The 55,649-nt window shown below is 64.1% G+C and carries 56 protein-coding genes and 1 tRNA gene (2 of these 57 only partly in view); 34 read left to right on the forward strand and 23 right to left on the reverse strand.

The window, feature by feature from the left end:
• Positions 1 to 1,456: the 3' portion of an ATP-dependent chaperone ClpB gene (clpB, locus tag CJO11_RS11300; protein ID WP_095012802.1), read on the forward strand. 1,124 nt of this gene lie to the left of the window's left edge; 1,456 of the gene's 2,580 nt are visible here — the last part of the coding sequence; the start codon falls outside the window, past its left edge; the stop codon is at positions 1,454 to 1,456.
• Positions 1,457 to 1,514: 58 nt separating this feature from the next.
• Entirely contained in the window at positions 1,515 to 2,969 is a 1,455-nt protein-coding gene (locus CJO11_RS11305; protein ID WP_095012803.1) for a tetratricopeptide repeat-containing sulfotransferase family protein, read from the forward strand.
• Positions 2,970 to 3,107: 138 nt separating this feature from the next.
• Here CJO11_RS11305 and CJO11_RS11310 read toward each other — a convergent pair whose 3' ends face one another.
• Positions 3,108 to 6,338 (reverse strand): TonB-dependent receptor, encoded by a 3,231-nt coding sequence (locus tag CJO11_RS11310; protein WP_169829189.1) that lies wholly within the window; start codon positions 6,336 to 6,338, stop codon positions 3,108 to 3,110.
• Positions 6,339 to 6,796: 458 nt separating this feature from the next.
• Between CJO11_RS11310 and CJO11_RS11315 the strand changes: the two genes are divergently transcribed.
• The 5 genes from CJO11_RS11315 (at position 6,797) to CJO11_RS11335 (ending at position 11,232) form a co-directional block, all read left to right on the forward strand.
• Positions 6,797 to 7,969 (forward strand): acetyl-CoA C-acetyltransferase, encoded by a 1,173-nt coding sequence (locus CJO11_RS11315; RefSeq protein WP_095012805.1) that lies wholly within the window; start codon positions 6,797 to 6,799, stop codon positions 7,967 to 7,969.
• A 31-nt stretch (positions 7,970 to 8,000) separates the two neighbouring features.
• Entirely contained in the window at positions 8,001 to 8,786 is a 786-nt protein-coding gene (locus CJO11_RS11320) for an SDR family NAD(P)-dependent oxidoreductase (RefSeq protein WP_095012806.1), read from the forward strand.
• Positions 8,787 to 8,952: 166 nt separating this feature from the next.
• Positions 8,953 to 9,825: a crotonase/enoyl-CoA hydratase family protein gene (locus CJO11_RS11325; protein ID WP_095012807.1), complete on the forward strand. Its 873-nt coding sequence runs from the start codon at positions 8,953 to 8,955 to the stop codon at positions 9,823 to 9,825.
• Complete coding sequence (gene mtnP / locus CJO11_RS11330; protein ID WP_095012808.1) at positions 9,822 to 10,703, forward strand: S-methyl-5'-thioadenosine phosphorylase; 882 nt, start codon at positions 9,822 to 9,824, stop codon at positions 10,701 to 10,703. Before CJO11_RS11325 ends, mtnP begins: the two co-directional genes overlap by 4 nt.
• A 43-nt stretch (positions 10,704 to 10,746) precedes the next feature.
• Entirely contained in the window at positions 10,747 to 11,232 is a 486-nt protein-coding gene (locus tag CJO11_RS11335) for a MarR family winged helix-turn-helix transcriptional regulator (RefSeq protein ID WP_095012809.1), read from the forward strand.
• A 26-nt stretch (positions 11,233 to 11,258) separates the two neighbouring features.
• Here the strand turns inward: CJO11_RS11335 and CJO11_RS11340 are convergent, their stop codons facing one another.
• From CJO11_RS11340 to CJO11_RS11370, 7 genes are all read right to left on the reverse strand, one after another.
• Entirely contained in the window at positions 11,259 to 12,290 is a 1,032-nt protein-coding gene (locus tag CJO11_RS11340; protein WP_095012810.1) for a type II secretion system F family protein, read from the reverse strand.
• A gap of 10 nt (positions 12,291 to 12,300) precedes the next feature.
• The gene (locus CJO11_RS11345) at positions 12,301 to 13,272 is read right to left on the reverse strand and encodes a type II secretion system F family protein (RefSeq protein ID WP_095012811.1); all 972 of its coding nucleotides are present in this window, start codon (positions 13,270 to 13,272) and stop codon (positions 12,301 to 12,303) included.
• Positions 13,273 to 13,345: 73 nt separating this feature from the next.
• Positions 13,346 to 14,629, reverse strand: a complete 1,284-nt coding sequence (locus CJO11_RS11350) for a pilus assembly protein CpaE (protein WP_095012812.1) — start codon at positions 14,627 to 14,629, stop codon at positions 13,346 to 13,348.
• A gap of 1 nt (position 14,630) precedes the next feature.
• The gene (locus CJO11_RS11355; protein WP_095012813.1) at positions 14,631 to 15,302 is read right to left on the reverse strand and encodes a CpaD family pilus assembly protein; all 672 of its coding nucleotides are present in this window, start codon (positions 15,300 to 15,302) and stop codon (positions 14,631 to 14,633) included.
• Positions 15,303 to 15,318: 16 nt separating this feature from the next.
• A complete protein-coding gene (locus CJO11_RS11360; RefSeq protein ID WP_240504478.1) occupies positions 15,319 to 16,989 on the reverse strand; it encodes a type II and III secretion system protein family protein in 1,671 nt (556 codons plus the stop codon).
• 11 nt (positions 16,990 to 17,000) lie between these two features.
• The gene (gene cpaB / locus CJO11_RS11365; RefSeq protein ID WP_095012814.1) at positions 17,001 to 18,083 is read right to left on the reverse strand and encodes a Flp pilus assembly protein CpaB; all 1,083 of its coding nucleotides are present in this window, start codon (positions 18,081 to 18,083) and stop codon (positions 17,001 to 17,003) included.
• Positions 18,084 to 18,170: 87 nt separating this feature from the next.
• Positions 18,171 to 18,689, reverse strand: a complete 519-nt coding sequence (locus tag CJO11_RS11370; protein WP_095012815.1) for an A24 family peptidase — start codon at positions 18,687 to 18,689, stop codon at positions 18,171 to 18,173.
• 94 nt (positions 18,690 to 18,783) lie between these two features.
• Here CJO11_RS11370 and CJO11_RS11375 point away from each other — a divergent pair, with 94 nt between their 5' ends.
• The 3 genes from CJO11_RS11375 to CJO11_RS11385 all read left to right on the forward strand — a co-directional run bounded on the left by CJO11_RS11375 (position 18,784) and on the right by CJO11_RS11385 (position 21,088).
• Positions 18,784 to 19,746, forward strand: a complete 963-nt coding sequence (locus CJO11_RS11375) for an alpha/beta fold hydrolase (RefSeq protein ID WP_095012816.1) — start codon at positions 18,784 to 18,786, stop codon at positions 19,744 to 19,746.
• Positions 19,743 to 20,849: an NAD(P)/FAD-dependent oxidoreductase gene (locus CJO11_RS11380; RefSeq protein ID WP_095012817.1), complete on the forward strand. Its 1,107-nt coding sequence runs from the start codon at positions 19,743 to 19,745 to the stop codon at positions 20,847 to 20,849. The genes CJO11_RS11375 and CJO11_RS11380 overlap by 4 nt, the downstream gene beginning before the upstream one ends.
• 62 nt (positions 20,850 to 20,911) lie before the next feature.
• Positions 20,912 to 21,088, forward strand: coding sequence for a YegP family protein (locus CJO11_RS11385; RefSeq protein WP_095012818.1), 177 nt, complete (start codon positions 20,912 to 20,914; stop codon positions 21,086 to 21,088).
• Between the two features lie 6 nt (positions 21,089 to 21,094).
• Here CJO11_RS11385 and rnhA read toward each other — a convergent pair whose 3' ends face one another.
• The 3 genes from rnhA to ispH are packed head-to-tail and all read right to left on the reverse strand — an operon-like array spanning position 21,095 to position 23,532.
• Entirely contained in the window at positions 21,095 to 21,538 is a 444-nt protein-coding gene (rnhA, locus tag CJO11_RS11390) for a ribonuclease HI (protein WP_095012819.1), read from the reverse strand.
• A 17-nt stretch (positions 21,539 to 21,555) separates the two neighbouring features.
• Positions 21,556 to 22,539 (reverse strand): homoserine kinase, encoded by a 984-nt coding sequence (thrB, locus tag CJO11_RS11395; RefSeq protein ID WP_095012820.1) that lies wholly within the window; start codon positions 22,537 to 22,539, stop codon positions 21,556 to 21,558.
• A gap of 18 nt (positions 22,540 to 22,557) precedes the next feature.
• Positions 22,558 to 23,532 (reverse strand): 4-hydroxy-3-methylbut-2-enyl diphosphate reductase, encoded by a 975-nt coding sequence (ispH, locus tag CJO11_RS11400; RefSeq protein WP_095012821.1) that lies wholly within the window; start codon positions 23,530 to 23,532, stop codon positions 22,558 to 22,560.
• 74 nt (positions 23,533 to 23,606) lie between these two features.
• Between ispH and CJO11_RS11405 the strand changes: the two genes are divergently transcribed.
• From CJO11_RS11405 to tatC, 10 genes are all read left to right on the forward strand, one after another.
• Positions 23,607 to 24,260: a hypothetical protein gene (locus CJO11_RS11405; protein WP_095012822.1), complete on the forward strand. Its 654-nt coding sequence runs from the start codon at positions 23,607 to 23,609 to the stop codon at positions 24,258 to 24,260.
• Between the two features lie 74 nt (positions 24,261 to 24,334).
• Positions 24,335 to 26,083 carry an arginine--tRNA ligase gene (argS, locus tag CJO11_RS11410; protein WP_095012823.1) on the forward strand — a complete coding sequence of 583 codons (1,749 nt, stop codon included), beginning with the start codon at positions 24,335 to 24,337 and terminating at the stop codon, positions 26,081 to 26,083.
• 2 nt (positions 26,084 to 26,085) lie between these two features.
• Positions 26,086 to 26,760, forward strand: a complete 675-nt coding sequence (locus CJO11_RS11415) for an SPOR domain-containing protein (RefSeq protein WP_240504480.1) — start codon at positions 26,086 to 26,088, stop codon at positions 26,758 to 26,760.
• 47 nt (positions 26,761 to 26,807) lie between these two features.
• The gene (locus CJO11_RS11420) at positions 26,808 to 27,359 is read left to right on the forward strand and encodes a hypothetical protein (RefSeq protein ID WP_095012825.1); all 552 of its coding nucleotides are present in this window, start codon (positions 26,808 to 26,810) and stop codon (positions 27,357 to 27,359) included.
• A gap of 88 nt (positions 27,360 to 27,447) precedes the next feature.
• Positions 27,448 to 28,464: a beta-N-acetylhexosaminidase gene (nagZ, locus tag CJO11_RS11425; protein ID WP_095012826.1), complete on the forward strand. Its 1,017-nt coding sequence runs from the start codon at positions 27,448 to 27,450 to the stop codon at positions 28,462 to 28,464.
• A complete protein-coding gene (locus CJO11_RS11430; protein WP_095012827.1) occupies positions 28,461 to 29,264 on the forward strand; it encodes a segregation and condensation protein A in 804 nt (267 codons plus the stop codon). The genes nagZ and CJO11_RS11430 overlap by 4 nt, the downstream gene beginning before the upstream one ends.
• Entirely contained in the window at positions 29,261 to 29,887 is a 627-nt protein-coding gene (gene scpB / locus CJO11_RS11435) for an SMC-Scp complex subunit ScpB (protein WP_095012828.1), read from the forward strand. The genes CJO11_RS11430 and scpB overlap by 4 nt, the downstream gene beginning before the upstream one ends.
• A gap of 64 nt (positions 29,888 to 29,951) precedes the next feature.
• Positions 29,952 to 30,176 (forward strand): twin-arginine translocase TatA/TatE family subunit, encoded by a 225-nt coding sequence (tatA, locus tag CJO11_RS11440; protein WP_095012829.1) that lies wholly within the window; start codon positions 29,952 to 29,954, stop codon positions 30,174 to 30,176.
• A gap of 29 nt (positions 30,177 to 30,205) precedes the next feature.
• Positions 30,206 to 30,565 carry a Sec-independent protein translocase protein TatB gene (gene tatB, locus CJO11_RS11445; RefSeq protein ID WP_095012830.1) on the forward strand — a complete coding sequence of 120 codons (360 nt, stop codon included), beginning with the start codon at positions 30,206 to 30,208 and terminating at the stop codon, positions 30,563 to 30,565.
• Between the two features lie 5 nt (positions 30,566 to 30,570).
• Positions 30,571 to 31,377: a twin-arginine translocase subunit TatC gene (tatC, locus tag CJO11_RS11450; RefSeq protein ID WP_095012831.1), complete on the forward strand. Its 807-nt coding sequence runs from the start codon at positions 30,571 to 30,573 to the stop codon at positions 31,375 to 31,377.
• A gap of 38 nt (positions 31,378 to 31,415) precedes the next feature.
• Here tatC and CJO11_RS11455 read toward each other — a convergent pair whose 3' ends face one another.
• On the reverse strand, positions 31,416 to 31,856 hold the full coding sequence (locus tag CJO11_RS11455; protein WP_205651070.1) for a hypothetical protein: 441 nt from the start codon (positions 31,854 to 31,856) through the stop codon (positions 31,416 to 31,418).
• A 142-nt stretch (positions 31,857 to 31,998) separates the two neighbouring features.
• Between CJO11_RS11455 and CJO11_RS11460 the strand changes: the two genes are divergently transcribed.
• Positions 31,999 to 33,003 carry a histone deacetylase family protein gene (locus CJO11_RS11460; protein ID WP_095012832.1) on the forward strand — a complete coding sequence of 335 codons (1,005 nt, stop codon included), beginning with the start codon at positions 31,999 to 32,001 and terminating at the stop codon, positions 33,001 to 33,003.
• Positions 33,004 to 33,377: 374 nt separating this feature from the next.
• Here CJO11_RS11460 and CJO11_RS11470 read toward each other — a convergent pair whose 3' ends face one another.
• Positions 33,378 to 33,656, reverse strand: coding sequence for a metal-sensitive transcriptional regulator (locus CJO11_RS11470; RefSeq protein WP_095012833.1), 279 nt, complete (start codon positions 33,654 to 33,656; stop codon positions 33,378 to 33,380).
• A gap of 63 nt (positions 33,657 to 33,719) precedes the next feature.
• On the opposite strand from CJO11_RS11470, the gene CJO11_RS11475 reads away from it, so the two are divergent.
• From CJO11_RS11475 to CJO11_RS11490, 4 genes are read left to right on the forward strand one after another with little or no spacing between them, the layout of a single operon-like run.
• The gene (locus CJO11_RS11475) at positions 33,720 to 35,480 is read left to right on the forward strand and encodes a copper resistance system multicopper oxidase (protein ID WP_095012834.1); all 1,761 of its coding nucleotides are present in this window, start codon (positions 33,720 to 33,722) and stop codon (positions 35,478 to 35,480) included.
• Positions 35,477 to 36,448, forward strand: coding sequence for a copper resistance protein B (locus CJO11_RS11480; protein WP_338064641.1), 972 nt, complete (start codon positions 35,477 to 35,479; stop codon positions 36,446 to 36,448). Before CJO11_RS11475 ends, CJO11_RS11480 begins: the two co-directional genes overlap by 4 nt.
• Positions 36,448 to 38,796 carry a heavy metal translocating P-type ATPase gene (locus tag CJO11_RS11485; RefSeq protein ID WP_095012836.1) on the forward strand — a complete coding sequence of 783 codons (2,349 nt, stop codon included), beginning with the start codon at positions 36,448 to 36,450 and terminating at the stop codon, positions 38,794 to 38,796. The genes CJO11_RS11480 and CJO11_RS11485 overlap by 1 nt, the downstream gene beginning before the upstream one ends.
• Positions 38,797 to 38,850: 54 nt before the next feature.
• Positions 38,851 to 39,429, forward strand: coding sequence for a c-type cytochrome (locus CJO11_RS11490; RefSeq protein WP_095012837.1), 579 nt, complete (start codon positions 38,851 to 38,853; stop codon positions 39,427 to 39,429).
• 203 nt (positions 39,430 to 39,632) lie between these two features.
• Here the strand turns inward: CJO11_RS11490 and CJO11_RS11495 are convergent, their stop codons facing one another.
• The gene (locus tag CJO11_RS11495; RefSeq protein WP_420823152.1) at positions 39,633 to 40,142 is read right to left on the reverse strand and encodes a recombinase family protein; all 510 of its coding nucleotides are present in this window, start codon (positions 40,140 to 40,142) and stop codon (positions 39,633 to 39,635) included.
• Here CJO11_RS11495 and CJO11_RS11500 point away from each other — a divergent pair.
• The 3 genes from CJO11_RS11500 to CJO11_RS11510 all read left to right on the forward strand — a co-directional run bounded on the left by CJO11_RS11500 (position 40,029) and on the right by CJO11_RS11510 (position 41,564).
• Positions 40,029 to 40,412 carry a tyrosine-type recombinase/integrase gene (locus tag CJO11_RS11500; protein ID WP_095013378.1) on the forward strand — a complete coding sequence of 128 codons (384 nt, stop codon included), beginning with the start codon at positions 40,029 to 40,031 and terminating at the stop codon, positions 40,410 to 40,412. The two genes, CJO11_RS11495 and CJO11_RS11500, sit on opposite strands and share 114 nt — an antisense overlap.
• Positions 40,413 to 40,465: 53 nt before the next feature.
• Positions 40,466 to 40,539, forward strand: a tRNA-Gly gene (locus tag CJO11_RS11505).
• Between the two features lie 80 nt (positions 40,540 to 40,619).
• Positions 40,620 to 41,564 (forward strand): alpha/beta fold hydrolase, encoded by a 945-nt coding sequence (locus CJO11_RS11510; protein ID WP_205651071.1) that lies wholly within the window; start codon positions 40,620 to 40,622, stop codon positions 41,562 to 41,564.
• 4 nt (positions 41,565 to 41,568) lie between these two features.
• On the opposite strand, the gene CJO11_RS11515 is transcribed toward CJO11_RS11510, so the two are convergent.
• A complete protein-coding gene (locus CJO11_RS11515) occupies positions 41,569 to 42,363 on the reverse strand; it encodes an SDR family oxidoreductase (RefSeq protein WP_095012839.1) in 795 nt (264 codons plus the stop codon).
• 105 nt (positions 42,364 to 42,468) lie between these two features.
• Between CJO11_RS11515 and CJO11_RS11520 the strand changes: the two genes are divergently transcribed.
• From CJO11_RS11520 to CJO11_RS11535, 4 genes are all read left to right on the forward strand, one after another.
• Positions 42,469 to 43,029, forward strand: coding sequence for a hypothetical protein (locus CJO11_RS11520; RefSeq protein ID WP_095012840.1), 561 nt, complete (start codon positions 42,469 to 42,471; stop codon positions 43,027 to 43,029).
• 106 nt (positions 43,030 to 43,135) lie between these two features.
• Complete coding sequence (locus CJO11_RS11525) at positions 43,136 to 43,597, forward strand: Dps family protein (RefSeq protein ID WP_095013379.1); 462 nt, start codon at positions 43,136 to 43,138, stop codon at positions 43,595 to 43,597.
• An 86-nt stretch (positions 43,598 to 43,683) separates the two neighbouring features.
• On the forward strand, positions 43,684 to 44,304 hold the full coding sequence (locus tag CJO11_RS11530) for a 6-phosphogluconolactonase (RefSeq protein WP_095012841.1): 621 nt from the start codon (positions 43,684 to 43,686) through the stop codon (positions 44,302 to 44,304).
• Entirely contained in the window at positions 44,292 to 44,768 is a 477-nt protein-coding gene (locus CJO11_RS11535) for an NUDIX domain-containing protein (protein ID WP_240504482.1), read from the forward strand. Before CJO11_RS11530 ends, CJO11_RS11535 begins: the two co-directional genes overlap by 13 nt.
• Here CJO11_RS11535 and dinB read toward each other — a convergent pair.
• Complete coding sequence (gene dinB, locus CJO11_RS11540; protein WP_095012842.1) at positions 44,754 to 45,872, reverse strand: DNA polymerase IV; 1,119 nt, start codon at positions 45,870 to 45,872, stop codon at positions 44,754 to 44,756. The two genes, CJO11_RS11535 and dinB, sit on opposite strands and share 15 nt — an antisense overlap.
• Positions 45,873 to 45,986: 114 nt before the next feature.
• On the opposite strand from dinB, the gene CJO11_RS11545 reads away from it, so the two are divergent.
• Positions 45,987 to 47,255 (forward strand): multidrug effflux MFS transporter, encoded by a 1,269-nt coding sequence (locus tag CJO11_RS11545; RefSeq protein ID WP_095012843.1) that lies wholly within the window; start codon positions 45,987 to 45,989, stop codon positions 47,253 to 47,255.
• Between the two features lie 10 nt (positions 47,256 to 47,265).
• Here the strand turns inward: CJO11_RS11545 and CJO11_RS11550 are convergent, their stop codons facing one another.
• A complete protein-coding gene (locus CJO11_RS11550; protein ID WP_095012844.1) occupies positions 47,266 to 48,816 on the reverse strand; it encodes an acyl-CoA carboxylase subunit beta in 1,551 nt (516 codons plus the stop codon).
• Positions 48,813 to 49,778 carry an NAD-dependent epimerase/dehydratase family protein gene (locus CJO11_RS11555; RefSeq protein ID WP_095012845.1) on the reverse strand — a complete coding sequence of 322 codons (966 nt, stop codon included), beginning with the start codon at positions 49,776 to 49,778 and terminating at the stop codon, positions 48,813 to 48,815. The genes CJO11_RS11550 and CJO11_RS11555 overlap by 4 nt, the downstream gene beginning before the upstream one ends.
• A 62-nt stretch (positions 49,779 to 49,840) precedes the next feature.
• Between CJO11_RS11555 and CJO11_RS11560 the strand changes: the two genes are divergently transcribed.
• On the forward strand, positions 49,841 to 50,650 hold the full coding sequence (locus CJO11_RS11560) for an alpha/beta hydrolase (RefSeq protein WP_169829190.1): 810 nt from the start codon (positions 49,841 to 49,843) through the stop codon (positions 50,648 to 50,650).
• Here the strand turns inward: CJO11_RS11560 and CJO11_RS11565 are convergent.
• The 5 genes in view from CJO11_RS11565 to crtY are tightly spaced (at most 10 nt apart) and all read right to left on the reverse strand, a layout consistent with a single transcriptional unit that may run on beyond the window.
• The gene (locus CJO11_RS11565; protein ID WP_095012847.1) at positions 50,647 to 52,542 is read right to left on the reverse strand and encodes an acetyl/propionyl/methylcrotonyl-CoA carboxylase subunit alpha; all 1,896 of its coding nucleotides are present in this window, start codon (positions 52,540 to 52,542) and stop codon (positions 50,647 to 50,649) included. The genes CJO11_RS11560 and CJO11_RS11565 overlap by 4 nt on opposite strands.
• A gap of 10 nt (positions 52,543 to 52,552) precedes the next feature.
• A complete protein-coding gene (locus tag CJO11_RS11570; protein ID WP_095012848.1) occupies positions 52,553 to 53,569 on the reverse strand; it encodes a phytoene/squalene synthase family protein in 1,017 nt (338 codons plus the stop codon).
• Entirely contained in the window at positions 53,566 to 54,147 is a 582-nt protein-coding gene (locus tag CJO11_RS11575; protein ID WP_095012849.1) for an LOG family protein, read from the reverse strand. The genes CJO11_RS11570 and CJO11_RS11575 overlap by 4 nt, the downstream gene beginning before the upstream one ends.
• Entirely contained in the window at positions 54,144 to 55,637 is a 1,494-nt protein-coding gene (locus CJO11_RS11580; RefSeq protein WP_095012850.1) for a phytoene desaturase, read from the reverse strand. The genes CJO11_RS11575 and CJO11_RS11580 overlap by 4 nt, the downstream gene beginning before the upstream one ends.
• Positions 55,634 to 55,649, reverse strand: the final stretch of a protein-coding gene (crtY, locus tag CJO11_RS11585; protein ID WP_095012851.1) for a lycopene beta-cyclase CrtY. Its footprint extends 1,166 nt past the window's final position; 16 of the gene's 1,182 nt are visible here — the last part of the coding sequence; its start codon lies beyond the right edge, outside the window — the gene reads right to left on this strand; it ends in the stop codon at positions 55,634 to 55,636. Before crtY ends, CJO11_RS11580 begins: the two co-directional genes overlap by 4 nt.

Raw genomic sequence — 55,649 nt, forward strand, 5'->3', positions numbered from 1 at the left:
GGCTGCGACGCTTTCCAACCGCTACATCACCGACCGGTTCCTGCCCGACAAGGCGATCGACCTGATGGACGAGGCCGCCAGTCGCATCCGCATGGAAGTGGAGAGCAAGCCCGAGGAGATCGAGAACCTCGATCGCCGGATCATTCAGCTCAAGATCGAGGAGCAGGCGCTCGGCAAGGAGAGCGACCAGGCCTCGAAGGATCGGCTCGCCGCGCTGCGCGAAGAGCTGGCGAACCTCGAACAGCAATCGAGCGAGCTCACCACCCGCTGGCAGAACGAGCGCGACAAGATCGCCGCCGAAGGCAAGGTCAAGGAAGAGCTCGACCAGGCGCGGATCGAACTCGAGCAGGCCCAGCGCGAGGGTGATCTCGGCAAGGCGGGCGAGCTGCAATACGGCCGTATTCCCGAGCTCGAAAAGGCGCTCGCCGCCGCGCAAGGCGCGAGCGAGAACGCGTTGCTGCGCGAAGAGGTCACTGAGGACGATATCGCTTCGGTCGTCAGCCGTTGGACCGGGGTGCCGGTCGACAAGATGATGGAAGGCGAGCGCGAAAAGCTGCTCAACATGGAAGCCGTCATCGGCACCCGGGTGATCGGGCAGGAGCAGGCCGTGCAGGCCGTTTCCAAGGCGGTCCGCCGCGCGCGGGCAGGCCTGCAGGACCCGGGGCGGCCGCTGGGGAGCTTCCTGTTCCTGGGGCCCACCGGCGTCGGCAAGACCGAACTGACCAAGGCGCTCGCCGGGTTCCTGTTCGACGACGACAGCGCGATGGTACGCATCGACATGAGCGAATTCATGGAGAAGCACGCGGTCGCGCGGCTGATCGGCGCGCCTCCGGGCTACGTCGGTTACGACGAGGGCGGGGTGCTGACGGAAGCAGTCCGTCGCCGTCCGTACCAGGTCGTGCTGTTCGACGAGGTCGAGAAGGCACACCCGGACGTGTTCAACGTGTTGTTGCAGGTGCTCGACGACGGGCGCCTGACCGATGGGCAGGGCCGGGTAGTCGACTTCTCGAACACACTGATCATCCTTACCAGCAACCTCGGCAGCCAGTTCCTCGCCAACATGACCGACGGCCAGACGGTCGAGGATGTCGAACCGCAAGTGATGGACGTTGTGCGCGGGCACTTCCGCCCCGAGTTCCTCAACCGGCTGGACGAGATTATCCTGTTTCACCGGCTGGCGCAGGAACACATGGCCCCGATCGTCGATATCCAGGTCGGCCGGGTGCAGAAGCTGCTCAAGGATCGCAAGATCACGCTCGACCTGACCGACGGTGCGCGCAAATGGCTCGGCCGGGTGGGGTACGATCCGGTCTATGGTGCGCGGCCGCTCAAGCGCGCGGTGCAGCGCTACCTGCAGGATCCGCTCGCCGAGAAGATCCTCGCGGGCGAGATTCCCGACGGCAGCACGGTCCAGATCGACGAAGGCGACGGCGAGCTGAAGATGGGGGTCGCCTGAGTCCAGGCGGCATCGGTCAACCGGTAGACAGTCATCGGGAGGTTGCTAAGACCGCCCGATGACTGCCCCCAAATCGCGCATACTCGATGCCATTGCGGCGCTCGAAGCGGGCGACCGGCGGCGGGCGGCTTCGCTCATCCGGATCGAATTGCGCGAAGGTGCCAAGACCGGCGATCGCTGGGCAAGCGTCTATCGCCTGGCCAGCCAGATCGGCGAGATCGACCTCGGGCTTGAAGCTTCCCACCGCCACGCAATGACCGAACCGCTCCTGCTCAACCGCTTGCTGACGCATTGCGGGGCATTGGCACAGGTCGGTCGTTCGACGGACGCTCTGGCGTTGCTCGACCGACTGCCTTCGCAGGCGCAAAGTTATCCGGCGGTGGTCCATTTTCGCGGGACGGTCGCTAGCGAGAGCGGTGACCTCGCTCGAGCCGAAGCGATATTTCGCCAGCTTCTGGAGATTTCACCGGCTTCTCCGGAAGGCTGGTTCGCCCTCGCGATGATCAAGCGCTTCGAGCCCGGCGATCCCGATTTTCCGGCGATGGCTGCGATCGAAAGGCAGATCCAGGCGGCCGATCCGCTCTCGCGCGCGCGGTTCCACTACGCGATGGGCAAGGCCCTGGTCGACATGGGTGAGATCGATCGAGGCTTTGCCTACTATGAAAAGGGAGCCTCGATCCGGCAGGCGCAGGAGCCATATGATCGCATCGCGCAGGAAAGGTTCACCGATCGTGTTGTCGCCGATTTCACGCTCGACCAATTGAACCGCCTCAAGGCCTCGCGGTTCAAGAGCCAGCGCGCGATATTCGTCCACGGGTTTCCCCGGTCGGGAACCACCCTCGTCGAATCGATTCTGGTGGAACACTCGCATGTATCCGACGGGGCCGAGATCAATCTGTTCAAGGCTGCGCTGATCCCGACCTACGACCGGACGTTTGACGGGGCGATGCGGTATGAGAGCGGAGCGCCGGGCGCCGACCCGTGGGGCGAGATTGCCACCGACTACCACCGGATGCTGGGGCAACGCTTTCCCGGCAAGGGCATGGTGGTGGACAAGACCCTGCTGCAATCGCCCTTCATGGGGTTACTGCTACATGCGATGCCGCAAGCGAAAGTGCCCTGGCTGCGCCGCAGGCCTGAAGATGTCGCGCTGTCTGCCTATCGCACCTATTTCACTACCCCGATGCCATGGAGCTGGTCGCTCGGCGACATTGCGCACATGATGCAGCAGGAAGACCGCCTGTTCGCGCACTGGATGGCGCTGTTTCCCGATCGGATCCTGCCTGTCCCCTACGAGGAACTGGTTCGCGATCCCGATGCGTGGATCCCGCGAATCCTCGATCACGTTGGTCTCGAATTCGAGGCTGGCCTCGACAAATTCCATGCCAATCGCAGGCAGGTGCGTACGGCAAGCGTCCAGCAGGTCCGCGCGGGAATTTCGACCGTGGCAGTCGGCAGCGCCGGTCGATACGCGGCGCAGATGGCTCCGTTTCGCGACGCCTACTACCGATAGGGGTTCCGGTTCGCGGAGGCGATCACCGCGAACATTCACCCGAAACCAACGGCAACAAAAAAGGGCGGTCCGAAGACCGCCCTTTTCTTGTCTGGTCGGAGTGCCGGGCGATGCAAGACCGCCCGACTGTGTCCGAGATCAGAAGCTGATGTCCGCACCCAGACGCACATAGCGCGGGGTTTGGTAAAGGATCGGTTGACCATACGCCGGGTTGGCCTTCACCGAAACCGGCAAGCCGGCAGAATTGTAGGAGTTGACCGAAAGGTCACCAATCTGGTTTCGTCCAAGAACAGCCTGCGAGTTCAACACGTTGAACACGTCGGCACGGAGTGTCAGACCACGACCGGCAATCTCGGTCTTGTAACGGAGCGAGAGGTCAAGCTGCGTGAACCAGTCGCTCTGGTTGCCCTGACCGCGCGGAGCCGGCTGAAGGTTGCAGTAGTGCGACGCCTGACGGTAACCGTTTGCGAACACATCGGTCGGGTTGTAGCCGAAGCAGCTCAGGTGAGCAGGCGACACGATCTGAAGATTTGTACCGATCGTGAAGTTCTTCGACAAGTCGACCGTGCCATACAGCTTGATCTTGTGGCGGCGATCGTTCGGCAGATAGCCGTACGAGTAAGCCACGAAGCCCGGTTGGTCGAAGTCCTGCGTGATGCCGGCATCGGTCTGGCCGAAGTCCGACTGCACGAAGCCTTCCGAGTTACCAAGGCTCTTAGACCAGGTGTAGCTGCCGCCAAACGTCCAGATCGAGTCACCCTTTTCCTTATCGAAAGTGAGGGTCACCGCGTCGTAAGTACGCTTGGCCTTGCCGTAACCGAGGTCTGCCGCCTTCAGCGTGATCTGCTTGAAGTTCAGATCGGTGCCAGGTGCCAGCAGGCTGACGACGATATCGTTACCCGGGTTGTTGATCACGTACTGGTTGTAGCCAGTCCAGATGTCCGAGCACGGGATCGCTGCGCCGCTGCCGTTGGCGTGGGCGACGATGCCGTTGGCATTACACCATGCGATCACGCCCGCGTCGATCGCCGAGTCCTCGGCGGTACGGTCGAGATTGCGGTGGGTGTAGCTGATGCCGAGCTTCCAAAGGCCGAACCGCTGCTTGTACCCGAGGATAATCTCGCTCTCGCGAGTGGCCTTGAGGTTGGCAGCGATGCCCTGCGAAAGATCGATATCCGCACCGTTACCGGTCACGTTACAGTTGGTCGTCGGACCGCTCGGCAGGAGCGGCAGCGGACAGGCCGACTGGTAGGTGCCGTCATTAGTGACAAGAGCATCCGCAAGCGTAGCCGGTGCCTTGCCAGTGGTCGGATCGACCAGGATCGGAAGGCCGTTCGAATCAACGCCATTGAAGTAGTAGCGCTGACGGAAGTAGTACGACGGTGCGCCCTGGCGATACGCGGTGTTGCTCGCGATCGGCAGGTAGTACCAGCCATACGAACCGTAGAACGTGCCCGAACTGTCGGCGCCAACATCGTAGCTGAAGCCGATACGCGGAGCGTAGTTCTTCGGAAGGTCAGCCAACGGCAGGCCGCTCGGCTTGTTGATGCGGAAATCGTCACGACGCACGCCGAGGTTGATCGTCAAACGATCGGTCGGTTTCCATTCGTCCTCGAGGTAGAACGCCTTGTTCTTCGCTTTGAACGAGCCACCGGTGTTGTAGTAGTTCAGCTCGACGATGTTGCCGTTTGCATCGGGGGCTCGTGCATACATACGGAATCCGGCACCGCCCAAGAAGGCATCGTGCGCGGCCTGGCTGAGGAAGCCGTTGGCGTACTCAACATCGCCGCCGGTCAGCACCGTGACGTGGTTGAGCGTGTTGATTTCCTGGTCGAAGCCGCCCCGGACGTGATGTTCGCCAAGCAGCGAGAACCGCAGGTCGACGTCAGCGCGGAAGAACTTGCGTTCGGTCGTGTATGGTTGATCGATGCCAACCAGCGCCTGGTTGGTGAACTTGCCACCGTAAGGAACTCCGTAGAGCGCCGAACCCGAATCGTTGTAGAAGTATGGGGTTCCAAAGTTACCGCTCACCGGAATGACGTCGAACCGATCGCGCACGCGACCGTAAGCCGCCGAAACGGTCAGCCAGTCGGTGAACGTGCCGGTGTACTTGCCGACGTAGTTCAACCCGCCACCCGGGAAGTTATTAATTGCGGTTGCCGACCCGTAAGTCGGAACGCCGGCGTTCTCGGTCAACGAGAAATCCGAACGAGTCTGGGTGTTGCGCGTGTCGAACAGCGTCAGTTCGAGGTGCTGGCTGTCGATCGGATACGCATCGAGCTTGACGCCCCAGAACGGATCGGTGTTCTTGTACTTGTAGGCTACCTGTGCCGCCGGGTAGTTCACCAGGCTTTCCTTGTTCTGCATCTGCAGCAGGCCGTAGAAGAACAGGCGATCCTTGATAATCGGGCCGCCGGCTTCGATCGTCGTCACAAGGGAGTCGCTGGTATCGAAGGCTCGGTTCCGCAGGCGATACGTAGTGGTCCCCTTCGAAGGATCGTTCGGATCCACATATGCTGTGTTGGTGAGGTTCTTGCCGTGGTTGGTCAAGAAGTTCGGTGCCCAGTCGACGTGGACAGCAGCGGTGAATTCGTTGGTACCCGACTTGGTCACAGCATTGACGATACCGCCGGTCGCGCGACCGTATTCGGCCGGATAGCCACCGGTCTTGGTGTCGATGCTCTTGTAGAAGTAGAACGGAACCGTCGCACCGCCGAGGTAGTCGTCGAAGTTGGTGACGTTGAGGCCGTTCACATAGTAGGCGTTTTCCGCCACCGAAGAACCACCAAGCGAGCTCAGGCCGTTGAACGTCGAGTTGGACGAGTTACCCGCCACGACGCCAGGCGCCAGCAGGATGACCGATTGCAGGCTGCGGCCGAGCGGCTTGTCGCTAATGAAGTCCGACACGTCGACGTTGAGGCCGGTGGTGGTGCCGGTGAAGGCCTGCACAGCGCGGGTGCCCGAAACGACGATCACGTTGCTCGACGAGTTCAGTGCAACCGGAACGTTCGCGGTCTGTCCGGCCAGGATCTTGATGCCCTGCGCCTGGTAGGGCGAAAGGCCCTGCGCGGAGATTTCGAGATCGTAGCTGCCGGGCTGCAGGCCGGCGAAGCGATAGCTACCGGTAGACGATGTGGTTGCAGTACGGACTGTGCCGGTGTCGGTGCTGGTCAGCGTGACGGTCGCGCCCGCGACTGGGGTGCCCGATTCGCCGGTGACCGTGCCGCTGATAGCGGCCGAGGTGTAGTCCTGCGCATGAGCCGGTGCGACCATGACGGCCGAAGCGGTGAGGCCGGCGCCGAGAAGCGCGAGGGCCTGCATCGCCGAACCGGACGCGAGGATCCGCTTGCGAAGATTGCTGGTTGCCATTGAGTTATAGTCCCTTGTTTTACCCGTCCGGCGACCGATCGCCGGACTGATTTCAGACCACCTGTATTGGAACACCGCGAAGGCCCCCAAGGTTGGCGGATGCGACTGCTTAGCCATGGGCACTTGCGTTGCAAATCTATTACGGTCTCCAAGCAGGGGATGAATCGGTCAGTGTGGCAATTTCAGCACAACTCTCAGCGAGGCTGAAATGATCTTTCAAGATTGTCGATTTCGGCATTTCCAAAATTAGCGGCGCTTCCAATCCGCTCAAGCCGACAGCCATGCGAAACGTCTATTTGTGCAGTGTCGTAGATATCTTCCGACCGCTAGACAAACGTCGGAGTCGAGGGTGAGTCTGGCATCGGGCCGGATGCCGCGTAGCTCCGGCAGCTTGACGTTTACGTAACCCGCCAGTACCGCTCCCGATGACGAGTTCAGTTTCAAGAGAGGACCGATCTATGCCCACCGCCTACATCGTCGATGCCGTTCGTTCCGCCGGAGGGCGCAGGGGAGGGCGGCTGGCCGGGGTCCACCCGGTCGACCTCGCCGCCGCATCGCTCGATGCGCTGGTGACGCGCACCGGAATCGACCCGGCGAAGATCGACGACGTGGTGATGGGCTGCGTCACCCAGGCGGGCCAGCAGGCGATGCAGGTCGGGCGCAACGCGGTGCTCGCCAGCAAGGTCCTGCCGCAGTCGACCCCGGCGGTGACGATCGACCGCCAGTGCGGGTCGAGCCAGCAGGCGATCCAGTTCGCTGCGCAGGCGGTGATGAGCGGCACGCAGGACGCGGTGATCGCAGCGGGCATCGAAAGCATGACCCGGGTGCCGATGGGCTCCAACGCGACCTTCCACATGAAGGAGGGGATGGGCCACTACAAGTCGCCTGGTCTCGAAGAGAAATACCCGGGGATCATGTTCTCGCAGTTCATGGGCGCGGAAATGATCGCCAAGAAACATGGCTTTACCAAAGACGATTGCGACCGGTTTGCGCTGTCGAGCCACGAAAAGGCGATCGCTGCGACGCAGGGCGGGGCGTTCGAGCGCGAGATCGTGCCGATCACCATCGAGACGCCCGAAGGCGAACAGCAACACACCATCGATGAAGGCATCCGGTTCGATGCTTCGCTTGAAGGGATCGCGGGGGTGAAGCTGCTGCAGGAAGGCGGGGTGCTGACCGCCGCCAGTTCCAGCCAGATCTGCGACGGTTCGAGCGCGGCGCTGGTCGTCTCCGAACAGGCGCTCAAGGATTATGGCCTCACGCCGCGCGCGCGGATTCACACGCTGACGGTGACCGCGGGCGATCCGGTGATCATGCTCGAAGAGCCGCTGTTCGCGACCGACAAGGCGCTGCAGCGCGCTGGCCTTTCGATCGACGACATCGACCTTTACGAAGTGAACGAGGCGTTCGCGACGGTGCCGCTCGCGTGGCTCAAGCACACCGGGGCCGACCCGGACAAGCTCAACGTCAACGGCGGTGCAATCGCGCTTGGCCACCCGCTCGGTGCGAGCGGGACCAAGCTGATGACCACGCTGATCAACGCGCTCCACGCGCGCGGCAAGAAATATGGCCTGCAGACGATGTGCGAAGGCGGCGGTGTCGCTAACGTGACGATCGTCGAAGCCGTCTGATTCTCAGCATTCGAAAAGAGAGGAATATTACATGGAAGTTGGTGCCAACACCCCCGCAGTCGTGACCGGCGGCGCATCGGGCCTGGGCGAAGCGACCGCGCGGGCGCTCGCCGCCAAGGGCGCGAAAGTCGCGATCTTCGATTTGCAGGAAGAGAAGGGCCAGAAGGTTGCTGCGGAAATCGGCGGCGTGTTCTGCGAATGCAACGTGACCGACGAAGCGAGCGTCGATGCCGCCTTTGCCAAGGCACGTGAAGCGCACGGGCAAGAACGCATCCTCGTCAACTGCGCAGGCACCGGCAATGCCATCAAGACCGCCAAGCGCGATCGCAACACCGGTGAGATCAGCCATTTCCCGCTCGATGCGTTCAACTGGATCATCCAGATCAACCTTGTCGGCACGTTCCGATGCATCGCCAAGTCGGCCGCAGGGATGATGACGCTCGACCCGCTGAGCGAAGACGGCGATCGCGGCGCGATCGTCAACACCGCTTCGGTTGCGGGCGAAGACGGGCAGATCGGCCAGGCCGCCTATTCGGCCTCGAAGGGCGGCGTCATCGGCATGACACTGCCGATCGCGCGCGACCTGATGGGCGAAGGCATCCGGGTGAACACGATCCTGCCCGGCATCTTCAACACTCCGCTGATGAACGCAGCCCCGCCGCAAGTGAAGGAAGCTCTGGCTGCCAGCGTGCCGTTCCCCAAGCGCCTTGGCCACGCAGAGGAATATGCCAAGCTCGCGCTGTGCATGATCGAAAACGGTTATTTCAACGGCGAGGACGTGCGGCTCGACGGTGCGATAAGGATGGCCCCGCGCTGATGCAGGTTTCCTACCTGTCGGCGGGCGAGTAACCTTGCCCTCATGACCCGTTCCCGGCGCCCTGTTCCGTTTGCCGACAAAAGGCACGGAACGGGGCGCTTTGCATTTGTGCCAGGACACTGTTCCATGTGTTCCACCTGCTAGGATTCGCCGAGGAGAGAGACGCGTGACCGACTACACCCAGATCAAGCTCGAGATTGCCGACAAGATCGCCACGATCACGCTGCATCGGCCCGAGAAGATGAACGCGTTCACGCGCACGATGATGGACGAGATCATCGCTGCGCTCGATGTGACCGACGCCGACGACAGCATACGTGCGGTGATCTTCACCGGGCATGGCGACCAGGCGTTCTGCGCCGGGGCAGACCTGACGCCGGAGGGCGGGGGGCATGTGTTCTCCGATCCCAATCCGGTCGAGGATCTCTCGGACCCGCGCGTGCGCGATGGTGGCGGCTTGCTGACCCTGCGGATGTTCAATTCGAAGAAGCCGCTGATCGGTGCGTGCAACGGCGTGGCGGTCGGCGTCGGGGCGACTATGCAATTGCCGTTCGACATTCGCCTTGCGAGCGATAACGCGCGATTCGGCTTCGTGTTCGCGCGGCGCGGGATCACCCCCGAGGCCTGCTCGAGCTGGTTCCTGCCGCGCCTCGTCGGGATGCAGGCGGCGATGGAATGGTGCATGACAGGGCGTGTCTTTGATGCGCAGGAGGCACTTGATCGGGGTCTCGTGCGGTCGGTTCACCCCCAGGCTGAATTGATGGACGTGGCCCGCGGGATTGCGCGTGAAATTGCAGACAACACATCTGCGGTGTCGGTCGCGATGACCCGGGCGATGCTCTGGCGGCTCTCCGCGCTCGAGCATCCGATGATGGCGCACCGGATCGACAGCCGCGCGATCTATCGCCTCAGCCGCAGCGCCGATGCGCGCGAAGGGATCGCCAGTTTCCTTGAAAAGCGCGCGCCCGCATATCCTGACACCGTCAGCGGCGACATGCCCGACTTCTATCCCTGGTGGGACGAGCCGGGGTTCGTATGAAGGGGCAGCGCAAGGAAGCCTGGCATATCGGGGTGATCGGCGGAACCGGACTCTACGACGGCCTGCCTCTCGACGATGCGCAGGAGATCGCCGTCGCGTCGCCGTTCGGGGAGCCTTCCGGGCCGGTCACCACCGGCAGGATAGGCGGTATCCGGTTTACCTTTCTCGCGCGGCACGGTGAAGGGCATCGCATCCCGGCCGACGAGGTGAACTATCGCGCGAATATCGATGTGATGAAGCGCTGCGGGGTGACCGACCTGGTGGCGATCTTCGCGATCGGTTCGCTGCGAGAGGAAATGGCGCCGGGTCACTTCGTGGCAGCCGACCAGATCATTGATCGCACCGCCGGGCGCGAGCGCAGCTTTTTCGGCACCGGGATGGTCGCACACGTGGCGCTCGCCGATCCGGTCTGTGCGCGGCTTTCCGGCTTGCTGGCCGACGCAGCAGAAGGGGCAAAGGCAACGGTCCATCGCGGTGGATGCTATGTCGCGGTCAATGGCCCGCAATTCTCGACCCGCGCGGAAAGCCGGATGTACCGTGAATGGGGAGCCGACGTGATCGGCATGACGGCGATGCCCGAAGCGCGGCTCGCTCGCGAAGCCGAGCTGCCATATGCCATGCTGGCGATGGTGACTGACTATGATTCCTGGCGCGACGATGTTGCCGGGGTCGATGCGGCAGAGATATTCAAGACTCTCAAGACCACCACCGCGACAGCTCACAAGGCGATAATCGGACTGGCCAAGGCGCTTCCCAAGGCGCGCAAGACGGTCCCGGCCGACACCGCCCTCGATAATGCGCTCGTCACGCCGCCGCCGCAGCGAGACCCGCGGCTGGTGGCCATGCTCGATTCGGTGGCCGGTCGCGTGCTCGGCTGAGAGGCGCTTGCCAAGCATGATGGTTTCCTTAGAAACGAAGGGTATGGGAGAAACCGACACCAACACAACTCGCCTGGCGGATTTCCTGCCGTACCTGCTTTCGGTTTCGTCGAACGCGGTCAGCAGCCGCATTGCCGAGGCCTATCGCGCGCGGTTTGGCCTGCGGATAGCGGAATGGCGGGTGATGGCGGTGCTCGGCGATGCCGGGGCGCTGACCCAGCGCGACCTCACCGAAGCGACACTGATGGACAAGGTCGCGGTCAACCGCGCGTGCAAGGATCTCGAGGAGCGCGGACTGGCGTCGCGCCGGGCCAACGAAGCCGACGGTCGCTCGCACCATCTCGAATTGACGGCTGCGGGCAAGGATATGCACGGCCGGATCATGCCGCTGGCGCTGGAGATGGAAGAGGGTTTGTTCGCCAGCTTCACCCCGGCCGAACGCGAAACCTTCCGCAAGTTGCTCGAACGGGTGAGGGCCGCCGCGGGCGCGCTCGATCCCGATATGCTGGAAGATCGCGGCGGAGCCTAGAAAGGCTCCGCCGGATCGCCCCCGTCTTAGTGACCTGGCGTCTTGGGGTGGCTCATGCCGCCCGGGCCGGAGAATGCGTCGCTGATCGAACAGGCCGCCGGGCCGAGAATGACGATGAACAGCACCGGCAGGATGAACAGGATCAACGGCACGGTCATGATCGCCGGCAGGCGTGCAGCCTTTTCTTCCGCGCGCATCATGCGCTCGTTGCGGAACTCGGCCGACAGCACGCGAAGCGCTGAAGCGAGCGGCGTACCGTAGCGTTCGGTCTGGATCATCGTGGTCACCACGCCCTTCACCGATTCGAGGTTCACGCGGTAGGCGAGGTTGTTGAACGCCATGCGCCGTTCGGTGAGGAACGACAGCTCGATCGCGGTGAGCGCGAACTCATCGCCGAGTTCGGGATAGGCGCGCCCCAGTTCCTTGGCGACGCGATTGAACGCGGCGTCCACGGTCAAACCGGCCTCCGCGCAGATCACCAGCAGGTCGAGCGCGTCGGGCAGGCCCTTGCGAATCAAGTTGGTGCGCTTGGTGGCGAGGTTCTTGAGGTAGATTTCGGGCATCTTGTAGCCGATGCCGACTGCGGCGGTCAGCGCCATCAGGCGCTTCATGCTGCCCCATTCGGGGAAATAGTTGGCAAGATATACCACCAGGAAGACGACCAGGCCGAGCACGATCGGGATGACCATGCGGGCACCGATCACGTAGACCGCAAGTTCCTTGTTGCGGAAGCCCGCCCAGGCCAGCTTCTGCTGGATTGCCTCGATCTGGCTCTGCTGGAGAACCTTCATGTTCGCCAGCGTTTCCTTGACCTTCTCGGTCGAGTCGGTCTTCCGGATCAAGCTCTGCCGCTTGCGTGCGGTCGACTTCACGATCCCCGCCTTGAGCTCTTCGCGGCGTTCGTTGAGCGCCTTGACGCGCTTGGCCATCGGGTCCTTCACAGTGACCGCGGCATAGACCGCGAGCATCACCATCATCGCCGCGATTCCGGCGAGGATAGTACCGGCGAGGATCACGTCGACGCCGAGGAGGGTTGGGCCTGTTCCGTTGCTGATCATGGCTCTCTACTCAGATCTCGAAGCTGACCATCTTGGCCATGATGAAGACGCCGATACCCATCCAAACCAGGCCGCCAATGCCGGTCACGATGAGACGTTCGTCGCTGAAGAAGCCGCCGATGTAGTGCGGGTTGATCCACCAGATCATGATGAACACGATGAACGGCAGCGCACCGACGATGTAAGCCGAAGCTTTCGATTCCGAGCTCATCGCCTTGATCTTGAGCTTCATCTGCGAACGCTTGCGCAGCACGTCGGCGAGGTTCGACAGCGTTTCCGCCAGGTTGCCGCCGGTTTCGCGCTGGATCGCCAGGGTGATGCAGAAGAAGTTGAATTCGGCAATGCCGAGGCGGTCGGCGGTTTCCTGGAGCGATTCCTCCATCGTCCGACCGATCTTGATGCGCTCGACGATGCCCTTGAACTCCACGCCCACGGGGCCGGGAATTTCCGTTGCGACGACTGCCAGCGTCTCAGTGACGGGCAGGCCCGAACGCAGGCCGCGCACGAGCAGCTCGATCGCGTCGGGGAACTTGGCGTTGAATCCATTGGTCCGCCGCTTGATGAAAAAGTTCACCACCATGTGCGGGATGCCTGCGCCGGCAAATACACCCACCGCCAGCGACAGCAGCGCCGCGCCGGTGCGCAGGTAGAGGATTACCGTGACCGCCAGTGCGATGCCGAGCGATCCGTAGAAATACTGCGACAGCGACCAACCCTTGCCGGTCCGGTCGAGCCGGACTGCGAGCGCTTCGATCCGCGAGCCGGAGCCTGCAATCTTGTGCATCTTCGGCTTGCGCGATGCGATCGCCTTCTTGAGCTGCGATTCGACCTTGGTGTCGGTACTTTCCGAGTGGCGATAGCGCACAGCCTGCAGGCGGCGCGTGCTTTCCTTTGCCGGGGACGGGCCCGACAGCACCATGTAGCCCAGAACCAGCATGCCCATCAGGCCGCCGGCAAACAGCAGGAGCTGGAGAATGTTCATCGGCTTTCCTGCCTTCCCCTAATCCGCGTGGGACGTGGACCAAGCGCGCGCCCGGCAGGGCGCGCGCCGGCCATTACGCCTCGGCACCTTCCGTGACCGGCTTGCCCTTCTTGGCGAGCAGCGACTTGAGGTCGAAGTTCGCCAGGAGAGACTTCTTCCCGCCGGCATCATTTTCGTCGGCAGATTCGTCGCTGGCGCCCATCACGCGCTCGGCCAGCTGGCGGATCATGCCACTTGCCTTGCTCGAACGATTTGCGTCCGCGAAAGTCTGGCCGAGCTTGGCGGCGTTGGCCGCCGCCTTGCTGTCGAACGGGACCATGAAGTCGATCTTGCGTTCGATCGAGGCCTCGAAATCGGCCTTGCTGATCTCGGCAACACCTGATTGCACCTTGTTGGCAACGATGACCGGCTGCGCGTGCGCGGCATTGGTCTTGAGCCAGCTGAGGATGCGGATCGTGTCGCGCGCGCTGGCCAGTGTCAGCTCGGTAGTCAGGACCACCACGTTGACGTCGCCCAGCAGGTGCGGGAAATTGATCAGCATGTTGCGCGGCAGGTCGATCACGGTCATTTCGAACGCGTGACGGAACTCTTCTTCCAACTGGACGAAGGCGCTGCCGTCGGTCATCAGCGGCGCATTGATCGGTGCTTCCGCCGACAGGATCGCCAGGTTCTCGTTCGCCCGGATCATCGCGCGTTCGATGAACAGCCCGTCGATACGGCTCGGGTTGTCGATCGCATCGGTCAGCCCGCGGCCAGGCTCGAGATCGAGCGCGAGTGCGCCGGTCCCGAAGTGCACGTCGAGGTCGAGCAGCGCAGTCGGCATCTTGTGATCCTCGCTGAACATCCAGGCGAGCGAAGTCGCCAGGGTCGAGGCACCGACACCGCCGCGGGTACCGACGATCGCGGTCGAGATGTGGCGCTTGGCCACATCCGCATCCGACGACTTGGGCGCCGAAAACACCGCCTGCGCCTGGTTCAGCGCATCGCGCAGCTGGGCAGCCGAGAGCGGCTTAAGCAGGTAGTCGTGGATCCCGCTCGCGAGCAGGTCGCGATAGAGCCGCACGTCGTTCACCTGGCCGATCGCGATCACCACCGTGCCGGGTTCGCAAACCTCGGCCAGGGCGTTGATGTCGTTCAGCGGGTCACCGCTTTCCGACAGGTCGACCATCAGGATGTTCGGGCTGGCTGAGACCGACAGGGCCTGGACTGCGTTGCGCAGGCCGCCCTTGGCGCACTTCTCGGGCGCCCAGCCCATTTCGATGACCACCGGACGCAGCGTGTCGAGCGCGCTGTCGTCGCACAGGAAGGCCGCAAACGGGTCGCGCCCACCGGCGCCGGGTTTCCATGGTGCGTTCATTTTAGTGGCCTCCTCCTGAGCTGCCGCCGCTGCCACCCGTGGCACCAGCGGACTTGAGTTCGCCGGCACCGGTGTTGGCCTTGTTGCGATAGGTTTCGATCGCCTTGTTCGAGCTCATGACCACGGTGTCGCCCATGTGATCCTGGCCCTTGATCAGGTCTTCCGGGTTGGCGACCATCGCGGCGAGGTTGCTGTTGACCGCACAACCGTAATCGCGCGACGTAGCGTTGTTGTAGTTCGCATCGCTTGTCGCCGACCAGTCCGGGCAACCCGGAACGCTGGCGGTCGAACGCGTGATCACGATCCGGGTCATGCCCATCGGAATCTCGCCGGTGGTGACCGGTGCCCCGTCGCTCAGCAGGATGCCGTGGCGTCCGGCAAGCGCGGCAATCGCGTTGCGCGTCGCCGGAGTGGTTTGCGAGCCGTCGATCGAAACCCGATCGCCGTAGCGCAGGTCCATGGCCTCGAACCAGCCAGAGACGCGCTGCTGCTCGGGGATGGAAAGCCCGTCGTAGCCGCTCGCGACATCGAGCGTGTAGTTGGTCCGCTTCACTACCGGCTGCTTGACCGAATAAAGCGTGCGGTTGGTCGGCATTCCGCCGCAACCTGCCAGCGAAAGGCCCATGCTGAGGGCGATCGCGCCGGCGACTGTGCGTGTGATGGCGTTGGTCATCTCTCTAGCCTTTCGATTAGAAGCTGAAGCCGGGCTTCGCGACGTCGGCCGCACTGGCCTGGCGCTGCTTGCCCTTCTTCTTGCGGGTGTCCTTGGCGTCAGCCTGGAGCGATTTCTGCTCCTGCTGCAGCGCCGCCGGATCCATCATGTAGGAAACCGAAGGATCGGGCGCGGTGCCGCCTTCGACGGTCGGCTTGGGCCGATCTGGCGAAGTATTCCCGCCGCTTTCCTGCATTCCCAGGAAGCGCTGCAATTCGTTCGGCGCGGAGAATCCGTCGGTCGGCAGCTTGATGTCGCTGCTGTCAACCGGCTTCACGAGATACGGCGTAACCACGATAACCAGTTCGGTCTGTCCCTTGCGGAACGAGGTCGAGCGGAACAGGTTACCCAGGATCGGTACGTCGCCGAGCGCCGGGGTCTTGTCGATCGAGTTCTGCGCGTTGTTGCTCATCAAGCCGGCGATCATGAAGCTCTGGCCGGAGCCGAGCTCGATGGTCGTTTCCGCACGGCGGATAGTCAGTGCCGGGATCTGGAAGCCGTTCAGCGTCACTGCGCCCTGGCTCGAAAGCTCCGACACTTCCGGGCGGACCCGCAGCGAAATGCGGCCGTTGGCAAGAACCGTCGGCGTGTACGACAGGCTGACGCCGTAGCGCTTGTATTCGACCGAAGTCGTGCCGAGACCCTGGCTGATCGGGATGGGGTATTCGCCGCCGGCAAGGAAGTCGGCAGTTTCACCCGAGATCGCGGTCAGGTTGGGCTGGGCCAGTGTGGTGACGAGGCCGATCCGTTCGGCGAGGTCGAACGCGCCGAGCACGTTGAGGCCAAACAGCTTGCCGAGGCCGGCAATGGTCGAGCCCGAACCGATCGTATCGACGCCCGGCCCGGTTACGGTTGTCCCGTCGGGCAGCGTGGTGGTGATGCCCTTGACGCCGGAACCGACCCCGAGACCCCCCTGCGGGCTGTAGGTGCCCTGCGCCAGGTTGCGGCCGCTGCCGATACCGATCTTGAACCCGTCACCGGTGTTGTAAGTGGTCAGGTTGGAGCCCAGTTCGCGAACCAGCGATCGGCTGACTTCGGCGAACTTGACCTGCAGGTTGACCTGCAGCGGGGTCGCCGTTTTCAGGCGGCTGATGACGTTGGCATCCTTGCCAACGAACGCCTGCACCAGGCGCTCGGCTTCGGCAGCGTCTTCCGGCGCGGCCACGGTGCCGGTCAGCAGGAAGGTGTTGACCCCCATCGTGCTCACCGCGATCTTGGCTTCGGGCATCGCAAGAGTGAGCATCTGGCCCACGCTGTCGATGTTCGAACCGACCCGGATGTTGGCCGACCAGATCACGTCACCGGCCTTGTTGCTTGCATAGACGGTGGTCTCGCCGCCGGCCTTGCCCATCAGGAACAGCTGGCGCGCGGACTTGATCTGCACGTCGGCGATCGAGTCGTTGGCGACGAACACGTCGGACATAGTGCCGGGCACGTTGATCAGTTCGCCGCGGCCGATCGACAGGTTGATGTCGCGGCTGGGAGAAACCGTGCTCTGGGCCTGCTGGGCCAGCGCCGGGGCGGCGGGCAGCCCGGCGAGGGGCAGCGCGGCGACGCCAGCGATCAGCATGGTTGAGATTAGGCGACGCTTCATTGTCTTGCCCCTCGAAGTGGATTCGAAATCCGGGATGGTGTGCGTGTCGGTCATCGCTGCGCTCCTCACGGATAGGTGCTGCCCATCGTGTTACCGATGGCCTGACCGGCGTTGCCGACTGCTGCGGCGGTAGAATCGACCACCTGACCAGTCCTGCTCGAAAGCATCACGGTCGAGGTGTCCTTGCCGCGGGTGACCCGGACGACCGGACCTGCGGGGCGCATCATCAGCGCACTGTTGTTGGCCATTCCGGGCACCATGCGCGGAGCCGGTTTGGGCAGGCTCTTGAGCTGGAAGCGCGAGACGTCACCACCGGTCTGGTAGGTCGACGGACCGTCTTCGGGCTGGTTGGCCGCTTCTGCCAATAGTAGCTCTTCCTGCTGCGGTGTCGCATTGTCGGGAATCTTGACCTTGCCCGAAGCTATTGCGGATTCGAGCTGGGTCTTGTTGTCCGCGATCGAGCGCAGCGACAGGCTGAGCGTACCGATGGTCTGGGCAACGGCAACCTGCTCGGCGATCTTCGGCGTCACTTCCAGCGTGACGGTGCGGAACGCCTTGACAACGGTCTTGCCGTCAACAGTGTCTTGCGTGGTCGACTGGTCGGTCGCGAGCACACGGATATTGCGCAGGATCGTTTCCGATGCCTTGAGCGAACCGGTGTCTCCGGGTCCCTTGACAGTCTGGGTCAACACCAGGTCGACATGGTCGCCCGGGAAAACAAAACCCGCCACGCCGGTCTTGGCCGAAACAGGCACCGTGACGGCGCGCATGCCCGGGCCGAGTGCGGCAGCGAGGAACCCGCGGTCGCCCGGCTTGACGAGCGCACCCTGGGTCACCGGCTCACCAGCCGTGATCGGATAGCGCACGACCGTGCCGAGCAGCTTGGAGACGTCGGATTCGCCTTCGATGAAGTAGGCGTCCTTGACCAGCTCCTTGGGCCACTGCTGGAAACCGATTGCATCGGCCGTGATGATCGTGCCGGTCGGCAGCACGCGCTGCGCGACCAGTACCTTCGGGCCTACCGGCTTCCTGGCCGCGGCATCGGCCGATGGGGCACCAGCCCCGGCGAACATGCTGCGGGCCATCAGGGCGGTCGCGATTGCGATCACCAGTGCGCCAACGAGCAAAACCAGCTTTTTCCTGTCCATGGCTATCGAAGCCCCCTCATGACCATCGCCCTGACATTTGGGCGGGTATGGTTTCGGTCAGTACGATCCGAACGGTTAAAATCAGGTTCACCCGATCAGCGCCGAACGCGCTGCGGGCAGATATTGATCGCTCAGCACCCACAAACCGGCCGCAGCGATCGCGAGGCCGTAGGGAATGGCTAGCCGGTGCTTCTGGCGCCGGGCGATGTGCCAGGCCCCCATCACCAGCGTGAGAACGCCGCCCAGCACCGCCATGATCACCAGCAGCTGGAGATACGGGTAGGTACGGTCGAGCGAGAGATAGGCGTGGTCGGTCGCCGGAAACCACAGCGCCAGCGCGACCAGCAGCTTCACATCGCCGCCGCCCATCCATTTCAACGCAAACAGCGTTGCGAAAACGACAAATGCGGCGACTGCCATCGCCAGTTGCAATGCGACGCCGGGCCACAGCGTTAACCCGCTGCTCCACCAGAACAGCGGCGCAGTGAGCGCGATGGCAGCGTTGAGCCAGTTGTCGATCTGGCGCCGGCGCCAGTCGGTGAAGGCGGCGAACAGCAGCGCGATTGCCAATGCTGCCAGCAGTCCGTAGTGCAGGTATTGAAGCACGCTTGAAGCCCCCAAGGTTTCCCCGTCGAAACCGAGTGCTACAGGCGAGTGCTTACCAAAAAGTAACCAAGTCCGGAGTGACGAGATTAGCCAGATCGATCAAGCCGAGGGAAACCCTGCCGCCCGCCGGGCGATCCCGGCTGGTGCGGTCGAGGGCAAGTGGCACACTGCCGACGGCCATCCGGTTCGTCGGATCGACTGGGCGTTAGGCGACGGCGGCACGCCAAAGGGTTCAATCCTGTTCATGCCCGGGCGGGGTGATTTCTACGAGAAGTATCTCGAAACGCTCGATCATTGGTATCGCCGAGGCTGGCACGTGACGGCCAGCGACTGGCGCGGGCAGGCAGGCTCCGGCCGCCTAGGGGCGGATGGCGTTACTGGCCACATCGACGACTTCGAGACATGGATCGACGATCTCGCGGGCTTCTGGGCCAGGTGGGTTGCCGAGACTCCCGGGCCGCATATCCTTGCCGGCCATTCGATGGGTGGACACCTGGTGCTGCGCTCAGTGGCGGAAAAGCGGGTCGAGCCGGACGGCCTCGTGCTGTCTGCACCGATGCTCGGCTTTCTCGGCCCGCTTCCGCTGGGCGTGATGCATGCCGCCGCGCGGCTGATGAAGTCGCTGGGCGATCCGCGCCGGCCAGCGTGGAAGTGGAGCGAAAAGCCGGGCGAAGTGCCTGAGGGGCGCGAAGCGCTGCTGACGCACGACGATGGTCGCTATGCCGACGAGTTGTGGTGGCGCGAACATCGCCCCGAACTGGTGATGGGGCCGGGCAGCTGGGGTTGGGTCGAACGTGCCTATGCCTCGACAAAGGCGCTTTTTGCGCCCGGGCTGCTTGAAGGCGTGCACATACCGGTCCTGATCGTGGCGACCCGGGCCGACAAGCTGGTGGCATTCGATGCGATCGAGCGCGCAGCCGCCCGCTTGCCCGATTGCAAGCTGGTTGCGTTCGGGAACGAAGCCCACCACGAGATCCTGCGCGAGGTCGATCCGGTGCGCGATCGCGCGATCGAGGCGATCGACACCTTCATCGACGGGATCGTCAAGGCCAGGTGAACGAGACATTCGACATTGCGGTTGTCGGCGCGGGAATCGCCGGGGCCAGCATTGCAGCCGAATTGGCGGCACTTGGTGCGGGCCGCATAGCGCTTCTCGAGGCAGAGGATCGGCCGGGTTACCACACCTCGGGCCGTTCCGCCGCGTTCTGGGAGGAATGCTACGGCGGACCGGACATCGTCCCGCTGACCTTGCCTTCCGGGCGCTGGCTGCGCGAACACGGCTTTCTCTCGCCGCGCGGCGCGCTCTACATCGGCCGCGAAGAAGACGGGCCCGCGATGGACGATTTCGTTCGCCGGTTCGCCGACAGCGGCGTGAACATCGAGCGGCTCGAACGCGATCGGCTTGCAGCGATGCTGCCGGGGCTGCGCGAGAAGTGGACCCGCGCCTTGTGGGAACCGGGCTGTGCGGACATCGACGTCGCGGGGCTCCACCAGCATTACCTTGCTTCGGCTGCTCGCGGGGGTGTGCGGTTGCTCACCCGCGCACGTGTCTCACGCGCGGAATGGGAAGGCGGACGCTGGCGGATTGAAACCGAACAGGGCGAAAGTTTAGGTGCGGGAATAGTGGTCGACGCCGCCGGGGCGTGGGCCGATACGCTCGCGGAGACATTTGGAGCGCATCCGATCGGGATCCGGCCGCTGCGGCGCACCGTCGCGCAAGTGCGAACCGAACCCGCGGCGCTTGCCGACTTGCCGCTGGTGCTCGACATTTCCGGCGGGTTCTATTTCAAGCCCGAAAGTGGGCGACTGTGGCTCAGCCCGCACGACGAGGTGCCTTCACCGCCGTGCGATGCGGCGCCTGAAGAACTGGCAGTGGCCGAAGCGATCGACCGGTTCTCCCGGGTGGTCGACTGGCGGGTCGAGGCGGTCGAACGCAAGTGGGCGGGGCTGCGTTCGTTCGCGCCCGACCGGGCACCGGTGTTCGGGTTCGACCCGATGGTGCCGGGGTTCTTCTGGTTTGCCGGGCAGGGCGGCTTCGGGTTCCAGACGGCTCCGGCCGCTGCCCGGCTCGGTGCGCAGCTGCTGCTCGGCATCTACCGCGACGATCTAACGCAAGGCATTGACAGCACTATTTACGATCCGGCGCGGTTCACCCCCTAGACAGGCACGAGACAGCAGTTAGGGTATCGATCGCAATCAACATCGAAAAAGGAGACGGCTCGATGGCGCACCATTTCCAGATCTACAAGGACAAGGCCGGCGAATTCCGCGTCCGCTTCAAGTACAATGACGAGATCATGTTCTCTACCGAAGGGTATTCGTCGAAGGCCAGCGCCAAGAACGCCATCGAGTCGATCAAGAAGAACGGCCCGGGCGCCGACGTCGTCGACGACAGCTAGTCCGCTTTAGGCCTCGCTGGCGGCGGCTTCGGCCGCCGCCACGGCCAACTGGTCGGCCCTCTCGTTCTCGGGATGGCCGTTATGCCCTTTCACCCAAACCCATTCGATCCGGTGCGTTTGCGCTGCGGCGATCAGCTCGTGCCACAGGTCCTTGTTGCGGACCGGTTGCTTGCTGGAATTGATCCAGCCACGCTTCTTCCATCCGTGAACCCACTTGGTGATCCCGTCGATCACGTATTTGCTGTCGGAATGCAGCGCGACGTCGCACGGCTCGATCAGCGCCTCGAGCGCGCGAATCGCCGCAGTCATCTCCATCCGGTTGTTGGTGGTTTCCGAATGACCGCCCGACAGTTCCTTCTCGTGGCGACCCATACGCAGGATTGCGCCCCAGCCGCCCGGCCCGGGATTGCCCTTGCACGCGCCATCGGTGAAGATTTCGACTTGCTTCATACGCCGTTGAATCTGGTTCAGGTGGCCGTCGATTTAAAGGGGCTATCGCCCGCGTCGGCGTAGAATTCGAGCCGCCGGACGAATTCCATCGGGTCCTTGCGATTGACGAGCGCGTCAACCGGGGTGCCGATCCAGTCTTCGGCGCGGCTGGCAATGAACCGCAGGCATGCCCCTTCGGCGAGGACCGGCAGGCTGGCCCGCTCCTGCGGCTCGAGCGGACGCACAGATTCGTATCCCGCGAGAAGCGCTTGCCCGACTGCCGGATCAAAATCTCCCGTGTCTTGGCCGAAGCTCCACGCCGCATGGGTCACGGCGAGGTCGTAGGCCATCGCATCGGAGCAGGCGAAGTAGAAGTCGATCATCGCGCTGACCCGGCTGCCGCGCATCAGCACATTGTCGGGGAACAAGTCAGTATGACAGATCGCCGTCGGCAGGTCTTTCGGCCAGCGCGCGCTGATCCGTTCGGCTTCACCAATCATTGCCGGCAGCCCCGAATCGATCCCGGCGAGCGCTTCCGGGCCGCAAGCGGAGAGCGTATCGAGGCTGGCATCGATGCCGAGATCGTTCGCGCGCACCTGCGGGAAGTCGAGCGTCGCCTGGTGCATCCCGGCGAGCGCTGCGCCGACCGAGCGGGCTTGCTTGGGAGTGGGACGGTCAACCGAAACGCCGGGAAGGAATTCGATCAGCGCCACCGCCTTGCCGTCGAGGGTGCGCCATGCCGCTCCGCTGCGGTCGTGGATCGTGCGCGGCACCGGGCAGCCGCGCGCAGAAAGGTGGTCGAGCAGGCCGAGGAAGAAGGGCAGTTCAGCGGTGTCGATCCGCCGTTCGTACATCGTCAGGATGAATCGTGCGCCGGTGCCATCGATACCGGTCGTCTCGACCAGCCAGTTGGAGTTGGAGACCCCTTCGGCGATACCCTTGGCCGATACCAGTTCGCCCACATCGTAAGTGGAGATCAGCTCGGCAAGATCCTCCGCTCCGAGATGGGTATAGACTGCCACGCGCTCCTCCGGTCGCCTTCAGTCGACGAGCTGGCGCGGCAGCTTGAACACCATCTTCTCCTCCGCGGAGACGAGCGTGTGTTCTTCCACCACGCGCAGCTCGCTGAGCCGGTCGACCACTTCGCGCACCAGTTTCTCGGGGGCAGAGGCGCCGGCGGTAACACCCACTGTGCCAACCCCGTCGAGCCATGCCGGATCGATATCGCTTGCGCGCTGGATGAGTCTCGCATCGGTCCCGCAGCGCTCGGCGACTTCGACGAGGCGCAGCGAGTTTGACGAATTAGGCGCCCCGATCACCAGCACCAGGTCGCTACCTGGTGCCACTTGCTTGACCGCCGCCTGCCGGTTGGACGTGGCGTAACAGATGTCTTCCGCCTTGGGCCCGACGATCTGAGGATATTTCGCCCTGAGCGCGGCGACAACCTCTGCGGTATCGTCGACCGAGAGAGTCGTCTGGGTCAGGAACGCCAGATCGGTGCTCTCCGCAAATTCCAGCCCGCTCACATCGTCCACCGTCTCGACCAGCGTGATTGCGCCAGCGGGGACCTGGCCCATCGTGCCAATCACTTCGGGGTGGCCAACGTGGCCGATGAACACGATATGCCGCCCGGCCTCGATCTGGCGTTCGGCTTGACGGTGGACCTTGCTGACCAGCGGGCAGGTCGCGTCGAGCCATTCGAGCCCGCGCCGGGTGGCTTCGGCCGGGACCGACTTGGGCACGCCGTGCGCGCTGAACACCACCGGCGCGTCCTCAGGCACTTCGTCGAGCTCTTCGACGAAAATCGCTCCCTTGGCCTTCAGGCTCTCTACCACGAAGCGATTGTGGACGATTTCGTGGCGGACATAGACCGGAGCGCCATATCGCTGGAGTGCGCGCTCGACGATCTCGATCGCCCGGTCGACCCCGGCGCAGAACCCGCGCGGGGCAGCGATCAGCACGGTCAGCGGCAGGCGGTCCGCTGGGGAATTCGGGGTGGGCAATGGCGCATTCATCCGCTGGCCCCTAGCGCTTCGCTGCGCGCGCCGCTAGGGCGTCTGCCGACAGTTTGAATGGGAACCTACCGCACATGATCGCTCGCTATCGCCTTGCCGCAATCCTGATGATGGGCGCAGCGCTCGCCGGCTGCAAGCACAGCGGCGATGTCGTGATGTCCGATGGCGTGGGCATTACTGCAGTGCGCACGCCGTGCCCGGCGGTTGGCGTGCCCGACTACACCGGCGACATCACCACTTTCCGCACGCCCGGAGATAAGTCGGCCGCTAACGTCGATGTGACTGCGACGATCACCGATGTCCGCTCGACCTGCGACGAAACTGCGGCGGACAAGATATACACCAACGTGACGTTCAACGTTTACGCCACCCGCACGAACACGCAGGGCGCACGGCAAGTGACCTTGCCTTACTATTCCACCGTGGTGCGCGGTGGCAGCTCGGTCGTCACCAAGCGGGTTGGCCAGGTCACGCTCAACTTTGCGAACGGGCAGGCACGAACAAGCGCCAGCGCGCAGGCCGGGGCCTTCGTCGATCGCGCGGCAGCCACCCTGCCCGAGGATATCCGCAAGCAGATCACCAAGCCGCGCAAGGCGGGCGATGCCGACGCTGCGGTCGATCCGCTGTCCGACCCGTCGGTCAAGGCCGCGGTCGAGCGCGCGACGTTCGAGCTGCTGGTCGGCTTCCAGCTTACCCAGGACCAGCTGGCCTACAACGTCACACGCTGATTCGCTCGGCCCGGGAGGCGGCTTGAATCGCCTCGAAACTTGCTCTTTCGGCCAGTTCGGCTAGGCGCGCGGCCATGTCCGAGACTGCAACGCTTCATTCCGCCTTTGCCGGGCGCATTGCCGATGTCCTGTCCGCACTGGAAGCGGACGGCGATCTGCCCGTCGGGGTATCCACCACCAACGTGACGGTCGAGCCGCCGCGCGATCCTTCGCACGGCGATCTGGCGACCAATGCCGCGATGGTGCTTGCCAAGCAGGCGAAGACCAACCCGCGCGCGCTGGCCGAGAAGATCGTCGAGCGCCTGTCGCAAGACCCGGCCGTGACTGGCGCCGAGATCGCCGGACCGGGGTTCATCAACCTGCGGCTCGCCGAATCGGTGTGGCTCGACGAGTTGGCGGCGATCGCCGCGCTGGGCGCGGACTACGGTCGTTCGACGATGGGGGCGGGGACGCGGGTCAACGTCGAATACGTCTCGGCCAACCCGACCGGGCCGATGCACATGGGCCATTGCCGCGGCGCTGTGGTCGGCGATGCGCTGGCGACGCTGCTCGAATTTGCCGGGCACGACGTCACGCGCGAATACTACGTCAACGATGCCGGCGGGCAGGTCGATACGCTCGCCCGCTCGGTCCACTTGCGCTACCGCGAAGCGCTCGGCGAGGACATCGGTGCAATCCCCGAGGGGTTCTATCCTGGCGACTACCTCAAGCCGATCGGTGCAGCATTGGCGCAGGAGTATGGCGACAGGTTCGCAGCCGCGCCCGAAGCCGAATGGCTCGTGCTGTTCCGCGAAAGGTCGGTGGCGGCAATGATGGACATGATCCGCGCCGACCTCGCGCTGCTCGGCATCCATCACGATGTGTTTTCGTCCGAAGCGGTGCTCCAGTCAGAGGGCAAGCCCGCGACGGCCGAGAAGTGGCTGCGCGCGCACGACCTCGTCTACGACGGCGTGCTCGAAGCGCCCAAGGGCAAGGCCCCGCCGGAAGACTGGGAGCCGGTCGAGCTGCCGCTGTTCCGCAGCACGAAATTCGGTGATGACCAGGATCGGCCGATCCGTAAGTCCGACGGCAAGTGGACCTATTTCGGGGCCGACCTCGCGTATCATATGCAGAAGGCGGGACACGCCGACGCTTTGATCGACATCTGGGGCGCGGATCACGCCGGGACCGTCAAGCGGATCAAGGCGGCGGTCGCGGCTCTCTCAGAAGGGGAAGGCAAGCCGATCCCGTTCGACGTCAAGCTGGTCCAGATGGTCCAGCTGATGCGCGGCGGAGAGCCGGCCAAGATGTCCAAGCGTTCGGGCAACTTCGTGACCATTGCCGACATGGTCGATGAAGTGGGCAAGGACGTGGTGCGCTTCACCATGCTGACCCGCAAGCCCGAAGCGCAGATGGAGTTCGACTTCGCCAAGGTGGTCGAAGCGAGCAAGGACAACCCGGTGTTCTACGTCCAGTATGCCCACGCGCGGATCAGCTCGACGCTGCGCAAGGCGAAGGCCGGAGGGCTCGAACCCGATCCGGCGGCGCTCGACCGGCTGGGGGCGGAAGAGCTCGACCTCGTGCGGCTCGCAGCGCAGTTCCCGCGCATGGTCGAAGGTGCGGCGGCGGCGCGCGAACCGCACCGGATCGCATTCTATCTTTATGATCTTGCGGCAGCTCTCCATGCCTTCTGGAACCTCGGGAACGACCGCCCCGAAAAGCGCTTCATCGTGACACAGGACGCTGCGCTTTCGCAGGCGAGGCTTTTCCTCGCTGCCCAGATCGGGCAGGTAGTGCGCAATGGCCTCGCGCTGCTTGGTGTCGAGGCAGTGGAGGAGATGTAATCATGGCGGGGGCCGGCAACGACGAAGATCCCATCGATCTCGATGGTGACGAGCACGAGGAACTGGCGCTCGCCGATGACGAAGAGCGTCTGCCGTGGCTCGAGTCCGACGAGGATTATGCCGAGGAAGGCGCGGTCGATACCGGGCGGATCGTCGGCTTTGCATTGCTCGCGCTGCTCGCGCTGGCGGTGATCGTCGGGCTGATCTGGTGGATCGGCCAGCGTGGCCATGACAAGAACCTCGTGGCTGACGGCAGCACGATTGCCGCGCCCAAGGGCGACTACAAGGCAAAGCCGGAGAACCCTGGCGGGCGCAAGTTCGAAGGAACCGGCAACGTCGCTCCGGCAGTGGGCGAAGGGCAGACCAAGGAAGGCCGCCTTGCGACCGATTCGGCGCCCAAACCGAGCATCGATACCGGTGATGCGAGCGGCAGCTCTACGGGCGGCGTGGCGGTGCAAGTCGGCGCCTACTCGAGCCAATCTGCCGCCGAGTCGGGCTGGAACAAGCTGGCTAGCCAGACCGACAAGCTCAGCGGTGTGCGCCATCGGATCGTGCAGGGGCAGGCCGATATCGGTACTGTCTATCGCCTGCAGGCGATGGCGAGCGACCTGGGCGCGGCCAACGCACTGTGTGCGGCGCTAAAGGGCGACGGGATCGCTTGCCAGGTGAAACCCTGAATCTTCGCTCGCTGGTTGCGGGAGCGTTACTTCTCGGGTCGGCTTGCGTGCCAGCTCCGGCGACAAACCCGGCCAAACCCGCACAGTTCAGCTATATCGCTATCGGTAGCAACGCGATCGAGACCACCAATGCGTTACCGATGCGGATAACGGTCTCAGGCGACTTCCGCGTGGCCGGTCCGACCAGCCGCCATGCGGTGTTCAATGGCCACCCATTCGCAGTGTCGCTGGCGGCGTTTCTCGGGCAGCGCGAAGCGGTGATTGTGCACGCCGAGCAGGTCGAGGATGGCAGCGGCGCGTCGGACTATTCGGACTTGCCCATAGACGATTGGCCAACAGCCGGATTTCACCGGCGCGAGCAGTGCTTCGAGCTTTCGGCCGAGGATGTTGCCGGGGACCACGATCCCGCCTGGCTGCGCGACAACGGCTGGGATCCGAAAGGGGGCGTCGCGCTCGACCAGTATTTCGCGAACACCCCCGATCATAACCAGGAAGTGGTGATCTCGCTGGCGGTGCGCGGAGTCGATTGTGCAGACAAACCGACAGTTGCTGCGGCGCTCGCTGCGCTGAGGGCCAAGGTTTCGGTCCAGCGGCACTAGCAAGGTGCAAGTTACCCCCTTCGCACTGTCCACACCACCGACCGCGCACACGCTTGCCTGAATCGCGGCTACCTGCGACTTTCCTCCTATGACGCCAGCCATTTTCGGCATTTCGGGTCCGGCGCTGACCGCCGAGGAGCGCGCCTTCTTCAAGGAGGCCGATCCGGCTGGCTATATCCTGTTTGGGCGCAATATCGAAAATCGCGCTCAGGTCCGCGCACTGACCGACGACTTGCGCAGCATCCACGGGCGCGAGCGCCTGCTGGTGTCGATCGACCAGGAAGGCGGCCGGGTCGCGCGAATGCGCCCGCCGGAATGGTCACCATTTCCCGCCGGCGCCGCGTTCGATGCGCTCTACGAGATTGCTCCATCCTCCGCGATTGCTGCCGTTCGTGCCAATGCGCAGGCGATGGGGATCGAGCTGGCCGAAGCCGGAGTGACGGTCGATTTTCATCCTCCGCTGGACGTGCGGCAACCCGGCGCGCACGACGTGATCGGCGACCGCGCGCTGGGCAGCGAGCCGCTGCGGGTGGCGGCGCTGGGGCGTGCGATCCTCGAAGGATTGGCCGCTGCGGGCGTTACCGGGTGCATCAAACATATGCCGGGTCACGGGCGCAGCCAGTGCGATACGCACAAGGAGATGCCGACGATCACCGCGAGCGAGGAGGAACTCGAGGTCGATCTCGCGCCGTTCCGCGCGCTCAATTCGGCACTCGTGGGGATGACCGGGCACTTGCTGTTCACGGCATGGGACAGCGAAAACCCGGCGACGCTCTCGCCGACGATCATCGGCGACATCATTCGCGGGAAGATCGGGTTCGACGGGCTGTTGCTGACCGACGATATCGACATGGAAGCGCTCGACGGCACGATTCCCGAACGCTCCGAACGCGCGATCGCGGCGGGCTGCGACCTCGTGCTCAACTGCTGGGCCAAGATCGACGACATGGTCGGCATTGCCGACCGCTTGCCAGCGATGGGCGCGAAAACCGCTGACCGGCTCGATCGCGCGCTGGCTGGCACAGGCGCAACCGAAGCGGTGGACAAGGCCGCACTGCTCGCGACCCGCGACCAGTTGCTGGCGCTCGCGGGAGAGGCCGCATGAACGAGCTTGCGCTCCCGCTCGATGCGCCCGCCGCTGGCGATGCCGACTGGATCGCACCCGGAACCGCCCAAGGCGGCGATACCGCGCTCTATCTCGAGCTCGACGGCTGGGCGGGGCCGCTCGACCTGCTGCTCGACCTCGCGAGGCGGCAGAAGGTCGACCTCAGGCAGATTTCGATCCTCGCGCTGGTCGACCAATACCTCGGTTATATCGAGCGTGCCGAAGCGCTTCGGCTTGAATTGGCGGCTGACTACCTGGTGATGGCGGCGTGGCTGGCCTACCTCAAGTCGGCGCTGCTGCTGCCGAGGGACGAGCAGGAAGACCCGAGCCCCGAGGATCTCGCGCTGCGGCTGCAACTGCGGCTCCAGCGGCTCGGTGCGATGCGCGAAGCGGCGGCGCGGTTGATGGCGCGCGACCGGCTGGGCCGCGACGTGTTCCTGCGCGGCGCGCCCGAAGGCCTGAGGACCGACCGCAAGAGCGTGTGGCAATGCGACTGGTATTCGCTGGTGCGCGCCTACGGCCAGGTCAACGCGCGCAACGTGCCGGTGGTCCACATGGTCCGCGAACGCCCCGTGATGACGCTCGATTCGGCGCTCGAACGGGTCTCGGCGATGCTCGGCGTCACGCTCGACTGGATGGAGATCAGCGAATTCCTGCCTGCTCATGCCGATCCGCGGCTGCGCAAGTCGGCGCTGGCGAGCAGCTTCGTCGCTGCGCTCGAACTGGCCCGGCTGGGGCGTGCCGAACTGGCGCAGGAAGACACCTTCGGGCCACTGCGCCTGCGGAGGGCCAAGGCATGACCCGCCCCGACGATCTCGAGCGCGCAGTCGAAGCGACGCTGTTTGCGGCGGAAGAGCCGATGACGCCCGAAGCGCTGGCGGGTCACCTCGGCGACGCCGCCGCTGCCGACGTGCGGCAGGCGCTGCGCTCGCTTGCGATGCACTACGAAGGGCGCGGCGTGCAGCTGGTCGAGCGCGACCGGCGATGGCATTTCCAGACTGCGCCCGATCTCGCCCATATCCTGCGGCGCGAGCGCGAGCAGGTCCGCCGCCTGAGCCGCGCGGCGACCGAAGTGCTGGCGATCATCGCCTATCACGAGCCGGTCAGCCGTGCGGAGATCGAATCGATCCGTGGAGTGCAGACCTCGTCGGGCACGCTCGACGTGCTGATGGAAGCGGGTTGGGTGCGCGTGGCCGGGCGGCGCGAAGTGCCCGGACGCCCGGTGATCTACGCCACGACGCAGGAATTCCTCGCCCACTTCGGGCTCGAATCGCGCCGCGACCTGCCGGGCATCGACGAATTGAAGGCGGCGGGGCTGCTCGATCCGGTCGACGATGCCTTCGAGGCGCTCACATCCGGTTCAGGCGACGAGGGTGAGGACGCGGGGAGCGAACCGGACGAGGCAGAGGAAGACGCGGTCTGACTGGCCAGCGCCCGGCAAAGCGCCTATATTGGAATTTCAGGTCCCCAAACGGAAGAATTGACCCATGCAAGTCGGTGTCTGGCAACTCCTCATTATCGCCCTCGTGATCCTCGTGCTGTTCGGCAAGGGCCGCATTTCCGAAATGATGGGAGATTTCGGCAGGGGCATCAACAGCTTCAAGCAAGGCATGAACGAAGGCGAAAAGGGCGAAACCCACAAGCTCCAGCCGCCGCAGGCCGATCCCGCGCCCACCGCCGAGCCAAAGCCGGCCGACAAGACCGAATCCTGATCGCCGCCTGAAGGGGCGATCCGCCCGCCATGTTCGATATCGGCTGGTCCGAAATACTGCTGATCGTGATCGTGGCGGTCGTCGTCATCGGTCCGAAAGAGCTGCCGACCGCGCTGCGCACTGCAGGGCGCTGGATCGGGCAGGTTCGGCGCGTCTCCAACCATTTTCGCGCAGGGGTCGAAGCGATGATCCGCGAGGCGGAGATGGAGGAGATGGAGAAGAAATGGGCCGAGCAGAACGCCCGGATCATGGCCGAGCATCCTGAGGCCGACCTCAGCGAGTACGAGATGACTCCGTTGCCCGCGCCCGAAGCGAGCGATGAGGGAGAACCGACCGACCTGCTCCCTGCAAAGAAGCCGGGCGACGAGCCCGAGCTGCCGCTGGGATAATCGCGATGCCCTTCAAGATCAGCGATATCGACGAAACGCAGTCTCCACTGCTCGACCACCTGGTGGAACTACGCACGCGGCTGCTGCGCTCGATCGCCGCACTGGTGGTGGCGTTCTGCATCTGCTTCTATTTCGCCAGCGACATTTTCGGCTTTCTCGTCCGTCCGCTGACCGAAGCGTTCCCCGCCGGGCAAGGGCGTCTGGTCTATACTAAGCTCTACGAAGCCTTTTTCACCGAAGTGAAAGTGGCGCTGTTCGCCGCGTTCTTCCTTGCGTTCCCGATCATCGCCAACCAGCTGTGGGCGTTCATCGCGCCGGGGCTCTATGCGCGCGAGAAGAAGGCGTTCCTGCCGTTCCTGATCGCTACCCCGGTCCTGTTCCTGATGGGTGCGAGCCTGGCCTATTTCATTGTGATGCCAATGGCCTTCCGATGGTTCCTCGGGTTCCAGGGCATGAGCGGCGGACTCAAGCAGGAAGCGCTCCCGGCGATGGGCGACTACCTCAGCCTGGTGATGCAGTTCATCCTCGCGTTCGGGGCAAGTTTCTTGTTGCCGGTCCTTCTGCTGTTGCTCAATCGCGCCGGGATCGTCTCGCGCCAGCAGCTGTCGAAGGCGCGGCGCTACGTGATCGTCGGTATCGCCATCGTCGCCGCGGTGATCACCCCGCCCGATGTCGTCAGCCAGCTGATGCTCGGCATCCCGTTGCTCGGGTTGTTCGAGATTTCTTTGCTGCTGATGTGGCGCAACGAGAAGAAGGCAGCGAAGGCGGAAGAAGCCGGAGCCGGACTCCCCGCGACCGCCGATGACGCCTGAGCGCGCGACCTAGCCGCGCGAACTCCCTTTGCTCTCATTTACGCCGGGCAGCGCGAATAGCTGAACGGCCCGCCGCCCGCTTCGGGTGCGCCGGTCTCGCTGCGCGACAGCGTCCTGCCCCCGTCCTCGAGCTCGAGCATCTCTTCTTGCGTCCAGCTTGTCCCTTCGCCGGTGAAGGCGAACTGGGCATCGAGCGACGTGTCGCCCAGCTGCTCGACAGTCTTGAGCGTGCCCACCGATTCGTAAAACGTCAGCGTCGTGGGGCCTACAATCAGCAGCCCCTTGGCGTCGCTCCGGCCCTTCTCGCAATCCGCCGGGACCATACCCCACTTGCCTTGCATAGCTTTCGGGATTGTCGGCGTGGGGGTGGCGCTGGCCGTGGCCGCGCCGGTGGCCTCGTCGGTCGGTGCCCGGTGACATGCCATGAGCGCAAAGACCAGTCCAACGACAAGCAATGAATTGCGCATGAAAACTCCCATCACCCTCCGTTTCGCGTCGACAACGCTCGGTGCGGCAATAATATCCCGGGCGCAATGCCCGGTCCGCCTGTTGCATGAGACCATCGCATGCGAAGATGGAGCCGGCGGAAATCCGGCAAGCGTAGAGGACACTGGAGTACGGATGAGAACCTTCAGCGACGATCGCCAGCTGCTTCATGCGCCAGAGCGCGAGTTGCACAACGGCGAATGGGTGCCTTATGCGGAATGCCCGAGCCGGATGGCCTCGATTGCTGCTCGTTGCGCAGCCGAGCCGGCGGCCGATTTCGGGCTCGAACCGATCCTCGCGGTGCACGATGCCGCTTACGTCGAGTTCCTGCGCAGTGCGCACGACGAATGGCTGGCGGCAGGGCGCGCGGGCGATGCGATCGGCTATGCCTTTCCGGTGGTGCGGCGGCGCGCGCTCGACTTGCAAAGGATCGACGCGAAGATCGGGCAGTTTTCGTTCGATGCCTCGACCCCGATCGCGCAGCACACTTGGCAAAGCGCGTACTGGTCCGCCCAAAGCGCATTGAGCGCGCTCGATGCGGTTGCCGGCGGTGAGCCCCGCGCCTTCGCGCTGTGCCGCCCACCCGGACACCACGCCGGGGCGGACTACATGGGTGGATACTGCTATCTCAATAACGCCGCGATCGTCGCTCGCCGCGCTTCCGCAATGGGGCTTGGTCCGGTTGCGATCCTCGACGTCGACTACCATCACGGCAACGGCACGCAGGATATCTTCTATGCCGACGGCGACGTGTTCTTCGCTTCGATCCACGCCGACCCGGTGACCGACTATCCGTTCTTCTGGGGCCATGCCGATGAGACCGGCGAGGGCGAGGGCGCGGGTTCGACGCTCAACCTGCCGCTGCCGCGCGGGACGGGTTGGGCCGGATACGAACCGGCGCTGGGCCGCGCGCTCGAGGCGATCGCGCACTGGGGCGCGAAATTCCTCGTCGTATCGTTCGGCGCGGACACCTTCGCCGACGACCCGATCTCGCACTTCCGGCTCGTCACCGCAGACTATCGCCGCATCGCCGAGCGGATCGCGGGACTGGGCCTGCCCACAGTGATCGCGATGGAAGGCGGCTATGCGGTCGATGCACTGGCGGCGAACGTCGAGGAATTTCTCGGCGGCTTTGGCTGACGGGCCCGCGTGTTTCGGTTGACCAAGGCAGGATGGCTGTGGCAAGCGCCGCTCGCTTCCTGACGGGCGGTGCGGCCGGGACTCGGTGCCTTGCCGATTAACCGTTCCAGGTCAGGCACTTGCGGGTGTAGCTCAATGGTAGAGCAGCAGCTTCCCAAGCTGAAAGCAATCGCAGTTTTCTGCGCTTTTCGGTGTAAACTCGATCGAAAATGGCCCTTTTCTTTTCAATGGGTTGCGATATCGCTGTAAACCGCCAAAGGCCTCTCGCGCATGACTGCTATGTAGGCACAAGACACCGAAACCGGGCATTCCGGTAACGACCCGAAAGCGGACATTGCACTGATCGAGCGAATGAGTTTCTTCTAATTGATAAGTTAGCGCCTTTGGCGCTCCATCAGTTCCACCAGTTCGTTGAACTTTGCGCGCTGCTCGGCTTCGTCGCCAGAAGCGATGGCGTCCGCCACACAGCTTGCGGCGTGGTCCTTCAGCACTTCGCTCTCGACCTTGGCGAGCGCCGACTTCACTGCCTGCAGCTGCGTCAGGATATCGATGCAGTATCTTCCGTCCTCCACCATCTGTCCGATCCCGCGAACCTGGCCGGCGATACGGTTGAGGCGATTCACCTTTGCCTTGGCGTTGTTGTCGCACGACATTTCCGACACCTATTAAAATACCCTAGGGGGGTATATATCCTGCAGCACAGGAGAACTCAAGACATGCCCGATTCGCCAGTCATTTCGCGGCGGAACCTGATCACAAGCAGTGCCGCGCTCGCGGCAGTGTCTGCTGTCCCAATGCCGGCTTGGGCGAGGGGGCTCAATCTCGCGTCGGCGCGCAAGGGTTTCGGCACGCTGCAAGGCGACGATATCCACATGAGCATTGGTCGAAGCCGCTTCACCGCTGGAAGTCGGTCGGCAAGCACCGTCACGGTCAACGGCAGTCTTCCCGGCCCGCTGGTTCGCTTGCGCGAGGGGCAGAACGTCCGACTCCATGTCACCAACGATCTCGATGTGGACAGCTCGATACACTGGCACGGCATGCTGGTGCCGTTTCAGTTTGACGGGGTGCCGGGTGTGAGCTTTCCGGGCATCAAGCCGGGCGAGACATTCACCTATGAATTTCCCATCCGGCAGGCCGGCACTTACTGGTGGCACAGCCATTCGGGCCTGCAGGAACAATCGGGGCACTACGGGCCGATCGTAATCGATCCAGCAGGCGGCGAGACCGCATCCTACGATCGTGAATTCGTCCTGCTTCTAAGCGACTTTACTCCGATGAATCCGCATGAGGTGATGCGAAAGCTCAAGGTTGCCGAAGGATATTTCAATTACACCCGCCAGACTGCAACCGAGGGGACAATGTCGGTCGCCGATCGCATTCGTTGGGGCGGAATGCGCATGGACCCGCGCGATATCCTCGACGTGACCGGCTCGACCTACAGCTACCTCGTCAATGGCCATGCGCCTGTCGACGATCTGGAAATGCTGTTCAGGCCCGGCGAGCGCGTGCGGCTGCGGATCATCAACGGCAGTGCAATGACGTTCTTCAACGTGCGCATTCCGGGTGTGCCGTTGACGGTGATCCAGGCCGACGGCCAGGATGTCGATCCCGTTACCGTCGACGAGCTGCAGATGGGCGTTGCGGAAACCTACGATCTGTTGGTCGAACCCGGCGATGGCGCGCATACCTTTGTTGCCGAGGCGATGGACCGTTCGGGGATGGGTGTAGCTACACTGACCTCCACTCCAGGTCGGCGGTCGCTCGTTCCACCACTGCGTGCACCGGTAACGCTGACAATGGCCGACATGGGCATGGGTTCCATGCACTCGGGCGGTGGCGGAATGGATCATTCCGGCCACGGCGCGATGCCGGGAATGAAGATGGACGATCAGGCAATGGGGGGCACGACGCACGACATGTCGATGCGAGACATGTCGAAATTACCCCCCGATGCGCAGGGAGCTGGCGTCGAAATGGTTGCCCCCATGCCAGTCGACCGGATGGATTTCCCCGGCCTAGGGCTCGATCATGTCGACCACAGGGTGCTGCGATATACGGACCTGAAGTCAACGGCACCCAATCCGCTGCGCCCGCCAGATCGCAGTCTGGAGATCCACCTCACCGGCAACATGGAACGCTACATGTGGTCGTTCGACGGTGAAAAGTTCGATGCGGTGACCGATCACCCCATCCGCTTCGGATACGACGAGCGGGTGCGCGTGAAGCTGGTCAACGATACAATGATGGCGCACCCGATCCATCTTCACGGGCATTTCTTCGAACTGGTGAACGGTGCCGATGCGACGCACCAACCGCGTAAACATACGGTCATCGTCCAGCCGGGCGGAACCGCGACCTTCGACCTGACCGCCAACGAGCCGGGTGACTGGGCGTTCCACTGCCACCTGCTCTACCACATGCACGCCGGGATGTTTCAGGTGGTGACCGTGCGCCCCCTGCCGGGGGAAGAGGCATGATGCGCGCACTTCTTCTGGCTGCCGTTGTTTCGGTTGCAACGCCTGCGGTCGCGCAGGAGGCTGCCCATACCGTGGGTCATGCTGACCATCCCTCGATGGAGGAGAAGGCACCGGACACATCGCGAGCCGATGCACATGCCAGGCATGGAGCGATGGACCACTCCACGATGGACATGAGTGCGAAAACCCAGGGTGCGATGGCATCAGGCCAGATGTCGAAGGCTGCTGCGCCCGGACCGCCATCGCGCGCTTTCGACGGTCCGGACCATGCTGCCGATACGGTCTACGGCTCAGATGCGATGGCCCCTTCGAGAAGGGAGCTTGGCCCGGCGAACGGCGGCTGGTCCGGGGGCACATTCATGCTCGACCGGCTCGAAGCGCGCATCGGCAAGGGTGAAGACCTTTACCTCTGGGATGCTCAAGCGTGGCACGGCAGCGATACCGACAAGCTATGGCTCAAGAGCGAAGGCGAGGGTGCTTTTCAAGCGTCTGTCGAGAAGGCGGAAGTGCAGGCCCTGTGGAGCCATGCAATCGGCCCCTGGTTCGATCTGCAGACCGGCGTGCGCTATGACTTCGAGCCTGGCAGCCGCGCTCAAGCCGTGCTCGGCGTCCAGGGCCTAGCGCCTTACATGTTCGATGTGGACGCTGCAGCTTTCCTGTCCGATCGGGGCGACCTAACGGCGCGTATCGAGGGTGAATACGACCAGCGCATCACCCAGCGCTTCATTCTCCAGCCGCGTGTCGAACTCTCCCTGGCGGCGCAGGATATCCCTGAACTCAGGATCGGGGCGGGTCTCGCTTCCGTCGAGGCCGGGCTTCGTCTGCGCTACGAGATCGTGCGCGAGTTCGCGCCATATGTCGGCGTTGGCTACGAGGCAAAGCTCGGCCGGAGTGCCGATTATGCACGGCTCGCCGGTGAGAGGCCCGACCGAGTTTCGTTACTTGTAGGTGTGAGGGCCTGGTTCTGATGGAACACGATCATTCCCATTGCGGTCATCGCGACCACGGCGGTGACGGCACCGCAACTGATCCCGTCTGCGGGATGAGCGTGACTATCGACGGCGCGAAGCACTTCGCCGAGCACGCTGGCGCAACCTACTATTTCTGCTCTGCCGGATGCCGCGAGAAGTTCGTAGGCGATCCCGAACATTACCTATCAGGCGCTCCCCGTAAGGCGGCGGATGAAGTGCCTGAAAGCACGATCTACACCTGTCCGATGCACCCTGAAATCCGCCAGGTCGGACCCGGCAGCTGTCCGCTCTGCGGCATGGCGCTTGAACCGGAGGCATTCTCCGCCGAAGACACGGGGCCAGATCCGGAGCTGGTCGACTTTACCCGCCGCTTCTGGATCGGCGCGGCGCTGGCAATTCCGCTGCTGGTCCTTTCAATGGGGCCGATGGTGGGGCTTGGCTGGATTCGGCAGGCGATCGGCCAGCAGGCTGCGCAATGGGTGGAACTGGCTCTTGGCACGCCTGTCGTCATGTGGTGCGGATTGCCGTTCCTGCTGCGCGGCTGGCGTTCGTTCCGCAGCTGGAACCTCAACATGTTCTCGCTGATTTCGATGGGGGTCGTCGCATCGTGGACGTTCAGCGTGTTCGCGGTAATCGTGCCGGGGATCTTTCCTGCCGGATTCCGTGACGCACACGGGACCGTGCCGGTCTATTTCGAAGCGGCGGCGGTAATCGTCGTCCTTGTCCTGCTTGGCCAGATGATGGAACTGCGTGCCCGCGAAGGCACCGGCAAGGCGATCCGGGCGCTGCTCGATCTCGCGGCAAAGACGGCGCACCTCATTCGCGCTGACGGAACCGAAGAGGAGGTTCCGCTGGAAACCATCAATGTTGGCGACCGGCTTCGCGTGCGCCCCGGCGAGAAGGTGCCGGTGGACGGCGAAGTGGTCGAAGGCCATTCATCCGTCGACGAGAGCATGATCACCGGCGAACCGGTCCCTATAGAAAAGTCCGCGGGCGACAGCGTCACCGGCGCAACGATAAATGGCAACGGCAGCCTTGTGATAGAAGCGAAGCGCGTTGGTGCCGATACCGTCCTGAGCCAGATCGTCGAAATGGTCGCGAAGGCCCAGCGTTCGCGTGCACCAATCCAGAAATATGCCGACAAGGTGGCCGGCTGGTTCGTGCCTGCCGTCATCGGCGTGGCAGTTCTGGCGTTCATCGGCTGGGCAATGTTCGGCCCGACCCCGGCGCTTTCCTATGCCCTGATCGCAGCCGTCTCAGTGCTGATTATCGCCTGCCCCTGTGCGCTTGGGCTGGCTACGCCGATGTCGGTGATGACCGCTACGGGGCGCGGCGCACAAGCCGGCGTCCTGATCCGCAATGCGGAGGCGCTGGAGCGGTTCGAAAAGATCGATACCCTTATCGTCGACAAGACCGGGACGCTGACCGAAGGCAAGCCGAAACTCGTCGCGGTCGAGGCGGAACATGGCTTCGATTCCGGCGACGTCCTGCGCCTGGCTGCGAGCCTCGAACGCGGTTCGGAGCATCCGCTTGCCGAGGCAATCGTGAACGGCGCGCAGGCAAAGGGGATTGCGCTTGGGAAGGCGGACGGCTTCGAGGCCGTGACCGGCAAAGGAGTGATGGGCAGCGTGGGTGGTCGCCGGGTCGCGCTCGGCAATGCCCGACTGGTGACTGATCTCGGGGGCAATCTTGGTGAGCTTGAGGAAAAGACCGACCTTCGCCGCGACCAGGGTGAAACAGTGATGTTCGTGCTGGTGGACGGGCGGCTGGCCGGATTCGTCAGCGTCGCCGATCCGATCAAGGAAACCACTCCTGCTGCACTCAAGCAGCTCCACTCTCTCGGCCTTCGCATCATCATGGCGACGGGCGACAACGAGCGGACTGCAAAGGCCGTCGCGGCGAAGCTCGACATCGACGAGATCCGGGCCGACGTCCTGCCGCAGGACAAGGCGCGCATCGTCGCCGAGTTGCAGCAGCAAGGTGCCAAGGTCGCAATGGCGGGCGACGGGGTCAACGATGCCCCCGCTTTGGCTCAGGCCGATGTCGGGATCGCGATGGGCAGCGGAGCCGATGTCGCGATCGAAAGCGCCGGGCTGACGCTGGTGAAGGGCAACCTCGACGGGATCGTGCGAGCACGGCGATTGGCACAGGCTGCGATGCGTAACATCCGCCAGAACCTGTTCTTCGCGCTCGGTTACAACGCCATCGGCGTGCCCATCGCCGCCGGGGTCTTCTATCCCGTCTTCGGCATCCTGATCAGTCCGATGTTTGCCGCGTTTGCCATGAGTGCATCGTCGATCTCGGTCGTCACCAATTCGTTGCGACTGCGTAGCGTGGAGATCTAGCAACAGCCGGATATCGCGCCTCGGGCATCACGTGTCCGAACAAGGGGAAATTGAATGCCGAACGGGGGTGCAAAACTGCACAAGGGGCTTAAGAGCTTTGGAGTGCTCCTCCTCGTCGTTGGCGTATTTGCTTTGGGGACTTTGCTGTTCGTCTTCTCGGGTATCTATGACGTCGGAGCCGATGCCCCTCACTGGAAGCCCGTCTACTGGGTGCTCGACAACCTGCGAGAGCATTCGGTCGAAGCGCGGGCTAAGGCACTTTCTGTGCCTAAGGACTTCTTGACTGAAAGCCGTATTTCCGCCGGAGCAGGACTCTATGCGGGTATGTGCACCGGTTGTCATCTCGCCCCAGGAATGGCGCCTACCGAGATTTCCCAAGGTCTCTATCCCTCGGCCCCTATCTTGGCGCGGGGCACCAAGCTCTCTCCCCAAGAAGAGTTCTGGGTCATCAAGCATGGCATCAAGGCATCAGGGATGGCTGCGTGGGGCAAGACCCACAATGATGAGCTCATCTGGGACATGGTGGCCTTCCTGCAGAAACTGCCCAAGCTCACTCCGAAGCAATACGGGGAGATGGTCGCTGCAGCGCCGAAGGATCATGACGAGATGATGGAGCAGTCGTCGGACGACTAGCAATGAATGGGAGCCAAACGTTGCCGCTGCGCAATGTCAGCCTGCCGCTCCATTTCAGTCATCAGCGACGTATGCCGATCGACTTTGTAGCGGACGCTCGCTGCTCGGTGGATGGGGGGAACGCCAGATGGGCGCCTGATTGGCACCATCCGGGTAAAGCAAACCGGCGCGAATTAGGACTTCTCGGTTTTGCTCCTCAACGACTAGGTCGCAGAGATCTGATCGCTCTTCAGCGCCCGATAAACGCTCGCTCGTGCGATCCCCAGCTTCGTTGCGATGTCAGTCGCTCCAAGCCCCTTGTCGCGCAGAGAACGCAATTGCGCGGCGTCTACGGTAGGCTTGCGACCCTTGTAGATACCAGCCGCCTTTGCGCGCTCTATACCTTCGCGCTGGCGTTCCTTGCGGATGTCGGTCTCGAACTCGGCGACTGCACCGAGTATCCCGAGGATCAGCTTCCCCATGCTCGTGGTAGTATCGACTGCTCCTAGTTGCACGCACCTGAACCCAACCCGCATCGCTGACAACTGCGCGATGATATCGTGAAGGTCCCGACAAGATCGAGCGAGGCGGTCAGCCGCGGGCGGCGTCGAACAGCTTCGATGCCGAAGATGCCGGAACTTGATCTCCTGCTTCAGGAGCTCGACACACGGCAGCGTGAAGAGGGGGTGACAACGCTGCTCGTAAACAGTCGCGGCAAGCCGTGGAGCGGCGATGGTTTCGGAGGCTCGTTCAATCGCGTTCGTGACGCGGCAGGGATCGTATTTACAGACCCTGATACTGGCGAGAAGAAGCGCAAGCACCTGCACGATGTGCGTGGCACCTTCGCCACTCGCCTCATCCTCTCGGGACTGACAGATGCAGAAGTCGCAGAGATCATGACATGGTCGGTCGAAAAGGTATCCGGCATCCGACGAACATACGTTGACCAGTCACATGCAATCGTGGCAATCGGCGATCGCATCATGAAGGCGGGTGTAAACTGACCTGTAAACCGTTCGATGCGGTTTCTTAGGTTTCCCTGCTTTCACAATGCTTTGCGGGTGTAGCTCAATGGTAGAGCAGCAGCTTCCCAAGCTGACGACGAGGGTTCGATTCCCTTCACCCGCTCCAGCCCTCGCGCAATAGCCAGCTTGCCAACCGCCGTTGCCGCAGCAATGGTGGCGTTTTGCAACCAAGTTCGGGGCGCACGCTTGACTGAAATCGCATCGCTTGATCCCAACTACGACGGCACGCTGCTCGGGCGGTTCGACGGCGAGAGGCCGCCGGCACCCGACTGGTTCAACGATGCCATCGCGCACGAACCCGCTCGTTCGACCATCGAGGTCGATGGCGCGGCGATCGAACTGCTGACCTGGGGCGAGGTCGGAAAGCCGGGCCTGTTGTTCCTGCACGGTAATGCGGCCCACGCAGATTGGTGGAGCTTCATCGCCCCACTGTTCGCGGACGATTTCCGTTGCGCGGCGATCTCGTGGTCAGGGATGGGAAAGTCCGGTTGGCGCGAACGCTATGCAATCCCGCACTTTGCGCACGAAATTCTGGCGGCGATCGACGCGGCGCAACTCGGTGCTTCAGGCTCGCCGCCGGTGATTGTCGCGCATTCGTTCGGCGGGTTCCCGACACTCTATGTCGCGAGCTTCCACCCGGAAGCCATTTCTGGTGCGATCCTGGTCGATTCCGCGCCGCCCAAGCCCGATGGCGGGCCTCCGCCGAGGCTGGCGCAGGGGCGGGCGGCTAATCCGCGCTACCATTCGCTCGAATCGGCGCTGCGCCGGTTTCGCTTCATGCCTGAACAGGACAGCGGGATTCCCGCGATCATCGACTGGATGGCGCGCGAGGCGCTGCACGAAGTCCCGGAAACCGAGGACGCGCCCGGGGGCTGGACCTGGCGGTTCGATCCGCAGTTCTGGACCCGTTTCGAGCGCGGCGACCTGGGGCCGAGCCCGAAAGTCCCGACAGGGATCATCGTCGGCGCGAAGTCCGCGCTGTTTCCTCCCGGTCGGCTCGAAGAACTGCAATCGATCATGCCCGATTGCCGCTTCACGAACGTGATCGAAGGCGCGCACCACCATGTGCTGGCGGACAAGCCGCTCGAACTCGTCGCGGCGATCCGCGAAGGTCTGCCGCTGCTACGCTAGCCGCTCACTTCGGAGGCATCCGGATGCCGCCATCGAGGCGGAACTGGTGCGCGTTGATGTAGTTGTTGCGCGCGATCTCAAGCACCAGCGAAGCAAATTCCTCCGGATGCCCGAGCCGCTTGGGGAAGGGGACGCTGGCGTTGAGCTGCTCCCACACCGCGGGGTTGCGATCCTTCATTCCCAGCATCAGCGGGGTGGCGAAGATGCCCGGCATGATCGAATTGACGCGGATGCCGAGGTCCATCAGTTCGCGCGCCATCGGCAGCACCAGGCCATTCACGCCGGCCTTGCAGCTGCCGTAGATCACCTGCCCGATCTGCCCGTCCTGCGCAGCGACGCTGGCGGTGAGGATGATTGCGCCGCGCTCCCCGTCTTCGTTCAAGGGTTCGGAGTTGGCCATCCCGAGCGCAGAGATCGACGCGACGCGGTAGCTCGAGACGAGGATGCCTTCCGCGCCGTAGGCGTAGTCTTCGGTCGATAGCCGCTTGTAGCCGCGCGCTTCCTTGTCCCACCCGATCGTCTTGCCGCGGCGGCTGGTCATCGCGCAGTGGACCGTCAGCCGCTCCTGCCCGTTGGCTGCGCGGGCCGCGTCGAACCCGTCCTGCACCGATTGCTCGTCGGTGATGTCGACGTGGTGGAAGGTACCGCCAATCGCATTCGCGTGAGCCTGGCCGGCTTCGTCGTTGACGTCGAAAATGGCGACCTTGAAGCCTGCATCGGAGAGCGCCTGCGCGCTCGCCTTGCCAAGGCCGGACGCCCCGCCGGTCACCACTGCCGCCAAACCTTTTTCCAGTTTCATCGCTTGTTCCTCTCGCCGGTTAGAATCGGCTGTCATCGCCGTGCGGATTCGCTATCGCAGGTAAGAGTTGCCCCTGCCAAGGCCCCGAAGTGAGAGGAGCGCGCATTGGCCAGCCTGTTGTTTGCCTTCGTCGCCGTGCTGGTCGTGTCGACCGGAGGGCGCGACTGGCTGCTGGCATCGCGGCTTTCGCAGCGGCTGGGCAATACCACCGCGCTTCTGGTCGCCGGAGTGATCGCGTCCGGTGCGACGGCGGCCCTGATGGCATTTGCCGGATCGCTGATTGCCGCCCGGATGCCCGGCCCCGCGCAAACGATGCTGGTCGCGATTGCGCTGGTGGTGGCCGCATTGGAACTGTGCTGGCAAGTGCGGAAAGCGCTGCCGGAAGAGCCGACCCGCTCGTTCGTGCCGATCGTAATCGTGCTGGCGGCGCGGCAGGTCGGCGACGCGGCACGGTTCCTCGTGTTCGCCTTCGCGGCGGGTGGATCGGCGGTGCTGGCAGGGTTCGGCGGCGCGCTGGGCGGGGCGGCGGCGCTTGCGATTGCAGTCCTTTCCGGGCGCGAGATCGAGAGTGCGGTATCGCTCCGGGCAATCAGGATCGCACTGGCTGCGCTCTTGCTGGCGGTAGCCGCGTGGATGACGCTCGATATTCGCGGGGTAATCGGGTGATCCGATTAAAAATATCGCATTAATTTAGTAAACCGATTGAATGACTGGGTGTATGGTGCTCACCATCAAGCGGCAACGCCGCACCATGCATAAGGGAATCAGTCTCATGCCCACCACCGGCGACAATGCGCGCAAGGCGAACATCGCAGCGCTCAACGGAGCGCTGGCCGATCACCTGGCGCTCTATCTCAAGACCAAGAACTTCCACTGGCATGTCGGCGGGTCGCGCTTTCGCGACCTGCACCTGCTGTTCGATGAGCACGCGACCGAACTGTTCGGCAATGTCGACTTGATCGCGGAACGGATTCGCAAGCAGGGCGGCCTTGCGCAGACCTCGATCGGCTCGGTCGGCAAGACCACTGCGATCGCCGACCAGGACGATGCGAGTCTATCCGCAGATGCGATGGTAGCGGAACTGCGCGACGACAACCGCAAGCTGCTGGCGCGGCTGAAGGAGGTCAAGGAAGCGTCCGACCAGGCAAACGACTACGCCACCAACGGGATGGTCGACGAATGGATCGACCAGGCCGAACAGCGCGTGTGGTTCCTCACCCAGACGTTGCAGTAATCGTAGCGCCGGAACGTCCACGAAAACGTATCCACTCGGCCCGCCCGGTCTTTGCCGCGGCGGGCTTTGTGATATGCCGGGTGGCGATGGATAACCTGACGATTATCGAAGGAGCGGACGACGCGCAGATCGCCGCGTGGATCGAACAGCACCTTGCCGCCGCGCTGGTGGCTCACGGCGGCCCGGTCGAAATTGCCGTGCCCGGCGGTTCGACCCCGTTCCCGATCCTCGAGCAACTGACTAGGGCCGATCTCGACTGGAGCCGGATTGTGGTCTGGCCGGGCGATGACCGGATTGTGCCGGAAGATCACCCGGCCTCGAATACGGGCCGCATCCGCGTGCTGCTCGAACCTGTCGGGGCCGAGGTCGTGACGCTCACCACGATGGAGGAGATCCCGCACTTCGCGCTTGCGTGGCTCGGGATGGGCGGCGACGGACATATCGCCTCGCTGTTTCCCAACACCGATCCGCAGGTCGACGACAGCTCGCCAATCCGTCGCCTGACGCCCGATCCATTGCCCCCCGAAGCGCCGTTCGACCGGATCACGCTGACGATCCCCTCGCTGCTCGACAGCGATGCGCTGATGTTTGTCATTCGCGGGGCCGACAAGCGCGCGGTGTTCGATGCCGCGGTGACGGGCGAGAACAACCTGCCCGTGGCGCGATTGCTGGGCGCGACGCACCAGCCGGTCACGTGTTTCGCCTGATCGAACGGTTTGTCCCGGCGGCGCTGCACCGCCGGGCGTTGCAGGTCGCGCATGGGCTGCGTCACCGATACCGGATGCGATTCCGCCCGCAGCTTTCCGGAGTGATGGTGTTCGTACGCGATAGCGAGGAACGCATCCTTCTGGTGCGGCACAGCTATGGCTCGCAGGCCTGGGCAATTCCGGGCGGCGGAATGCGGCGCGGCGAGGATCCGTTGCTGGCAGCACGGCGCGAGATGGCGGAAGAACTGGGCATCGTGTTGACGGAACTTGCCCTGATACGGGTGGAGGAGGAGGTACTGTCGGGCGCGCCGCATAGTGCTTACCTCGTGTCTGCGCGCACTTTAGACCAGCCGCAGCCGGACAGGCGCGAAGTGGTCGAAGTGGATTATTTCGCGCTCGATGCGCTTCCCGAACCGCTCGCTCCGGTCACTCGGCGGCGACTGGACGCGCTAGAGCAACGATAGCTGCGCGTCGTCGCGCTGAGGTTCCTCTTCCGCGCCTTCACGTTCGAGGTTCGACAGCGTCAACCCCATCAGCCTGATCGGCAGCGGCAAAGGCAGCGCCTCGTCGAGCAGGCCGCGGGCGACCGCGGCGAACTCCTGCTTGTCGGCGATCGGCTTGGTGACCGAGCGTGAGCGGCTGGCGATCTGGAAATCGGTGTACTTCATCTTGAGCGTCACTGTGCGCCCCTTCGCCTCGGCACGCGCGATCGAATCCCACACGATGTCGATGATATTCTCCAGCGTATCGCGCAGCGCATGGCCGCTGGAAATGTCCTCCGCGAAGGTCCGCTCCCCACCCACCGACTTGCGGATGCGATTGGCGCGCACCGACCTCAGGTCGATGCCCCGCGCGGCGCGGAACAGGTATTCGGCAAAACTGCCGAAATGCTGGCGCAGGAACGCGATGTCCTGTGCGGCGAGGTCCGCTCCGGTCTCGATCCCCAGCCGCGCCATCTTCTCAGCGCCTTTGGGGCCGACCCCGTGGAACCGACGGACCGGGAGCCCCGCGACGAACGCCGCGCCTTCGCCGGGGCGGATCACGCAGATTCCGTCGGGCTTGTTCTGGTCGCTGGCGAGCTTGGCGAGGAACTTGTTGTAGCTCACCCCGGCGCTTGCGGTCAGCTGCGTCTCGGCGCGGATCCGGCGGCGGATTTCTTCCGCGATCAGGGTGCCGCTGCCGATGCCCTTGAGGTCGGCGGTGACGTCTAGATAGGCCTCGTCGAGGCTGAGCGGTTCGACGTGCGGGGTGTAGTCGCGGAAGATCGCGCGGATCTGGCGGCTTACTGCCTTGTAGACATCGAACCGGTGGCGCACGAAAATCAGGTCGGGGCATAGCCGTTTCGCGGTGATCGAAGGCATGGCGCTGCGCACCCCGAACTTGCGCGCTTCGTAGCTGGCCGCTGCGACCACGCCGCGTCCGCCCGATCCACCGACTGCCACCGGTTTGCCGCGCAGCGACGGGTCGTCGCGCTGTTCGCAGCTGGCGAAGAACGCGTCCATGTCGACGTGGATGATCTTGCGCAGTCCCTGCGCTTCCTGATCTTCCTCTTCCTCGCTCTCGCTCATGCGCAGGAGGTTACGCCCGCGACTGCGGTGTGGAAAGCACGCTTGGGGCCATTCGTATGCAATCGGCGACGCGGGGACTTCCCATGCTGCGCCGCGGCGGGCATTGGCACTGGCATGAGCGGGCCTATCACTTCCAGCGACGGCAGCGGACGCCACATCGGGCGCAGCGAATTCGTTGCGCTGATGGCGGCGATCATGAGCCTTGGCGCACTGGCGATCGACGGGATGCTCCCGGCGCTCGACGCGATCGCGCACTCGTTCGGGGTCGTCGATCCCAACGAGCGGCAGCTGGTGGTCGGGGTCTATCTCGTTGCCACTGGGGTCGGCTGCCTGGTGCCGGGAAGCCTCGCGGACCGGTTCGGGCGGCGGCCGGTGCTGTTCGTCGCGCTCGGTTTTTACGTCGTCATGTCGCTGATGTGCGCGCTCGCACCCAGTTTCGACGCGATGCTCGTGCTGCGGGTGATCCAGGGGTTCGGCACCGCGGGGCTTGGGGTGATCCCTGCGGCAGTGATCCGCGACCGGTTCGAAGGCGACGCGATGGCCCGCCTGATGAGCACGATCTTCATCGTGTTCATGGTCGTGCCGGTGCTTGCGCCGAGTGTTGGGCAAGCGGTGCTGCAGTTCGGCGAATGGCCGTGGGTGTTCGTGATGATGTCCGCGCTCGCGGCATCGGTCGCGGTGTGGGCGTGGGCGCGCCTTCCCGAGACGCTGCACCCCGAGGATCGCCAGCCGGTCGATTTCAAGACCGTGGTGCACAACCTGCCGCTGACGCTTACGACCCGTGGCGCGGTCGGCTACGTGATCGGCAGTGCGCTGACCTTCGGGGCGATGTTCGGCTACGTGAACAGCGCGCAGCAACTGGTCGGCGAGCACTTCGGTGCGGGCGAGAACTTCCCGCTGATCTTTGGCGCAACCGCCTCGACGCTGGCGGTGTCGAGCTTCACCAATTCGCGGATCGTCGAACGGTTCGGCGCGCGGCGGGTAAGCCATACCGCTCTGATCGCGTTCATCGCTGTGTCCGCACTACAGGTCTGGGCATCGCTTTTCCACGAAGGCTCGCTCCAGCTGTTCGTGCCGCTGATGAGCGCCAACCTCTGCCTGCTGGGGTTCATGGGGGCGAACTTTGGTTCGATCGCGATGCAGCCGTTCGAGCACCTGGCAGGGGCCGCGAGCAGCGCGCAGTCGTTCATCCGCATGACGCTCGGTTCGGCAGTCGGGATCGCGATCGGCCAGGCCTATGACGGCAGCGCGCGGCCGATCGCGTTTGCGCTGCTGACCTGCAGCCTCATGAGCCTTGCGCTGGTGCTGTTCAGCGAACGGGGCCAGCTGTTCACCCGCCCTGGCGACGTGCGCAAGTTTCCCGGAGGATACGAAGCGCACTGATCGGGCGGGGTCAGGCCTCCGCGGCGAGTTTCCGCCAAGCAAGGTCGGCAAATTCACACAGCAGCGGGCGTGTGTCGCGCGGGTCGATGATATCCTCGACGTTAAATCGCTCGGCGCTGCGGAACGGCGACGTCACTTTGTCGAGCCGCGCACGGATCGCAGCGAGCTCGGCCGCCGGATCTTCCGCCGCTTCGAGTTCGGACTTGTAGGCCACCTCCAGCCCGCCGGCGATGGGGAGCGAGCCCCAGTCGCCCGACGGCCAGCAATAGCGATACTGGAACCGGTCGGCGTTGCTCATCGCGCTCCCGGCGATGCCGTAGGCGCGGCGCAGCACGATCGAAGCGAGCGGCACGGTCGCCTTGTAGATCGCGTTCATCGCCTGGACGCCGTAGCGGATCGTGCCTTCCACTTCCGCCTGGCGCCCGATCATGAAACCGGGATTGTCGACCAGGTGGACGATCGGCAGGCGGAACTGGTCGGCCAGTTTGACGAAGCGTTCGACTTTCTCGCTGGTCTTGGCGTCCCACGATCCGCCGAGGTAGCTCGGATCGCTAGCGAGGACTGCCACGGGCCACCCGTCGAGCCGCGCCAGCGCCGTGATCGCGGTGCGGCCCCACATCCGCCCGATCTCGAACACGGTGCCCTGGTCGAACACCATCTCCATGCAGCGGCGCATCGAGTAGACCCGCTTTTCCTCGCGCGGGACAAGGCTGAGCAACGCTTCCTCGCGGCGATGAACCGGATCGGTGCACAGCGACCGGCGCGCGAGCTGGCCTGCGTATTCGGGCATGAAGGAGAGGAAATGCCGCGCGCGGGCGAAGGCTTCGGCCTCGCTGCCAACCTCGTCATCGACCACGCCGTTGCGGGTGTGGATCTCGCTGCCGCCCAGCTCCTCCTTGGCGCGCTGGTAATCCTCGGGCCCCTTGTAGCTTTCGCCGAGTCCGTCGACCACGGCGGGGCCGGCGGCGAAGATCTGGCTCAGTCCCTTGACCATGATCGAATAGTGGCTGGCGACGATACGCGCTGCGCCGAGGCCTGCGGTGGGACCGAGCGACAGCGCGACCACCGGAACGGTGTCGAGGTTCTTCACGACCTCGCCCCACATGTGAACCGCCGGGATATAGGTCGATCCGATCATCTCCAGCGTCTTGACCGAGCCGCCTCCGCCGGTGCCGTCGATCATGCGGATGATCGGCAGCTTGAGCTCGTGGGCCATCTTCTCGGCCTGCTCCATCTTGCGGCCGATCCCGGCATCCGCCGCGCCGCCGCGGATGGTGAAGTCGTCCGCCGTGGCGACCACCGGGCGGCCGTTGATCGTAGCTTTGCCGAACAGGAACGGGGCGGGCAGCACGCTTTCGAGATTGCCGTCTTCGTCGTAAGAGCCGCGCCCGGCGATCTTGCCGATCTCGCGGAAACTCCCGTCGTCGACCAGCGCCGCGAGCCGTGCGCGGGCATCCATCTTGCCGCGCGAATGCTGGCGACCGACCTTTTCGGGGCCGCCCATCTGTTCGGCCAGCGCCTCGCGGTGGCGCAGTTCCTCGAGTTCCTTTTCCCAGCTCATGCCGCCGCCTTCATTGCCGCCAGTCCTTCCTCGCGAGTGATCACCGGGGCATAGCCCAGCTCGCGCTTCGCCTTGCTGCCATTGAGCGTGCAGGTGCAGCTCATCACCATAGCGGCGTGGCGGGTGAGCGGCGGAGCGCCCGACAGGCCGAACGCGCGCCAGATGTCTTCACTCACTGCACCGACGATCCGCACGAGCCATGCAGGCGCGGATTTCTCCGGTAATTCCAACCCTTTCGATGCCGCCATTCCGCTAATCATCTCGTGCAAGCTCGCGTCGCCGTCGTCGAGGATGAAATAGGCCTCGCCGGGTGTGCCGTGGGTCAGCGCCAGGTCGATCGCGTGGACGAGGTTGGCGATATGCGTGGTCGAGGTCATCGCCGCGCCGTGGTCGATCCACGTCCAGTTGCCCGCCTTCGCCATCGCTTCGACTGCGGGCAGCAGCGTGGTGTCGCCCGGGCCCCAGATGAACCGAGGGCGCAGAACGATCGTCTCGAACCCCGGCGCATTGGCGGCGCGCACTGCCGCTTCGGCCTGCGCCTTGGTTGCGCAGTAGGGGAACGGCGAAGTGGGCGCGAGCGGGTAGGTCTCGTCCGCCCCGGCAATGTCCTGCCCGTAGACGATCGCCGCTTCGGTGCCGATGTGGATGAAGCGCTTGACCCCGGCCTCGCGCGCTGCGGCGAGCATTGCCTGCGTACCGAGCACGTTGAAGCGGTACCACGCGTCGTCCGGCCCCCACGCTTCGACGAAAGCGGCGGAGTGGACCACTGCCTCGGCCCGGTCGAGATCGCTGGCGGTCACGGTTTCGAGGTCGCAGCGTACCGGCGTGCCGCCTGCCTCGCGGATCTTCGCATCGGAGCTTTCCGAGCGCGACATCGCCAGCACTTCGTGGCCCTTGGAAACGAGGTGGCGCGTCGCCGCCCCGCCGACGAAGCCCGACGCCCCGGTCACGAAGATCTTCATCGGCCACCCTCCATCTCGCTGCCCGTGTTCCATTTTACCGGCCAACGCGTATGGTCCGGCCGATGGGCTTGTCTCGCAGTCTTAGGATGGTGCTGGCCGCGTGGCTACTCCTTGTGCCGCCTGCCGTTGCAGGGGCGCAATCGGACGGCCTCGCGCGCGACACCGTCGCCAAGATCGAGCAGCGCGCCTACCTGTTCCTCCCCGAGGCGGAAGGGCCGGTGCCGCTGCTGGTGGTGCTGCCGGGGACGGGCGGCGACGGACGCGAGATGATCGCGATGCTGCGCCCGGCCGCGCAACAGTATCGCTTCGCGCTCCTCGGGCTGAGTCCACGAGCAGGGCAGAATTTCGCCGCGATCGATCGCTTCTTCGACGACTACGAAAGCGGCGAGCCGAGCGCGCACGAGGCCTGGCCGAAGCCGCATTTCGGGGCGGATCGCGAGCGTCTGCTCAAGGTGCTGGACGAGCTATCAGCGCGCCACGCGATCGATCCATCGCATGTCGGGCTGCTCGGGTTTTCGCATGGGGGCAGCTTCGCGCTCAGCCTCGGCCTGTCCGATCCGCAGCGGTTCCACACGATTGCCGCTCTCTCCCCCGGGGTGCTCGTTGCCGATCCGGTAGCGGGCGAAGGGCAGGCGGTGTTCCTCGCCCACGGGCGGGACGACAAGACCCAGCCGTTTCACCGCACCGCCTGCGTGATGACCGCGGCGCTGGAGCGGGAAGGGCGCACCGTGGCGTTCTATCCGTTCGACGGCGGGCACACGATGACCCGCGTGGAAATCGCCGGCGCGCTCGCGCATTTCATCAGCAAGGGAGCGGAGTCGGTCGATCCCGGCCTGCTTGGCCCGAAACCGGGCGACTGCCCCGCGAATTAGCCCTCGGCGGGTTCGACCACCGCCAGCAGCGCCTCGACCTGCACCTGCGCGCCTTCGCTGGCGGAAAGGCTGGTCACGGTCCCGTCGAACGGCGCGGTGAGCGCGTGCTCCATCTTCATCGCTTCGAGGACGAGGAGGCGTTGACCTGCGGTGACGGTGTCGCCCTCGGCCACATCGACCGCAATGACCTTGCCCGGCATCGGAGCGATGATGTCGCCGTCATGGGCGTGGTGAGAGCCGGTGCCATCGTGGCGAAAAGGCTTCACTTCGAAAACTGTACCATCTTGATATCGGAGTTCGTCGTCCGCAAATCCAAAAAACACGCCGTCTTTGCCAGTTTGCTGGTCGCTCGAAATCAAATCAGCGTAGGTTTCTTCGCCACCGACCAACAAGCGTACTCTCGTTTCGGCCTTGGAATTCAGGCGAAACCCTTTGATTCCATCTCTGAAGTTGTACGCCGGTGCATATTTACCGCCGGATACAATCCAATCTGCCGCGTCGCGAAGGACGTTGGCTGCGATCCCTGGCGCTTCTGCAAGTGCCTCAATGTGCTCCTCAATCGTAGCCGTCGTCATCGCGCCAGTCTGAAATTCGTCCAGCGAGAATAGCCGGTGAAGGAACCAAGCGTTGTTCTTGACAGGCCATACTATGGTGACACCGCATGCGCGCCACATCCCATCGATCGCTGTTTCTCGATCTTCGGCATGATAGATGATTTTGGCAATCATCGGATCGTAGTACGGCGAAATAACCGACCCTTGATCCACACCAGTATCAATACGGGTGTACTCTGTTCCAAGGTCAAGTCGTTCCAAACGTCCCGTGCTCGGCAGAAACCCTTTCGCCGGGTCCTCCGCATATAGCCGCGCTTCGATCGCCCAGCCGTTGATCGACAGCTCCTCCTGCCGCAGCGGGATCGGCTCGCCGCTCGCCACGCGCAGCTGCCACTCGACGAGGTCCACCCCGGTGATCTCTTCGGTCACCGGGTGTTCGACCTGCAGGCGGGTGTTCATTTCCATGAAGAAGATGCGGTCGGCGCGCAGGCCCTCGCTGGCATCCGCAATGAATTCGATCGTGCCCGCGCCTTCATAGTCCACCGCTTTGGCCGCGCGCACGGCAGCGGCGCAGATTTCTTCGCGCGTCGCCTCGTCCATACCGGGGGCGGGCGCTTCCTCGATCACCTTCTGGTGGCGGCGCTGCAAGGAACAGTCGCGTTCGAACAGGTGGACGACATTGCCGTGGCTGTCGCCGAACACCTGCACTTCGATATGGCGCGGCGAGGTGATCCACTTTTCGAGCAGCACTTCGTCGTTGGAGAAGCTGGCCTTGGCTTCGCGCTTGCAGCTTTCCAGCGCGGCCTCGAAGTCCTCCGCCGCATCGACCTTGCGCATACCCTTGCCGCCGCCGCCCGCGACCGCTTTGATCAGCACCGGATAGCCGATCGCGTCGGCCTCCTGCTTCAAACGCTCGACCGACTGGTCCTCGCCCTCGTAACCGGGTGTCACGGGCACGCCCGCTGCGCGCATCAGCTTCTTCGCAGCGTCCTTCAGCCCCATCGCTTCGATACTGCTCGGCTTCGGTCCGACCCAGATCAGGCCGGCATCGATCACGGCTTGAGCAAAACCCGCGTTCTCGCTGAGGAAGCCGTAACCCGGATGGATTGCGTCCGCCCCGGTCGCCTTGGCCGCGGCGATGATCTTCTCGCCGACGAGATAGCTCTCGGCCGCAGGCGAAGGGCCGATATGCACCGCTTCGTCGGCCGAGCGGACGTGCAGCGCCTTGGCATCGGCATCCGAATAGACCGCAACTGTCGCGATCCCCATCGCGCGCGCGGTGCGGATGATGCGGCAGGCGATCTCGCCGCGGTTGGCGATGAGCAGCTTTTGTATCATGCGAAACCGGTTAGTCGGCTGGAGCCTGCGCGGCAAGCGTGGGGCGCATCGGCGCGATCGGGCCAGCTTCCCGAACCTCGGCAAGGATTTCGCCGCGAGTCCATTCGGGCGGCTCGGCAGGGGCGGCGGGGCTGTTGCGCAGCGCTTCCCACAACGCCGCCAGCGCATGGCCGAGCTTGGCGGGGCGCGAGACGATCACCCGGTGGTCCCACGCCGTCGGGCCCAGCGCCACGACCTTGCGCCCGATCGCGCCGTAGATGCGCGCGGCAGACAGCACGGCCCAGCGGCTGCGGAACGGCAGCTTCGCCGCGCCGAGCCGGGCCATCGCCTCGTGCTTTTCCATCCGCCGGACCAGCCGTGCGGCCATCGCCGCCAGTTCCTCCCGGTGGTGCGGCTTCATGTGCTGGCCGGGCTCGATATCCTCCTCGACCAGCCATTCGACCGGCAGGTAACAGCGGTCGGCGCGGTCGTCCTCGGCGATGTCGCGGGCAATGTTGGCGAGCTGGAACGCGATCCCCAGGTCGCACGCCCGGTCGAGCGTTTCGGTATCGTCTGTCGAAACGCCCATCACCACCGCCATCATCACCCCGACCGCCCCGGCGACGTGGTAGCAATACCGCGCGAGGTCCATGCCCGTGCGCGGGCGCCAACCTGCGGCATCGAGCGCGAAGCCTTCGATCACGTCATCGGCCATTTGCCGGGTCAGCCCGCATTCGCGCGCGACGAGTCCAAGCGCGTCGAATGCTTCATCACCTGTCGGCACGCCTTCGAACGCGCGCTCGGTCAATTGGCGGATCGTCGCGATGCGGCTGACCGGGTCGCCGTCGTTCGACAGTGCGCCGCCCATCACCTGCCCGTCTGCGATATCGTCGCACCGGCGGCACCATGCGTAGAGCAGCCACGCCCGCTCTCGTGTGGGCCGGTCGAACAGGCGGCTGGCGGCGGAAAAGCTCTTCGAACCTTCGGAGATAGACCGGTGGGCCGCTTCGACCAGCGCTGCGCGGTCTTGCCCCCCGCTGGAGCTCACAGGTCGCTGGCCTTCATCGCGAAGATCGGGGTGTGCGGGCGGTATTCGGACATCGCTTCGAGCAGGTCGGGCATGGTCTCGCGCGCGATAAGGATGCCTTGGTGCGCAGGGCGCACGAAGCCGACTTCGGCCATCCGGTCGTTGAACGCGATCAGGTGGTCGTAGAACCCGAAGGCGTTGAGCAGCCCGACCGGCTTGGTGTGATAGCCCAACTGCGCCCAACTCATCGCTTCCCACAGTTCGTCCATCGTCCCCACGCCGCCCGGGATCGTCACGAACCCGTCGGAGAGGTCGGTGAAGCGCTGCTTGCGTTCGTGCATCCCGGAAACGGTGAAAAGCTCGGTGCAATCGTGGTTGGCGACTTCACTGTTTGCGAGTGCATCGGGGATCACCCCGATCACTTCGCCGCCCGCCTCCAGCGCGCCGCTGGCGACTGCGCCCATCAGCCCGAGCCGCCCGCCGCCATAGACCACGCCGATTCCGCGTTCCGCCAGCGTCGCGCCGACTTCGCGCGCCAGCGCGAGGTAGCGCGGGTCTTCGGGTGAGGCCGATCCGCAATAGACGGCGAGGCGCTTCATTCGCTTAGGTCCCCGATCATCAGCCCGGCAGTCGCCTTGGCGCTGCCGACCACGCCGGGGATACCTGCCCCCGGATGCGTGCCGGCTCCCACCAGGTAGAGGTTGTCGATCACGTCGTCACGGTTGTGCGCGCGGAAATATGCGCTCTGCGTGAGGATCGGCTCGAGGCTGAACGCGCTGCCCAGGTGGGCGTTGAGGTCGCCGGTGAAATCGCGCGGGGTGTAGTGGAACTTGGTCACGATGCGATCGTCGATATCGGGGATCAGGCGGCGGCCCACTTCGGCCAGCACGCGCTGTTCGAGCAGCGGGCCGACCTGGTCCCAGTCGACCGTCAGCTTGCCCATGTGTGCGACCGGAACCAGCGCGTAGAACGTGCTCTTGCCCGGCGGCGCCATGCTCGGATCGGTTACCGTGGGGTGGTGCAGGTAGATCGAAAAGTCCTGCGGCAGCACGCCGTTTTCGTAGATATCGTCGAGCAGCCCGCGATAGCGGGGACCGAACAGGATCATGTGGTGCGGGATGCCCGGCCATGTGCCTTCGAGCCCGAAGTGGACCACGAACAGGCTGGGCGAGAAGCGCTTGCTCGCGAGCCGCTTGGCCTCGCTATCGCCGCGCTTTGTGCCGCCGAGCAGGTCGCGATAGGTGTGGACGATGTCACCGTTGCTGGCGACCGCGTGGAAACGCTCCTGCCAGCCCGAGGCGCATTCGACTTCGGTCGCGCGGCTGCCGATGGTGTGGATCTTCACCACCGGATCGCCGAGCCGCACGGTTCCGCCGAGCCGCTCGAAATGGCGCACCATCGCCGCGACAAGCCGGTTGGTGCCGCCGCGCGCCCACCACACCCCGCCGTCCTTCTCCAGCTTGTGGATCAAGGCGTATATCGAACTGGTGGTGAACGGGTTGCCGCCGACGAGCAGGGTATGGAAGCTGAGCGCTTCGCGCAGCTTCTCGTCCTTCACGTACTTGCTGACGATCGAATAGACCGAGCGCCACGCCTGGTGCTTGGCAAGCGCGGGCGCGGCTTTCACCGTGCTGGCGAAATCGAGGAACGGGATCGCGCCGAGCTTGCGATAACCTTCCTCGAACACGCCTTCGGAATAGTGCGAAAAGGCATCGTATCCGGCGAGGTCGAGCGGAGCGAGTCGTTCGATTGCCGCGCGAAGCTGCACCTCGTCGTTCGAATAGTCGAAGTTGGTCCCGTCGGGCCAGTTCAGGCGATAGAACGGCATCACCGGCATCAGCTCGATGTCGGCCGCCATGTCGTGCCCCGACAGCGCCCACAGCTCGCGCAGGCAATCGGGATCGGTGATGACGGTGGGTCCGGCGTCGAACGTGAATCCCTCGCGTTCCCACACGTAGGCGCGTCCGCCGGGCTTGTCGCGCGCTTCGACCAGCGTGGTCCTGATCCCGGCGGATTGCAGCCGGATGGCGAGCGCCAGTCCGCCGAACCCGGCGCCGATCACGCAAGCTGTCTTGCCTTCGGCACTCATGCCGCGCTCCTT

This window comes from Tsuneonella mangrovi (assembly GCF_002269345.1).
Lineage (GTDB): Bacteria > Pseudomonadota > Alphaproteobacteria > Sphingomonadales > Sphingomonadaceae > Tsuneonella > Tsuneonella mangrovi.

Excerpts from the sequence above, each read along its gene's own strand:
- CJO11_RS11305 (WP_095012803.1), top strand. The coding sequence starts at position 1,515 with ATGACTGCCCCCAAATCGCGCATACTCGATGCCATTGCGGCGCTCGAA.
- CJO11_RS11310 (WP_169829189.1), bottom strand. The coding sequence starts at position 6,338 with ATGGCAACCAGCAATCTTCGCAAGCGGATCCTCGCGTCCGGTTCGGCG.
- CJO11_RS11315 (WP_095012805.1), top strand. The coding sequence starts at position 6,797 with ATGCCCACCGCCTACATCGTCGATGCCGTTCGTTCCGCCGGAGGGCGC.
- CJO11_RS11320 (WP_095012806.1), top strand. The coding sequence starts at position 8,001 with ATGGAAGTTGGTGCCAACACCCCCGCAGTCGTGACCGGCGGCGCATCG.
- mtnP (WP_095012808.1), top strand. The coding sequence starts at position 9,822 with ATGAAGGGGCAGCGCAAGGAAGCCTGGCATATCGGGGTGATCGGCGGA.
- CJO11_RS11335 (WP_095012809.1), top strand. The coding sequence starts at position 10,747 with ATGGGAGAAACCGACACCAACACAACTCGCCTGGCGGATTTCCTGCCG.
- CJO11_RS11340 (WP_095012810.1), bottom strand. The coding sequence starts at position 12,290 with ATGATCAGCAACGGAACAGGCCCAACCCTCCTCGGCGTCGACGTGATC.
- CJO11_RS11345 (WP_095012811.1), bottom strand. The coding sequence starts at position 13,272 with ATGAACATTCTCCAGCTCCTGCTGTTTGCCGGCGGCCTGATGGGCATG.
- CJO11_RS11350 (WP_095012812.1), bottom strand. The coding sequence starts at position 14,629 with ATGAACGCACCATGGAAACCCGGCGCCGGTGGGCGCGACCCGTTTGCG.
- CJO11_RS11355 (WP_095012813.1), bottom strand. The coding sequence starts at position 15,302 with ATGACCAACGCCATCACACGCACAGTCGCCGGCGCGATCGCCCTCAGC.
- CJO11_RS11360 (WP_240504478.1), bottom strand. The coding sequence starts at position 16,989 with ATGACCGACACGCACACCATCCCGGATTTCGAATCCACTTCGAGGGGC.
- cpaB (WP_095012814.1), bottom strand. The coding sequence starts at position 18,083 with ATGGACAGGAAAAAGCTGGTTTTGCTCGTTGGCGCACTGGTGATCGCA.
- CJO11_RS11385 (WP_095012818.1), top strand. The coding sequence starts at position 20,912 with ATGGCGCACCATTTCCAGATCTACAAGGACAAGGCCGGCGAATTCCGC.
- rnhA (WP_095012819.1), bottom strand. The coding sequence starts at position 21,538 with ATGAAGCAAGTCGAAATCTTCACCGATGGCGCGTGCAAGGGCAATCCC.
- ispH (WP_095012821.1), bottom strand. The coding sequence starts at position 23,532 with ATGAATGCGCCATTGCCCACCCCGAATTCCCCAGCGGACCGCCTGCCG.
- CJO11_RS11405 (WP_095012822.1), top strand. The coding sequence starts at position 23,607 with ATGATCGCTCGCTATCGCCTTGCCGCAATCCTGATGATGGGCGCAGCG.
- argS (WP_095012823.1), top strand. The coding sequence starts at position 24,335 with ATGTCCGAGACTGCAACGCTTCATTCCGCCTTTGCCGGGCGCATTGCC.
- CJO11_RS11415 (WP_240504480.1), top strand. The coding sequence starts at position 26,086 with ATGGCGGGGGCCGGCAACGACGAAGATCCCATCGATCTCGATGGTGAC.
- nagZ (WP_095012826.1), top strand. The coding sequence starts at position 27,448 with ATGACGCCAGCCATTTTCGGCATTTCGGGTCCGGCGCTGACCGCCGAG.
- CJO11_RS11430 (WP_095012827.1), top strand. The coding sequence starts at position 28,461 with ATGAACGAGCTTGCGCTCCCGCTCGATGCGCCCGCCGCTGGCGATGCC.
- scpB (WP_095012828.1), top strand. The coding sequence starts at position 29,261 with ATGACCCGCCCCGACGATCTCGAGCGCGCAGTCGAAGCGACGCTGTTT.
- tatA (WP_095012829.1), top strand. The coding sequence starts at position 29,952 with ATGCAAGTCGGTGTCTGGCAACTCCTCATTATCGCCCTCGTGATCCTC.
- tatB (WP_095012830.1), top strand. The coding sequence starts at position 30,206 with ATGTTCGATATCGGCTGGTCCGAAATACTGCTGATCGTGATCGTGGCG.
- tatC (WP_095012831.1), top strand. The coding sequence starts at position 30,571 with ATGCCCTTCAAGATCAGCGATATCGACGAAACGCAGTCTCCACTGCTC.
- CJO11_RS11455 (WP_205651070.1), bottom strand. The coding sequence starts at position 31,856 with ATGGGAGTTTTCATGCGCAATTCATTGCTTGTCGTTGGACTGGTCTTT.
- CJO11_RS11460 (WP_095012832.1), top strand. The coding sequence starts at position 31,999 with ATGAGAACCTTCAGCGACGATCGCCAGCTGCTTCATGCGCCAGAGCGC.
- CJO11_RS11470 (WP_095012833.1), bottom strand. The coding sequence starts at position 33,656 with ATGTCGTGCGACAACAACGCCAAGGCAAAGGTGAATCGCCTCAACCGT.
- CJO11_RS11475 (WP_095012834.1), top strand. The coding sequence starts at position 33,720 with ATGCCCGATTCGCCAGTCATTTCGCGGCGGAACCTGATCACAAGCAGT.
- CJO11_RS11480 (WP_338064641.1), top strand. The coding sequence starts at position 35,477 with ATGATGCGCGCACTTCTTCTGGCTGCCGTTGTTTCGGTTGCAACGCCT.
- CJO11_RS11485 (WP_095012836.1), top strand. The coding sequence starts at position 36,448 with ATGGAACACGATCATTCCCATTGCGGTCATCGCGACCACGGCGGTGAC.
- CJO11_RS11490 (WP_095012837.1), top strand. The coding sequence starts at position 38,851 with ATGCCGAACGGGGGTGCAAAACTGCACAAGGGGCTTAAGAGCTTTGGA.
- CJO11_RS11500 (WP_095013378.1), top strand. The coding sequence starts at position 40,029 with ATGCCGAAGATGCCGGAACTTGATCTCCTGCTTCAGGAGCTCGACACA.
- CJO11_RS11515 (WP_095012839.1), bottom strand. The coding sequence starts at position 42,363 with ATGAAACTGGAAAAAGGTTTGGCGGCAGTGGTGACCGGCGGGGCGTCC.
- CJO11_RS11525 (WP_095013379.1), top strand. The coding sequence starts at position 43,136 with ATGCCCACCACCGGCGACAATGCGCGCAAGGCGAACATCGCAGCGCTC.
- CJO11_RS11530 (WP_095012841.1), top strand. The coding sequence starts at position 43,684 with ATGGATAACCTGACGATTATCGAAGGAGCGGACGACGCGCAGATCGCC.
- dinB (WP_095012842.1), bottom strand. The coding sequence starts at position 45,872 with ATGAGCGAGAGCGAGGAAGAGGAAGATCAGGAAGCGCAGGGACTGCGC.
- CJO11_RS11545 (WP_095012843.1), top strand. The coding sequence starts at position 45,987 with ATGAGCGGGCCTATCACTTCCAGCGACGGCAGCGGACGCCACATCGGG.
- CJO11_RS11550 (WP_095012844.1), bottom strand. The coding sequence starts at position 48,816 with ATGAGCTGGGAAAAGGAACTCGAGGAACTGCGCCACCGCGAGGCGCTG.
- CJO11_RS11555 (WP_095012845.1), bottom strand. The coding sequence starts at position 49,778 with ATGAAGATCTTCGTGACCGGGGCGTCGGGCTTCGTCGGCGGGGCGGCG.
- CJO11_RS11560 (WP_169829190.1), top strand. The coding sequence starts at position 49,841 with ATGGGCTTGTCTCGCAGTCTTAGGATGGTGCTGGCCGCGTGGCTACTC.
- CJO11_RS11565 (WP_095012847.1), bottom strand. The coding sequence starts at position 52,542 with ATGATACAAAAGCTGCTCATCGCCAACCGCGGCGAGATCGCCTGCCGC.
- CJO11_RS11575 (WP_095012849.1), bottom strand. The coding sequence starts at position 54,147 with ATGAAGCGCCTCGCCGTCTATTGCGGATCGGCCTCACCCGAAGACCCG.
- CJO11_RS11580 (WP_095012850.1), bottom strand. The coding sequence starts at position 55,637 with ATGAGTGCCGAAGGCAAGACAGCTTGCGTGATCGGCGCCGGGTTCGGC.